This is a genomic window from Providencia sp. PROV201, assembly GCF_028479545.1.
Classification (GTDB): Bacteria; Pseudomonadota; Gammaproteobacteria; order Enterobacterales; family Enterobacteriaceae; genus Providencia; species Providencia huaxiensis.
Map to the genome: position 1 here is coordinate 173,015 of NZ_JAMPNW010000004.1, position 57,671 is coordinate 230,685.

Here is a 57,671-nt window from a genome sequence, read left to right on the forward strand (position 1 = left end):
TTTTTGATAAGTCATGGACAGGTAAACCATTTGATTATATCAAGCGTGAGGATCTAGAGGAACGAGGCAGAATATTCATAGAGCAAGTTAGGTGGTTAGCGAAGAGGGTGGCTGCATAAAATGATAACTGAATACCAATACACGCAAGGAATTGAAGTCATTAGGATTGGACGCGAATTTAAAACAATAAATGCAGCGATCCTAAAAAATGTTGCTAGTTATTCACCATCCGCTGCACACCGAACTTTTGAAATGCTGGAAAAAATTGGCTGCATAAAATATGTCGGCAATTTCCCTGCAGGGAAAACTAAGCAGAGGTCAAAGCAATACAGCATCGATCCCCATGCAATTACAAAGCTAAAGGCAGTGTGGGAGACAAAGTTAGAGGAGAAGGAAAAACCAAAGAGGGCAGAAAAGCTTAAAGCGCAGCCACCAGCTGAGCCTAAAAAAGTGGACGAAATCAAGAAGTGTGAGCCTGAGCCTCGATTCGAGTGTGGCATTAAAGTTGTCGAAAAGGCTTACATAGGCGATATGGGAAACCAATCACTAAAGCAATTAGATCAGTTGCTGGCGGAGGTGAGAGCGTGATTATCGGTTATTTCATGAATACTAGATTACTGTTTTTAATAACTATGATTTCAGGATGGGCCGCTGTGGGATTTGAATTGATTTATTTACCTGTCAGCTTTCTAGTAGCTTCATTCATGGTTTATCTAATTATTCCCTTTGCTATTTATATCTGCATTCCCATGTTACTGAAAAAGAAATCGGGAGGCAGTCGTGGATGAAATTCATCAGTGCAAATGCGGCAGTGAAGATCTGCATGTTCTTACCCTCGAATACCGCACTTGGTTTTATGTTTATTGTCATAGCTGCGGGAAAAAAAGCCCTGCAATAAATGATAGGACAGAAGCGGTAAGAATTTGGAATGAGGTGGTATCAAAATGAATTCTTCAATTACTTTAATACTCCCATTTCCACCTAGTGTTAATGCTTGCTGGCGGAACATTAACGGCAAAACGTTAATTAGTGCAAAGGGGCGTGCATTTCGGGCAAATGCAGCTGCAGCAATCTATGAACAACTGCGTAAAAGACCAAAGGCAATCACTAAGCATGTATCTGTCACTGTGAGGATGTACCCACCGTCAAAGCGTCGAATGGATATTGATAATTACTTGAAAGCCCCCTTCGATGCATTAACACATGCTGGGGTTTGGAGTGATGACGTTCAGGTTAGACGTGCTGTCATTGAATGGCATGAAGTCGTAAAGGGTGGTCGATTTGAAATTGAGATAAAGCCCCTTAACGCAACGGTGGAGAAAATATCATGAGCCACCAATGGATATTAACTCCAATAATAATCCCTGAGCTTAGTGCGGTGATATTTAGACCAGGAGCACATTTAAATACATTCAGTGGAAGAATGTTGCTCATGACCTTACCTGAGGAGCTAAAGCATAAACCATCAGGCCTTATCTCTCTTTCTGACCAATACCTCAGCGACGTGGTGAGTGATGAACGGGTATCAAAACCTGTATTAAATTTAACCATCATCCCCGAGCCACCAGCCAGTTTGATGTTGAAGCCTAAATTACAACGCTGGACTAATAATGACTACCTGCAGTGGGTTAAATCGCAGCCATGTTGTGTTTGTGGCGCTACATCGGACGATGCTCATCACCTAATCGGTCACGGCCAAGGTGGAATGGGCACTAAGGCCCATGATTTGTTCACTATTCCATTGTGTCGCATTCACCACAGCGAGTTACATAAAGATCCAAATGGGTGGGAAAGCGAACACGGAAGCCAATTATATTTTTTATTTCGATTCCTAGACCGTTCAGCGGCACTGGGTGTTTTTGGTTAATGCGTTGTGCGGAACGCAGTGGAGGGTTTTATATGCCAATTTATGCGCATGACTTGGAATATTTAAGCGATATGGCATGGGTAGCTACATCAAATTTAAGAGTTGCAACTAAGGGGCAACTAGAAGCATTTGAAGATTTTGGGCTAACAGATACTAGGACAACCCCAAGAATTAGAAAGAAAGACTTAGAATTAAATGGTCGTCTTGTTTGCCGTGATACGGATCCAGTTTATGTGTTGGAAACACGCTGTCGCCGAACTCCAAAGCCAATGATAGACCATGAAGATTTTTTACTGTGTTCGTGGCGTAGGGCTATCAATGCATTAAGTGAGGAGCAGCGCTCATGGATAAAGTATTGTTATGGACATAGTTTAAAATTTGACCATCAGGTTAATATTAGTGTTCACATATGGTCTGAATTTGAAAAGCAGCATAAAGGGAAGAAAATAACCAAAAAGGTCAAAGAGAGATTGAGGTCATTGGTTTGGTTATCAGTTCAGGTTTGTACTGGGCGTGATTACTTACAAACTGACCTAGCGCGGCTGGTGGGTGTTGAGCGTAATAACTGGAAAATGAACTATGAAGTATATTGGAATGACCTTTTAAATATTTGCTATGAGTTAGACAAGCAGGCTTTGTTATCCATGGGGCGAACACGAAATAGTCAAATATCCAAAAATAAGTACTATAACTTGCAAAAATGAACAAAATAGGCCATATTTAACGCTAATTTGGTATGTTGCCCAAGTTGTATATAACCTCGCGATGCGGGGTTTTTTTATGCCTTAAATAAATATAAGACTTGCTGTTCCATTTGGTCAGAGTTACATGTGTAGTTATGCACAATAACTGACCAAAGGTTTAAAATATCATGGTAAAACAGAGTGATATAACGCAAGAAGCTAAAATTATTTTTGAGGCTACCCCATATACTGAGGCTGTTACGGCGGGTGAGGTTTCACAAGTCACGGGGCTAACACAGCCACGCTGCCAGTTAATATTAACTCAGTTAGCAATGGCTGGGTTAGTTAAAGAAAACATCAAAGAAAACACATTTCAAAATATCCAACTGTGAAAATGGGCGGCTGGTGGGTGTTGGTAGCACCTTCCCAGCCATTCGCCCGTACTGAAACGGATCACGGACAAACCAAGGCCCACCGCTTATACGCGTAAAGCTAGGTGAGCTTATCAAAAAAGGTTCTCCTGATCTATGAAAAGCACTGTAATATCAAGCGGTATAAATTTGGTTAATGATGATTCACTCAGTTATATAAAGACACTTCCCGATAATTGTATTGACCTAATTGCAACTGACCCACCTTATTTTCAAGTTAAAAGCTGTAGTTGGGATAATCAGTGGGAAAACGTCACTGTATATTTATCGTGGCTTGATGAAATGCTTGCGGAATTTTGGCGTGTTCTGAAGCCAAACGGTAGCTTATATATGTTTTGTGGTTCAAAGCTGGCGGCTGATACTGAAATATTGGTTCGTGAGCGGTTTAATCTTTTAAATCACATCATATGGGCTAAACCATCTGGGCCATGGCGACGACAAAACAAAGAAAGCCTGAGAAGTTATTTCCCTGCGACAGAGCGAGTCTTGTTTGCTGAACACTATCAAAGCCCATACAAGGGGAAAAGCAGTGGTTATCTTCAGCGGCGCAGAGAATTGAAAGAAAACACGCTGAGGCCATTGATTGAATATTTTAAGCAAGCAAGAGATTCATTAGGTATAACAGCCAAGGAAATACATCAAGCCACTGGAAAGCAAATGGCTTCTCATTGGTTTGGCTATAGTCAATGGCAATTACCGAACGAATCAGACTACTTGAAGCTACAAGAGCTATTTAACCGAGTAGCGGTAAAACAGTTCAGCGACAATCCATTAGGCCGCCAGCACGCTGATTTAGTTAGCGAACAAAAGTTACTAAATCGTGAATATCATGAATTGTCTCAGCAATACCAACTATTAAGGCGTCCGTTTACTGTAACAGTAGATGTTCCTTATACAGATGTATGGGTATATCCCCCCGTTCAATATTACCCCGGCAAACATCCTTGCGAAAAACCTTCAGCGATGATGGAACACATTATCAATAGCAGTAGCCGAGAGGGTGATATTGTTGCTGATTTCTTTATGGGCTCTGGCGCCACAATAAAAGCCGCATTAAAACTTAATCGTCGTGTTATCGGGGTAGAGCTTGAAACTGAGCGATTTGAGCAAACTAAAGAGGAAATAAATAACATGAAGTTATAAAGCGGGTAGACCGTGCAGCCAAAAGAAGGTAGCAATAGTTGGGTAATAACCAACTCCCGAGTCTCCAAAGTAGAGAGCCAGCTTTGTATCTGGTTAGGGTTAATAAGAAAAGAAGCACCGGTGACGAAGCATGACCGCCAATTATGCACTGGTTAGATCCAACGGGGAGCAGAGACGAACTGGGGTAACGAACTCAAGGGCATGAGCGAGGCTACTGCGAGAGTGTAGCTATAAGCAATCACTTCTTCTTTTATCCCCTCAAATGAGGGCGAAAAAACAGAAATCCCCACAAACTTTTAATTTCGGGCACTCCGTAGGGGGTGGTATATGCGTATGGACAAATTAACAACTGGCGCCTCCTATGCTGCCTCTACGGGTTCAACATTCTATTGGCTAAAACAATTGTTAGATGGTTTCTCATCTGAGCAGTGGGCAGCGATTGGGGTGTTGGGAAGCCTGCTTTTAGGTGTAGCTACATTTTTGACAAATTTATATTTCAAGCGAAAAGAAGATAAACGCAAAGAGGCGGCTCATGCCAAAGATACCAAATAAAATAAAAAAGGCTGCCGCTGGTGGCTTAGTTGCTTTGACTGTAAGCATGATTGCTTATTTTGAGGGCATGGAAACTAAACCTTATAAAGATGTTGTGAATGTCACTACGGTTTGTTTTGGGCACACAGGCGCTGACATTATCCCCACCAAAACCTATACAGAAGCAGAATGTTTAGCTTTGCTTGAAAAAGACCTCAGCAAAGTCAGAAGGGGCGTAGACCCTCTAATCAAAGTTGATATCGACGATAACACCCGAGCCGCTATTTATTCCTTTGCTTACAACGTGGGCACAGGTGCTTTTGCACGTTCTACGATGCTAAAGAAACTGAATGCAGGCGATATCGCTGGTGCTTGCAATGAATTAAAACGCTGGACTTATGCAGGGGGTAAAGAGTGGAAAGGCCTAATAACACGCAGAGAGATAGAAAATGCAGTATGCCTTGGAAAGTTCGACTCGGCTTATTCTTCTTCTTTCTCGGGTACGCCTTCTTTATTTCAACTGGCGTATATGTACTCAGAGACGATACCTGCAGTACTGACAAGGTAAGTTTAGAAAAGCGATGCCAAAAAGCCCTAGATCACTACCGAGGTAAGCAGGTGAACTTATGAAAATAGATAATTCATTCTGGTTATTTTTGGCGCTATTTGCTGTGAGCTGGTGGGCTACAACGCTTTATGACAGCAACGTTTCAGTAAAAAAAGATAATGACAATCTCAAGCAAGATAACGTCAGGCAAAGTGAAGTCATTGCTAAACAGTCACTGCAGTTTAATAGCTTTAATCTCATAGCAACTTCAGCACACCGCAATGGTATTCAAGCCGATGCAAAGGCTCAGGAGAAAGTCATTGAATATAAAACAATACTCCAAAAAGAGTTTTATTGTGATGCTCTTGTGCCTCAGCCTGTTGCTGATGGCTTGTTCGAGTACACAAACGAATTACGTTCCCGCGCAATGCGTGCCAATTCCAGCCACGCTAACTAATTTAGTGGTGCCTCCACTACCGCCTGATAGTGATGGTAAAACGCTATCGCCAGAAGCGTCTGTATTGTGGAACAGACTACTGCTTGCAGCGATAGAAAAAGCTAACGATCAGCTTGAAAAAATAGGCGAAATTGAAACACAACGACTTAAATAGCGAGGTTTAAATGTCTAACCCAATTATGAAATATTTTGAATACCAACATCTACCAGCTCATCTGCAAGAGGTTAGTAAGCCGATTGGTGATCTAGCTAAGCAGATGGATGAACAGCTACCTGATGGTGACGAGAAGTCAGCAGGGCTTCGTAAGTTACTTGAAGCTAAAGACTGCCTTGTCCGTGCGAAGTTAGGCTAATAATAGCTAATCTTTTATTGGTCTATTTTTTATAAAAGGTAATTTTCATGTCAGAAAAAATTGTATTAACACCAGAACAAATCAAGTCCCTTCATGAGTTTGCACAGGAAGAGGGATAACCGTCCTACACTATTGAAGTAGGCAAAGTCTTTGATGGTGATGACGTTGTTTATGAAGGTCTAGTGGCCTACTCAGGTTCAACCGAACATGGCGTCCTGCAACTAGAATAATTGCGAGCGAAGCGCGGCGTTGTCGCTGTCTCATGTGTTAGCTGTGACCAACCTCTCACTTGATAGCGCACACTGAGAATCAAAAACAACGAATCCAAGTTTGGGTAGACTCATTGGGTTGAAACGTCAGCAACCGGAGAAGAAGCGGCGTGACTTATGGAGAGACATAATTTTATTTAATTCTACAAATGCTATTCATTGAGTAGCATTGATAGAGTTTTATATATGTTTTGAATGCTGGTGGTCACTCGGTACCGCGGAGTTATATAAATTCATCTAGAATAATATTCTAAATAGCCATCAGTTAGCCGCTGGTGGTTTTTTGTTTGAGGCAATTGTATGGAACTTAAACCAAAAGTAGTGAGATTAATAACAACTATTACTGAATATCAGTGTGATAACTGCAAAGAAGGTTTAATGGCTAGAGACAGGGGATGTAATGATATTCAACTCACATCCCCACCTAGGTTTAAGCATATTTGTACTAAGTGTGGTTCGACTGATTGGCTTTCTGATTCATACCCATTAGCTAACAATTCTTACAATCCATCCGATACGGTATCAGAAAGCGATGCTGAACGAATAAGACAGCTTGAACAGACGATACTTAATATGGGAAAGCAAATCGAACGACTATCACAAGATGTGCAATCTGCTAAGTCAGGGTGGTCATTATGAGTAACTCACAGCCAAGGCAGTCAGTTTATCACTATGAATCGAAGGGATTCAATGAGGTGCTCAAACTCATTGCTCTTCATTTAATAAAGAACGCAATCACAATGCTTGGTGATAAAGAGTTACCATCTGAAATAGAAAAGCAAAGAGCATCCATTGATTCTGATATCAAAGAGCAGCAGATGATAGTTGATAGATTGCTCAATTAATTATCCAACAATACCACATCGTTACAAGTGACTATAGGAGTTGTCGATGCCATTACCGATATATAGAAACCGTGAAATAGGGTTGACCGGTCGCTTTAAGTTCAGGCGCCAGAGTCTGACTGGCCTCCCTGTCTTACAAGTAGAGGTGGATATACGGCGCTCACGATATCCCATTGATAGCCCAAGTAATGATATCAAAACCTTGACTGATTGGCGTGATGCAACTTATGAAGAAGCAATAAGAATGCAAATAGATCTTGGTCGCAACACAAAACAAAGTGAGCATTACGTCGTTGGTGAAAAGCCACTACGGCATGAAAAAGTAAATGGAGGAAACCATGGCTTGCCAAGGCTTTAAGAGCCCGTTTCAATTCAGAGAGCAGCTAGACAAACAACTAAGTGATGGTGATGTAAATATTAAAGGGTATCAGCCCAAACGTGCAAGTAATTCTAAGTCGCTCCCGCCACCAAAGAAACCTTAAACTCATTAGATTGATTAATTTTACGCATAATTCAAAAGGTACTCCCGAGGGGGTGCCCTTACCACGAGGCGGCATGCGCGCGGAAAACGGCTCATTTTCAATTTTTCATGCTGTCAGCAGCAGGTGAGTTAACTATTTGATTCAATATGAAAATATCGATATTGAGGTGACAATTTTTAAAATGAGTTGTCACCTCAATATACTGTATCTATCTGATAATAAATAAAAATATCAGTTTTCACCTGACAGAGTGAGGTGTCAATGTCCAACATCAGCAATCTGGGGGACGCCTACAACTGGAGCGTGGCTAAGATTGCTGAAGCATTCGGCTTAAATCGCGGAACAGTTAAAAAGCGATTGCTCGATGCAAATACTCCCATTGCCAATATTGTGCGAGGCAATCCCGTTTATGCCTTGCGAGATATCGGACCGATACTTTTCGGTGCCGACCCCGATGTAAATACAAATAATCTTCAAGATCCCACACTGATGCCACCTAAAGAGCGTAAGGATTGGTATCAGTCTGAAAATGAAAGAATTAAGTTAGAAACTACGCTTAAACAATTAGTTCCCGTTGCCGATGTACATTTGGAAATGGCGGTACTAGTTAAAGCAATAACCCAAGTTTTAGATACATGGCCTGATAAATTAGAGCGAGATAAAGGTTGGAGTGCAGAGCAACTCACTGAGGTGCAAATCATTGTCGATGAATTACGGGATATTCTCGCTTCTCGTGTGATGGATGCGGAGGATTTTGACGAATGACAGTAAATTATGCCTCAGCATCAACGGTAAGAAAGGATGTTGCATCCTTATTGAAAGCACCTCGTAGAATGCCAATTGCTCAGGCAGTAAAAAAATATATGCGCGTTCCCATGGGAGAAGGTTCATCAATACCGTGGGATGACTCATTGACCCCCTATATTATTGAACCCATGAACTGCCTTTCAGATCGCCGCTATGATTCGGTGATATTTGTTGGTCCAGCTCGTACGGGGAAATCACTGGGGTTAATTGATGGTTGGATTGTTTATGTCATTGTGTGTGACCCTGCGGATTTTCTTCTCATCCAAATGACAGAAGAAAAAGCGCGAGAGCACTCTAAAAAGCGATTAGATAGAACTTTTCGATCTAGTCGCGAAGTGGCTAAAAGACTAAGCCCACACCGAAATGATAATAACGTCCATGACAAAACATTTAGGGCTGGAAATTACTTAAAAATTGGCTGGCCATCCGTCAATATCATGTCCTCTTCGGATTATCGTTTTGTTGCTTTAACGGATTATGACCGATTTCCCGAAGATGTTGACGGTGAAGGGGATGCTTATACGTTAGCCGCAAAGCGAACAACCACATTCATGTCCGCAGGGAAAGCACTGGTTGAAAGCTCCCCTGGTCGAGAGATAACAGACAGTAAGTGGCGACGAAATACACCTCACGAAGCTCCGCCAACAACGGGCATTTTGTCACTTTATAATCGTGGCGATCGCCGCCGCTGGTATTGGCCATGCCCGCACTGTTCGGAATATTTTTTGCCCATTCGAGAAAATATGGTGGGTTTTAATGAGGGAGATGACCCAACAGTGGGCAGCAAAGCCGCTCGATTACAGTGTCCACACTGTCTGGGACTCATTGAACCTGATCAGAAAAGAGCGCTAAATAATAAAGGTATTTGGCTCAAAGAGGGGCAGTCTATTGACCAAAATGGCGTTGTGACAGGTGAGCCAAGGGAGTCGCGCATTGCTTCATTTTGGATGGAAGGCCCCGCAGCCGCTTATCAAACATGGGAAAAGTTAGTTTATAACTTACTCAATGCGGAGCAAGAATACGAGCGAACTGGTAGTGAGGAAACACTAAAGTCTGTTATTAATACCGACTGGGGACAACCTTATTTACCAAAAATCAGTCAAGAGCAGCGAAGCGGCGATGATCTTAAAGCCCGAGCAGAGTATTGGGACTATGGCTCAGTGCCTAATGGCGTTCGTTTTCTTGTGGCCACCGTTGACGTGCAGGGCGGTAAAAAGCGGCGTTTTGTCGTTCAAGTCACAGGCTATGGCGCCAGAGGTGAGCGTTGGATAATTGACCGATTTGATATCACTCATTCATTAAGAACAAACGAAGATGGTGAATCACTGCCCATTAATCCTTCATCTTACGCGGAGGACTGGGATGTTCTCATTACGGATGTGCTCGATAAAACTTACCCAATTCACGATCATGATAACGTTGAAATGGGCGTCCATTGCATGGCAATAGATACCGGTGGGGAAGAAGGGGTAACTGATAACGCGTATAAATTTTGGCGACAATGTAAGAAGGAAGGGTTAGCGAGGCGAGTGTATTTATTTAAGGGGGATGGTAAAGCGAAAAGCAAGCTGATTACTAAATCTTACCCTGATAACACTAATCGTTCAGATCGCCGAGCAAAAGCGCGGGGTGATGTACCTATTCATTTATTACAAACCAATGAACTTAAAGATCGCATTTCTGCTCATCTTGGGCGAGACACCGTTGGCCCTAACTATATTCATTTCCCAGATTGGCTTGATGATTCTTTCTACGATGAATTGACGTATGAAGAGCGCGATAGTAACGGGAAATGGAGTAAACCGGGTAAAGGGGCTAACGAAGCATTTGACTTAATGGTCTATGCGCATGCGTTGGTAATTTTGCTTGGTTACGAAAAAATCAAATGGGAGAACCCGCCTAAATGGGCTCGGTTGCCGGATATCAGTGATGTTAAACCATCTCGTCCAGCGCCTAATCAACCTCCTCAAAAATCAACACCAATTCAAACAGAAACACAAGAAACCACGCCTAGCGCAAGCTCGGCATGGACTCCTGTGTCTGCAACTTCAGGGGGATGGGTATGACCCGTGAACAAATCAAAGAAATGCTAGATGCATATTTAAAAGCAGAAATGGAAATACTGCAGGGGAAGAGTATTACATTTAACGGGCAGTCAATGACAATGGAAAACCTTAGCGAGATCCGTAAGGGGCGAGAATATTGGGAGTATCGATATTCACAAAGTAGCGCCGCTAATCGCAAGTCACCCGGTTATAAATTAGCGAGGCTCTCATGAATATGTTGGAGAAGGCGATTGCGGTATTTTCACCGTCATGGGCGAGTCAACGAGCCAAGTCACGCTATGCCATTCATGCTTATGAAGCTGCCAATCCCTCTCGGCTTCATAAGGCGCGTCGAGAGAATCGAAATGCGAACCAATTAACGCAAGTTGGTGGTAAATCCTTACGTGAGCAAGCGCGATGGCTAGATAATAATCACGACCTTGTGATTGGTATTCTCGACAAAATGGAAGAGCGCATTGTTGGTAGCAAGGGGATTATTGTTGAACCACAGCCACTATCACTTACAGGGCAGATCCATGATGACCTCGCCAAGCAAATCAGAACGGCATGGTCTGAATGGTCCATTCGTCCAGAGGTGACAGGACAATTTACCCGTCCAATGCTTGAGCGTCTTTTGGTTCGAACATGGATCCGTGATGGTGAAGTTTTTGCTCAATTAGTCAGAGGAAATCAGAAAGGGCTTGATAAGCAATCGGGTATTCCATTTTGGCTTGAAGCACTTGAGCCTGACTTCGTTCCGATTCATTTGGATGATACCGGGAAAAATATCCGACAGGGGATCCAATTAAATGATTGGGGCCGCCCACAAACTTACTTTGTTTATAAAAACTTGTTAACCGCAGGCCAGCAGATGGGGGAGCTTAAATCTATCCTGACGGAAAACATGCTGCACTTGAAATATGTGCGTCGATTACATCAACTGCGCGGTAATAGTTTATTTTCCGGCATCTTAATGCGTTTAAGTGCTCTAAAAGACTACGAAGATGCAGAGTTGACGGCCGCACGTATCGCCGCCTCTCTAGGGATGTACATCAAGAAAGGTGATGCAGGGACTTACGATGATGAGCGGGAATATGAGGACCGCACTATCGATATTGTTCCCGGGATTATTTTTGATGAATTACGGCCCGGTGAAGATGTTGGCATGATCAAGTCTGATAGGCCCAATCCAAACCTTGAAAACTTCCGGAATGGTCAACTTAGAGCAGTTGCAGCGGGAAGTCGCGGTAGTTATTCCAGTATCGCACGGGATTATAACGGGACATACAGCGCGCAGCGGCAAGAGCTGGTGGAATCATTTGAGGGGTATTACATCTTGCAAGATACCTTCTGTGGCTCAGTTAGCCGACCTGTTTATCGACAATGGTTACAGATGGCTATCGCTGCAGGCGTCATTGTGGTTCCGGCTGATGTTGACCGCAGCTCACTGTATAACGCGACTTACAGCGGACCAGTTATGCCGTGGATAGATCCACTTAAAGAGTCAGCGGCATGGAAAACACAAATTCGAGGAGGGGCGGCAACAGAGAGTGATTGGGTTCGCGCTAGAGGTGGTAACCCTGCAGAAGTTAAACGCCGCCGCAAAGCGGAAATTGATGAAAATGAACGGCTTGGATTGGTTTATGACACAGATCCCGCCAATGACAAAGGTAACGACAATGCAGACGATAAACACACATCTCATGCGACCAAAAAACAGCACGACGATGAGTAAACCGCTAATGTCGGCACCGGAGAAGAGCTGGTTTCAAATGAAAGCGACCAGTGAGACTTCAGCCGATATTTATATTTATGACGAAATTGGCATGTGGGGGATAAGCGCCCGGCGATTTACCGAAGATTTAATTTCCCTCGGTAATATCAACCACATCAACCTTCATATTCATTCGCCCGGCGGTGAAGTTTTTGAGGGCATCGCTATTTATAACCAACTGAAAAACCACAATGCCACGATTACGGTTTATATCGATGGATTAGCGGCTTCTATGGCGTCAGTTATTGCCATGGTGGGTGATGAAATCATTATGCCAACCAATGCCATGATGATGATCCATAAACCTTGGGGCGTGTCGTGGGGTGATGCTAATGATATGCGCGATTACGCTGATCTGCTCGATAAGGTTGAAAACGTCTTAATCCCTGCCTACATGGAAAAAACAGGGAAAACTAAAGAAGAAATTGAAGCCATGCTCGGTGAAGAGACATGGTTAACGGCAGAAGAGTGTGTGGAACACGGTTTTGCTAATACTGTGATTGAGCCGGTTAAAGCCATGGCCAGTCTTTCATCTAAACGCATTGAGGAATTTAAATCCATGCCGAACTCATTAAAAAATACGTTAAAAAACAGTCTCGCTAATCCGAGAAACACAACAACATCAAGCGCACCGGTGGTAGAGCCTGCACCACAATCACAAAATCCAACTAATACACAACAGCCAGATACGGCAAGCATTCAAGCGCAAGCACGACAAGCTGAACAAACGCGCATGAATGGTATCAAAGATTTATTTGCGATGTTTGGCGGCAAACATGACAGCATCATGGTTGAGTGTCTGACAGATATCAACTGCACCGTTGAGCAGGCAAAAGACAAAATTTTAGATTTGGTTGCTAAAGAGGCGACGCCAACAAATACAAATAATTACGGTGCTCATATTTATGCAAATAACGGCAATATTGTGGGTGATAGCGTCCGTGCATCATTGATGGCACGTGCGGGTTATGATGAAACTCAAGCCGATAACCCATATAACTGCATGACTTTGCGTGAACTGGCCCGTATGTCATTAGCTGATCGCGGCGTGGGCGTTGCGAGTTACAATCCAATGCAAATGATTGCGATGGCCTTTACGCATACAACCTCAGACTTCGGTAATATTCTCCTCGATGTTGCCAATAAATCCATTTTACAGGGGTGGAATGAAGCAGAGGAAACCTTTGATTTATGGACCAAGAAAGGCCAACTCAGTGACTTTAAAACCGCAACGCGTGTCGGGATGGGGGGCTTCAATTCACTTCGCACCGTCCGTGAAGGGGCAGAATATAAATACGTAACAACCAGTGACAAAAAAGAGACGATTGCATTGGCGACTTACGGGGAGCTGTTTAGCATTTCTCGTCAAGCCATTATTAATGACGACATGTCCATGCTAACCGATATCCCAATGAAATTAGGGCGTGCGGCAAAAGCGACGATTGGGGATCTGGTTTACGTTATTTTAACCAAAAATGAAAAAATGCGGTCCGATAATAAACCTCTCTTTAGTGCTGACCATGGCAACACGATTAAGGGGGGAATGGATGTTGATACTATTGGTAACGGTAGAACCGCTATGCGTAAGCAAAAAGAAGGTGAACGTACGTTAAATATTCGTCCTGCCTTTATGCTTGTACCGACTGCGTTAGAAATCGCTGCCATTCAGGTAGTAGGTTCAGGCAGCGTAAAAGGCGCAGATGTGAACGCCAATATTATTAACCCAATCCGCAATATCGCTGAAATCATCACCGAGCCCCGTTTGGATATCAACAGTGATACCACTTGGTATATGACTTCAGCAAAAGGTACTGATACCATTGAAGTTGCTTATTTAAATGGTGTTGATACGCCTTACATCGACCAGCAAGAAGGTTTCACTTCTGACGGTGTAACCACTAAAGTCCGCATCGATGCAGGCGTTGCCCCTGTTGATTATCGCGGTCTGGTGCGTGTCGAAGCGGCATAATTCGTATTAAAAATACAATACTCTCGCCCTAACGGGCTTTTTTTATACCTAAAATCTGGCTCTTCGGGGCCAGAAGGAGAAGTTATGGCTAAGAATTATCAACAACAGGGGCTAACTGTTGAAGTTATCAATACAGGCACAACCGCTATTCTCAGTGGCGATTTGGTCATGGTGGGCGCATTGGCTTGTGTCGCAGCGACAAATATTGAACCTGGGGAGACGGGGGATGGTTTTGCAGAGGGTGTCTTTTTACTAAAGAAAAAGGCGGGCGTTGCATTAACAGCAGGTCAAGCGGTGACGGGGGATAAAGGGGTTGTTGCTGATAAAGGCGGCGTTCCTGTGGGTATTGCATGGGGGGCGGCAGAAGCGGGCGCGGAATTAGTACCCGTAAAACTTAATATTTTCCCAGCGACAGCGGCAGCAGGTGGTTAATTTATGAGTGCGTTTGAACGGTTTGCAGATCGCATGGACGCACTCACTGCAAAGCGAATGGGGAAGCCCATCATAATTAACGGTGTTAGTTATATTGGGGTGGAATCTCATTTCTTACCTGACTTCGGCCCTGTTACGGGGGATGGGCTTTCTTATGTCATTTTTTCTGATACGTACAAGCCTGGGAAGAATGACAGTGTCATCGCAGATGGTCTCCATTATAAAGCCACTCGCCGACAAAGGTTCAACGGTAAGTGGATGATTTTTTTAGAGGTTGATGACGATGAAGGGGAAGGATGAAGCGGTTCGTAATCTTGGTATTATCGTTGATAAAGTGACCCCGATTGCCACGGCACAGGCAATAAATCGGATTGCGGCAAGAGCCGTTAGCCGCAGTGTCAAACAAGTTTCCAAAGAAGTCAAAATCCAACAAAAGATCATCCGTAAGCGTGTAAGGCTTAAGAAAGCCAGTGTAAAGCAAGGAACCCCTAAAGCGCGGATCACAGTAAACAGAGGTAATTTACCGGCGATTGTGCTCGGCACGGCGCGTGTTCAATTATCTCGTCGTCGGGGAGTCGATAGGCGGCATGGCAGTGTTTTAAAAGTGGGTAAATTCACCTTTAAAGGTGCGTTTATTCAGCAGCTAAAAAATGGTAAACGGCATGTCATGCAACGGCTTAGCTTAAGCCGTTACCCGATTGATGTTGTCAAAATTCCCGTATCCAAACCGTTAACAGAGGCCTTTGAAGAGCACGCTATTAAAGTTCGTGAGGAGGATATGAGCAAAGAAATGCAATACGCCTTGAATAACCAATTACGGCTTTATTTTAAGGGGGGATAATGATTAAGCACACCAAGATCCGCCAGTTGGTGATTGAGGGGCTCAAGACTAGCCTCCCAAAATTATCAACTTATGACGGGCGACCTGTTAACTTTGATGAAAGTGAGCTGCCTGTTGTCGCTGTTTATTTAACAGAGCCCCACCCTGATCCACGCTACCTTGATAGCAACCAATGGACCGCCATCCTTCATATCGAGCTTTTTTTAAAAGCCGCCAAAACTGACTCTGATTTAGATAAATGGGTGGAAGAAAAGCTATATCCAGCTATCGAAAGCATGAGCAGTTTAGGTGATGTATTAACCGATATGACCCCGAAAGGGTTTGATTATGATCGCGATGATGAAATGGCGTTATGGGCTTCGGTTGATATCACCTACCAAATTGAATATGACATGTAAGGAATTTTACGATGGCAAAAGTACCAAATCCATTAGCTCCCACCAAGGGGGCAGGTACCACACTTTGGGTCTATACCGGCACGGGTGACCCAACCCAAGATCCCTTTAGCGAAACGGGCTTTATTCGGTTAGCTAAAATTAAGTCACTGGAGCCGGGAGAAATCACGGCGGCAAGTGAAGATGATAGCTATCTTGATGATCCTGATGGGGACTGGGAAAACACCACTCAAGGTGAGAAATCCTCAGGTGAAACCAGTATTACTCTTGCTTGGTTACCGGGCGAGGAAGGGCAAAAAGACCTGATTGAGTGGTTTGATGAAGGCTTGCCGCGCTTTTACAAAATTTCGTACCCGAACGGCACGTTGGATTTATTTAAAGGCTGGATTAGCGCCCTAGGTAAATCCATTCCGATCAAAGAAACCATGACGCGTACGGTAAAAATTAAAAATACCGGTCGCCCAACGATGGCAGAAGAAATTACACCAAAGCCATCGGGTAAGACGGCACCTCAACCAAAAGAGTAATAAAACTTTTAAATCAATTATATAGCCACAGAAATGTGGCTTTTTTATATACATTTCATCCTGTGCATAGCACGCACACAAAAATACCAAGAGCCTACAGAAAGTGAGCCTGAGAACTGCCGTTATAGCTGGCAAGCTCTCTTGGGGCGGCTTTTCTGTGCTACAGGCTCCCTTTCTATAGGAAATATGCAATGATTAAAATCGTACCTATGAAGTATGACGAAACCTTGATCCCGTTTAATGGCGATTGTTGGGTTAATGCTACAGCAGCAGCTAGGCACTTTGGAAAACTAACCAAAGACTGGTTAAGGGTCTCATCAACTAAAGAATATATCTATGAGGTTGGTAAAGAGCTTGATATTGAAGCGTATAATTCTAAAGAGGATATTTCTCCCCTTTTAGTTCGAGTAGAAAAAGGGCGACATGGCGGCACTTGGATCCATCCTGAATTAGTAATTGAGTTCGCAAGATGGTTATCACCAAAATTTGCTCGTGCTTGTGACCGACACATTAAAAACATGTTGATGTCACAGAGTATGACATTGACCGAAGATCAGGTTATTGGATTACTGACATACAAAGAGGCCACTGAGTGGGAGAAACGATTTCAAGAACCCTATTACAGAGCGCTATCAAAGATGTCGGGTACTCCTTATTTTGGTCATGTTGGCGGTTGTCCATTATTGTTCGCTGGTATCACGGCTAAATGGGTTTATGGAGTTGCATTACCTGATTATGTCTATGAATCAGTCAAAGAAAATAAAGGCGACAGAGAAAAAATCCATCAGTACCTGAAAGGTGATGCCTTGCATGCGGTAGAACAGCAAATGGTAGCAGTAACAAATATTGCCAATAGTTCTATTGACTACAAAGACTTCGATGCTCGTTGTATGGCTGCCTTTGATGTTAAAGGGCAAATGCAACTGCTTTATCCATCAGCACATGGAGAGCGGCATGCAGCAAGATTACAGTAAGCAAGTAGAAATCTTTTCACTGGTCGTCAGCGAGTTATTTTTGATTAGACAGGTCGCCATGCATAAGCGGCCTGTTTTTCGTTCATCGCTAGGAGATATTAAGTTTAGTGTTGAGTCGCTGGCTAACTTCTTAAAATCATACTATCAGGAAGATTATAAAAGTGACCTCGAATTAAGCATGCTGTTCTTCAATATGCTGAAAAGAGAATACCTACCAGATCCGACGGTGCTGGTTTCTTGGTGCATTAATGAAGAGTTAACGGATGAGGCAATACAGAAAATATCGGGTTTGCTTGAAGACTTTGCGGAAATGGAGTTTTCAAATCAAATTGCATAGGTCGCTCAGCGGCCTTTTTTATTTTTAATGAAAAGGTATCGATATGTTTTTAAAGAAAAAAGAAATCACTATTAGTGGTGAAAATGTTGTTCTCTATGAGCTATCCGCCCTGCAGCGTGCTGATTACTTTGATTTTTTAGCAAAAAAAGAAAAGGAAACCGACGGTCTTGAAGGCGCTGAAAGAGATGCTAAATCAATGCGCTCAATGGTAGAAAGCCAAGCGTGGCTGGTTTCTCGCTCACGTTGGCATGAAGACCGCGATCGTGACATTGATGACCTCTACGACGAAATCGCGCAAACATGGAGCATGGATGCATTAAGCGAAGCGGTTCGCGCCATCTCGGAAATCAGCGGCATGTCGAGTTCTGAGAGTGATGACGATAAAGCGGAAGACGGTGAGCTTATCACGTTGGAAAAGTAGCCAGCCGTGAGCGTATTTTTGCTTTGCGACTTGCGCGTGAATTTGGGCGTCCAGATTGGCGTCGAATGCTAAGTGAAATGAGTGCCTCCGAGTTTAGTGATTGGGTGACACACTTCAGCAAGACGCCTTTTATGCCTCAACTTATTGATATTGAATTTGCTACCTTGCACACCTCTCTTTATATGGCAATGAGTGGCACAAAAACTGAGTTGACCGATTTTATGTTGCTAACTGATGTTGAGGCAGATGAGGGAGAAATGTCAGACGAAGCCATTCAGTTAGCCAGTGAGGGGATATCAGGAGGGGTGCGGTATGAGCAACCAAATAGCGGATCTTGAGATTAAGATTGGCGCGAATACAACCGAATTTCTTGAAAAAGCCGGTCGAGTTCAGCGCGAACTAGAAAAGCAAGAACGTGATGAGCAGCGATTTGAAAAAATGCGCGAAGACGCATTAGCAAAGCAGGCGGCTAGGGCAGAAGCGGCACTTGCACGCTCACGGTCACAACTCAAGCAGTTTGAAAATGAATCTATTTCAGCGGAGCAAAAATTAGCCAGCGAACGGAAGCGGGCTAATGCTGAATTGGATGCAGCACACAAAAATATACAGGGGCTCATTCAAGCTGAAGCGCGGCGGGCACAAAACGCCAGAAGCCAAGAAGTACTGGCTGAGCAATATTATGCCCAATTGGATGCAATTAAAGCGAATGGTAAGGGATTAGAAGATCTGAGTGCCATAAAGCGCAAAATGAATAAGGACATGCAGCAGGGATTATTGCATGTCAAAGATTATCAAGCGCTTACCTCGCAAGCAATTGGTACATCAAAATCCATTACACAGTCAGAAAATAGCGCAGCACAAGCCAAGCAGCGCTTTATTAATAAGTTAAAAGAACAGGTCACACAGCAAAATCTGTCACGTACTGAAATGCTGCGATTGCAAGCAGCACAGCTTGGGGTATCGAGTTCAGCGGATATTTATATTCGTAAGCTGGAAAAGCAAAACAGTGTCATGAAAGGGGTTACTTTAACCTCTGGACAGTATCGTCAGGCCATGCGCCAGTTGCCTATGCAAATGACTGATATTGTCACTTCTTTGGCTTCTGGCATGCCACCATGGTTGGTGGCCATTCAACAAGGTGGTCAAATTAAAGACTCTTTTGGTGGGTTTGGTAATTCACTGAAAGCCATTACATCTTTAATTACACCTTGGAAAGTCGCCATGGTGGGTGGGGCTGGTGTACTAACAGCTTTTGGTGTTGCGGCATACCAAGGGTCTAAAGAGCTTAGCGAGTACAATAAGCAACTTATTTTAACCGGTAATTATGCGGCTAAAACTCAGGGTGAACTCAATGCCTTGGCTAAATCCCTTTCGGGTGAGGGGATCACTCAGTACAAAATGGCTGATGCGCTGGCACAAGTAGTCGGTTCAGGTTCATTTACGGGGCCACAGGTAGACATGGTCGCTGGTGTAGCCGCGAAAATGGAGAAGGCCACAGGTCAATCTATTGATGAAACGATTAAACAGTTTCAGCGTCTTAAAGATCAACCTGTTCAAGCTGTCATGGAGCTGGACAAATCCCTTCATTTTTTGACAGCGACACAACTTGAGCAAATAACTACGCTAGAGGAGCAAGGGCGGAAGACTGAGGCAACCAAATTAGCATGGGAGCTTTTTTCTACCTCAATGAATGAGCGAACTAAGCAAATAAGTGAAAATTTAGGAACGCTTGAAACTGCATGGAGATGGGTAGGGGAAGCAGCTCAAAATGCATGGAATCAAATGCTCAATGTAGGTCGTTCAGTTTCTGTACAAGATAAATTAGACGCAAAAGTTAAGCAATTAGCTGCGATTAAAAAAGAACTTGAACTAGCCGAAAAAGGGGGCGTACCAGATACAACTGGTTATGGGGTTGGAAGAAATTCAGAGTCTTTTTTAAATCAAAATGCCACGAGAAACTTAGAAGCAAACAGAGCGTTAGTTAAAAACCTAACCTCAGAGATTAAAGCTCTGCAAAATCAAGTAGCTAATGAAGAGTCATTTAAAGCAGGTACAAATGCTATTACTGCGTTTAATGAGAAAATGAAGAAGCAACTTGAAGCGGACTTAGCATTAAAGAAGAAATATGAAACCGCAGAAGAAAAACACCAAAGCGAACTGAGAAAAATTAGGAATAATGAATATGCCTCTCAAGCTGCAAAAGATGAGGCTATTAAACGAGAAAAAGAACGGTACCAAAAGGAACTAGACCGTAAAACGCCAAAAGGTAAGGCCTATAAACCAGACATGGGCACTCGGCATGACGAGTCCGCACAAGCAGAGGTTACATCTCTTCAGGCACAATTAAGACTTCTTGAGCAGCATTCTTCAGCAACTGATTTCCTTAGTCAGCAACGTAAAAACCTGCAATTGGAGTTGGCTAAATTTGAAGTTTTAGAAGAAGCTCGAAAGACTCGTAAATTATCTCTTGATGAACAATCTTTATTGAAAAATAAAGAAAGTATTCTTGCGAATAAAAAGCAGTTAGCGGATTTGGGTGACAAAATTGCCAAGCAAGAGCACTTAAATAAACTGCAGGATCAGGCTGATAAGTATGTCAAACAACAGGAGGCGAGGCAAAAAGCAATTGCTGATTCACTGGGTAAGTCCACCATAGAGCTTCAGCGTGCCTTAGAAATGGAACAGCTTCGCACTGTTTATGGTGATACACCACAATGGGGCAAAGTTAAATCAGCTAAACAAGCTACTTTTGATAAGGAGGATGCTGCAAAAACGGATTGGGCATCAGGTGCTAGTACGGCTTGGGGTAATTATCGTGATGCAGCGTTGGATGCTAATGCGCAAATCCAAAATGTAACCTCAGCTACGCTCAATGGTTTTAGCTCTCAGCTGGCGGAAACGCTCACGGGTGGAGAGGCTAACTTTAAAGATTTCACTCGCTCTATCCTGAAAATGTTAGCTGAAATTGCGATTAAAATGACCATTGTTAAAGGGTTTGAAGCCTTTGGTTTTGGTAGCGTGACACCGAATGCTAATGGTGGCGTGTACAACACTCCTGGTCTAAGTGCTTATAGTGGTCAGATTGTTTCTAAACCAACTTTATTCCCCTTTGCTCGCGGTGCAGGACTTATGGGGGAGGCGGGACCAGAGGCGATACTACCTTTGCGCCGTGGCATTGATGGAAAACTAGGTGTTATTGCTGCGAATACGAAGCAAAATTCTGGTGATTTCTATCAAACCAACCATGTCACTATTCAGAATGATGGTTCAAATGGTGAGATTGGACCTCAAGCACTTAAGGCGGTTTATGAAGTGGGTAAAAAAGGAGCTGAAGATTACATGAGAAAGCAGCGTCGTGATGGTGGTTCATTCTCTTAATAAAGTAAATTTAAAGCCTCCAGAGTGAAGGCTAGATAATGGAGGTTTAATGGAGAAATTCAATTGGCCAATTAAACCGGGGATGAAAACGGATTTTTCACCCCGAGTAAGATCTGTACGTTTTGGTGATGGATACGAACAGCGTAAATCAGATGGGCTGAATTCACAGCTTAAAAAATTTAATGTCAATTTATCGCTACCTTTAGAAAAAGCAGATCAGGCACTAGAATTTTTGGCTCGTCACGGCGGTGTAAAATCGTTTTTGTTTCAACCTATAAAAAGTCAGCCAGCAGTTGTAGTTGTTTGCAGAAAATGGTCTTCAGATGACGGTAATATTCGCAAAACTATCAGTGCTGAATTTGAGCAGGTAGTTTTTTAAAGATTGATCGCTTTCTCTTTTGCTTCAATGCGCTAATATAATGCCAATTATCATAGTTAGAGGTCATTATGAAAGGATTTGGGCTATTTATTTTGGTTATTGGCATAATTGGCGCTATAGCTTCTTTCGCAATGGATGTTACTGTAGCAACTGGATATGGTGGAAGGGTTAATAATATTGGTTTAATGACAGACAAACAGAATTACATTTTAATTAGTTGCTTTATTATTTTGTGTGGTTTATTGGTGACTATTTTTGGTAAAAAATCCTCAGTAACAAAAAAATGTCCATTTTGCGCGGAATCTATTAATACTGATGCTATAAAATGTAAACATTGTGGTAGTGATATAAACGTAGCAAAGGCGAGTCCTTCAAGTGTTGATTATTCATTTTCTTTATTAAATTATAATATAGATGAATTAATTGGCATAAAAAATGGAAGGGAAGTAATTAATGACTATGGGGTGAAAAAGTTAGCATTTGAAATAAAAAAGCATAATCCCAGAGTTACTCCCGCCATGCTAAAATTAAAATATAATGATGATATTCATGATGTTGCAGAAAAACTACCAACAAGAATTCAAAGTGAGTTTATTAAAAAAATATTAAACCTTATAGGTAATTAATAAAATTTCTTCATAGTGACACAACCACCTTCGGGTGGTTTTTTTGTAGGTAAATAAAATGCAAAACATCCCACCTGAGTTACTTATTGCAGTTACTGAAATTGAAGGTGACTCCGAAATCATATTATATGAAATAGATCTAACCAATATCGGTGGTGCTCGCTATCGGTTTCATGATGGTGCGAATGAATTATTAAAACCGATTATTTGGCAAGGACAAGAATATGAACCTTATCCTATTGTTGGTGAGGGGTTCGAGTTTAACGGTAAAGGGCCATCAGCCCGCCCAACTATTTCATTATCAAATTTATTTGGTTTGGTTTATGGCATTGCTAGTCGGTTAAATTCAGGCATCGGGGGTACAGTGATCCGTAGGAAAACGGATGCTAAGTTTCTCGATGCGGATAATTTTGCTGGTGGTAATGAAAATGCCGATCCAACTCAAGAGCAGGTGAGTCGATGGGTAATTGAGCAACTGACCTCGATAAACGCAGAAACAGCGACTTTCGAGTTAGCCGCTCCAACTGAAACCGATGGGGCGACATTGCCAGCTCGAGTCATTCTTTCTGATGTGTGTAATTTTGCTTATCGAGGTGAGGAGTGTGGCTATAAAGGTGAGCCAGTAGCTGATGAACTTGGTAACCCAACCCAAGATCCAACAAAAGACAAGTGCGGAAAGCGGTTATCTGATTGTAAATTAAGAAACAATACACATCGAATAGGCTGCTTCCTCTCCTCATCTCGCCTTAGTCAATAAGGACCCCTATGTTAGAACAAACTATTCTGGAACATGCTAAAAGCATGGCGCCACAGGAGTCGTGCGGCCTTGTGATTATTCAAGAGGGTACCGAGGTTTATATTCCCTGTGAAAATCAGCATGCCGATCCTGAAAACCATTTCTCGATTGCAGTTGAAAGCTACATCCAAGCCGAACGCTTAGGTGATGTGGCTGCTATTGTTCACAGTCATCCAAATGGAAAGCCTTACTTAAGTTCAGCAGATAGAGCTCATCAGCTCAAAACACATCTCCCTTGGTGGTTAGCGTGTGATGAAAAAATTATCAAATTTGAATGTGTGCCTAAGTTATTAGGTCGTGAGTTTGCTCATGGTTCTACGGACTGCTATGGCTTGTTTCGTGATGCTTATCACCTATCCGGTCATTCATTGCCGGATTTTGATCGCGAAGACAATTGGTGGCGGCAAGGTAAAGAGCTCTATTTAGATAATTTGACTGAAAATGGCTTTAAGCAAGTCAAAAGAGATATCCAACCCGGTGACATTATTTTGTGTTGTTACGCCAGTTCTCGCGCAAATCATGCCGCAATCTACCTCGGTGATCAGACAATCCTGCACCACGTCCCTAATCAATTAAGCAAACGTGAGGTTTATAACGAAAGATGGCAAAAAATGACTCACTCGATTTGGCGTTACCGCAGTTGGCAACCATCCGACTTTATGGGGATTTACAACGATTTGGCCGTCGATTCGATTTAAATATAAAAACCGCAGCGGAAGGGCTTCATGCCTTATTCCTTCAGATACCCAATCTTAAACAACAATTCCGCGAAGGTTGGTATCAGATCCGTATAAGTGGCTCTGATGTTAAGCCTAATGAGCTTCATCAACGTATTTATGAGCCGCTAACATCCAATGCGGTTATCCATATTGTGCCACGTATTGAAGGCGCTAAATCTGGTGGTGTTTTTCAGTTTGTGGCAGGTGCCGCTATTTTGGGGCTGGGTTGGTGGGGGCCAGCTTGGATATCAGCGACAGCTGCAACCATGATGATGTCAGCAGGTGCCGCAATCATGCTGGGCGGCGTTGCTCAGATGCTGACTCCACTTCCTAAGCGAGCCAGCTTATCTCGTTCTGAAGAAGAAAAAGGGAACACCTATTTCAGCAATCTAGACAACTCAGTGGCTCAAGGGATGGCGGTACCTATCGCGTACGGTGAAATCATGTGTGGATCGCGGGTAATTTCTCAGTCTGTCGAAATTATGGATGACAGTGAAGGCAAAGATATTGACGTAGGCAAACACGGTGGTAGTGGGGAGACTTAATCATGGGTAAAGGTGGAGGCAAGCAACGTACACCGTACGAAGCACCTAACGATTTAACATCAAGGCAAAAGCTGTCTATCGTTGACCTTGTAAGCGAAGGACCCATTGAGGGACCTGTGGGTGATTTAAAGGGCGTGTATCTTAATAATACCCCTGTGATTGACTCGTCTGGTAATAGTAACGTTAATGGCATGACGGCTCAGTGGGTCTCTGGAACATTGGAGCAGCCAGCATTAGAGGGGTTTTCTTCATCCTCAAGTGAAACTCCTGTGGGGATTGAAATAAAAAAAAGCACCCCAGTTACACGAACAATTACCTCGAGGAACATTGATCGCCTCCGCTTAACGTTTGGAACCCAAACATTGGTCGAGGTTAAGGATAACGGAGATAGAGTCCCCACTGCAGTAGAATTACAAATCCAAGTGCAGCGTAATGGCGCATGGGTGACAGAGAAAAATCTTACAATTCGAGGAAAGCGTAGTAATTCACCTTATTTAACTGCAGTTATTATTGATAATTTACCATCTCCACCATTTAGCATTCGTATGGTTCGCATTACACCGGATAGTAATAGCGATAAACTACAAAATAATACGATATGGTCAAGCTATACCGAGATCACCGATATTAATCAAACCTATCCGGGTTCAGCGGTTGCGGGGTTGACGTTTGAAAGTGAGCAGTTTGGTAATCAATACCCCTCTCGCAGTTACCTCATTAGGGGGCGTATTGTTCAGGTGCCTGATAACTATAACCCCGAAACACGAGAATATAGTGGTATCTGGAGTGGAACATTTAAACCTGCTTACACAAATAATCCTGCATGGGTTTTGTATGACTTATTGACAAATCCCCGTGCCGGGCTAGGTAAGCGGTTAAAGCTGTCAGAAATTGATAAATTTGCACTTTATGTTATTGGCCAGTATTGCGATCAGAGGGTGCCTGATGGTTTTGGGGGGACAGAGCCCCGCGTTACCTGCAATGCTTACATTACTGATATTCGTAAAGCTTATGACTTTTTTCAAGATCTCTGCTCACAAATGCGAGTGATGTTTGCATGGAATGGGCAAATGCTCACTTTCATTCAAGATCGCCCGAGTGATGTTGTTTGGCCTTACACAAACGCCAATGTGGTTGCAGGTCGATTTAATTACAGCTTTAGCCCGGCAAAAGCCCGCCATAATATCATTGAAGTGCGTTTCATTGATCCTGAAAATGGTTGGAAAACCAGCATCGAACAGGTAACGGATGATGCACTGGTAGCTCAATTCGGTCCTAACGTCTTACGCCTTGATGCTTTTGGGTGTACGAGCCGAGGTCAAGCAAGGCGCTATGGTTTGTGGGTGTTAATGACTGAAAAGTTAGAAACACAAACAGTAGAATTTGATGTGGGGCCAGAGGGTTTGCGCCATACTCCCGGTGACATTATTGAAATCATGGATAATGACTGGGTCGGTGGTGAGGATCCCATTAGTGGCCGTCTCATTGACATTAATGCCACTCAAAAAGTTTTAACTTTAGACAGGGAGATCACCCCGCCCAAATCAGGCTCAATATTTATTACCTTGATGAATGGTACTGGCAAATATGAACGTGTGAAAATTACGGGATACTTATCCAATAACCAAATCAAAGTTGAGGCTGTACCTAAAGGGCTAAAAGCAAAAACCATTTGGGGAATTAATCCGTCTGATTTGGCTCGTCGTTTATTTAGAGCCATCACCATTTCTGATAAAGGTGATGGTACCTACAGTATTATTGCAGTTCAGCATGTTCCCGAAAAAGAGGCCATTGTTGATCAGGGCGTAAAATTTGAGCCGTTACCCGATACGCCATTGGGCGGTTATATCCCTCCAGTTGAAAACCTTTCCGTTGAAGTCAGTGCGGATAGTGATAATTGGCAAGTAGAAACCAACTGGACAACAACAACCGCGATCCGTGGTGTTGATTTTATCCTCAAATTAACCCAAGCAGGGCGTATTGTTGGTACCGCTAAAACCCAAGAAAACCGTTATCGCATTGGTAATTTGCCGCAAGGTAATTACCTACTCTCTGTCGCACCACAAAATAAAGATGGGCAAAAGGGCGAACAAGCCTCAGTCTCATTTGATATTAACCCACCGCCACCACCTTCTTATATTGATGTTGAGCCGGGCTTCTTTAGCCTAGGGATTATCCCGCATGTGGGCGGGCAAAATGCGCTGCGCTTGCAGTATGAGTTTTGGTTTTCCGAAAAACAGATCGCCAATATCAATGAAGTTGAGCTATTAGCTGAATACCTTGGCAATGGCACGATGTGGGTTATTCAGGGAAGAAAGCTTAAAGCTGGCCAGACATATTATGTTTATGTCAGAACCGTGAACCCAGTAGGCAAATCGCAGTTTATTGAAGCCAACGGCAAGCCAGAGGATCGGGCTGATGAAATATTGGAAGTTATCGGCGATAAGTTTCTCAGCACTGAAGCTGGCCAGCGAATGGAGTCTCGAATTGAGGATATTGAAGAAGAGCAAGTCAATATCAAACATGACATCGTTGATGTTGATAGCAAGACAATTGAACTTGATAACAAGGTATTAAATCTTAATACCGATTTAGCAATCGTTAATGAAACAGCATTGCAAAATCAAATTTATGCAACGAAATTGAGTTATGAATTCAAGCGCGAGACAGTCAGAACCGAAGGGAAAATATTCCGACTTGAAGAAGTTAATGCACAGCAAGATGCTGCAGCAGCGCGTTTTCAAGAGCAAATCAGTGCTAAAGTGGATTACAACACTTCTGCGATTCTTCGCGTTGAACATGCCCAAGTCACGCTTGAAGAAGCCACAGCGGAGAAAATCAACCAAGTAACAGCGGAAGTTGACGCAGCTAAAGGGCGTATCACAACGGTTGAAAAAGCTACTGCGACACTGGAAAAAGCACAGACTGAGTTCAAGCAAACCACAATTGCAGAGTTTGGTGACATCTACGGCGCAATTACTAGCATGGAGATTGCGAATACTAACAAGGAAATCGCCCAAGCCGAAACAGCAATGCAGACCATTGCTAGCTTTAGCAAGATGACTGACCGCTTGCGAACCTCTGAAGCCAGCATTTTACGGAATGAAAAAGCGATAGCGACGGCTGACAAAGCGATAGCGGAAACGGGTGTTCAGCTTAAAGCGCATATTGATGATACTGCGGCAAATATCACTGAAATCAAAAAGGTTCAGGTTGAACAAGACAAGGCACTCGCTCAAACCCGAGAGCAGCTCACTGCGGATATTAAAGCGGGTGATGACCAACTGAAGGAGGATATTGATAAACAGGGGCGCGAACTGTCGGATGTGAGTAGTGTTGTTGATTCTCAAAAAACGGCTATTGCTAATTTGGAAGAAACGACAACAGAAACGAAAGAAAATCAGCAAAGTATTTATGAAGAAATGCATGCTAACTTTGCACAGGTACGCAAAACCCAAGCGGATCAAGCATTATCACAAGCGGAGTCGACATCACAAACTACAGCGGAAGTAAGTAAAGTCCGTAATGATAATCGCAAAATCAAGGCGCAAGTTGAGCGTACGGAAGAAGCAACAGCCACACTGGAAAAAGCCCAAGCGAAGTTATCCGAAAAAGTTTCCGCTTTGAATGAAGAAACGGAAGCGGCATTTGTTCGCGTCACAGAGTCAATCGCTGAAAAAGACAAGGCCCAAACCCAGCACACCGAGCAAACCCGTGCGGAGTTACAGAAAAACATTGATGAGAAAGGCCAGCAAATCGATGAACAAGGAAAGGTCATTGATAAGCAAGGTAAAGATCTTTCTAACGTCAGTTCAGCGGTGACTAAAAACACCAGTGCGATAGCTGACACTAATAAAACCATTGCAGAAAACGAGGAGAAAACAAGTAGTCGCTTTGAGGGGAATGAAGCTGATATTGCTCATATGCAGAAAACAGAAACAGACAAAGAGTCTTCCCAAGCGGAAACGCTCTTACAGCTTGCTGTGCAAAATATGAAGCAAGGCAATGATGCAAGAGTAATCAAGGCTAGCATCATTGAGACCAATAAGCTGATTGCGACAAATGAAAAAGCCCATGCTGAAAGGTTTACCCAGTTGAATGCGCAGTATGAACAAAGCAATGCTCGCTTTACTCGTATTGAAAAAGCGATTTCAGACAATGAAAAGGCTCAAGCGGCAGCTAATGAGTTAATTCATTCCGAACTTAAGGACACTAAAGCGGAAATTGAAAAACGGGCGGAGACCTCAGTTGATCATAAGGGAAATGCATCATCAGTATTTAGCATCAAATCAGCGGTTATGCTCAATGGTCAGTACCATGAGGCACAAATGATGATTGGCGCTATTGTCAAAAACGGCAAGGTAGTCACTCAAATTGGTTTCAGTGCTGACACATTTGGTATTTTCAATCCCTCCAGCGGCAAGTTGGAACCCGCATTTATGGTTGTTAATGGGCAAGTTGTTATTAATGAAGCGTTTATCAATAAAGCGGTGATAGGCAGTATTGTTGTGCAAACGGATATGCGCTCACCTGACTATGTGCCGGGTAAATCGGGTATGCGTATCGATATGCAAAACGGTGTATTTGAAACAAACAGTAATGATGGTGATTACTCAGTTATCCGAAACAGTAAAGGTAACTACTTCAAATATAAGGGGGTGTATATTATGGAGCAAGGATGGTTCTTATGATTGATAGGTTATTCGGTCTAAAGATCCGCAATTTAGACGGCAGTGAGTTTATCTTCAATGAGCACACTGCCCCAGCGACAAACCTTTGGACTCGTTATGTCAAAAGAAGCGATGGACTATCTCCAGATGGTGGTTGGCTAACATACAAATGGAATTGTCCCAATGAAATTCCAGAAGGGTATGGGTTCCAAGTGGTTTCTTTGAGTGCAGCAGAGGTGACGTTTACGCAAAGTGGCGATAGGCGCTATGTATCAGGCACAAAGGATAAAATTGCGTATAGCTCAAATGGTAGAAAAGTCACAGTGATGGGAATGATGGATTATGACTTAAACTACGTGAAAATTATTGCATTTCCAACTATTGAATCCCAAAAGGTTACTCGTGGTTTTGGGTTAAAAGTGATGGGGAGCTCTATCTTTCTGGAAAATACACCACCTCTTGGTTATGCCTACGCGACTCACAAAGCAAAGGTCTATATTACAGAGGGATTTAACATCGGAGAGACCTTCCCAGGCTTAACGATTGAGAATGCGGTATTTTTCTTTTATACCGATGATAATAAGTCCTTTATTCGCTTAGAGCCTTCGAACGTCCAAAGCTGGGAGACGTTAAAATGGTGGCGTTATGTTAGTCGAAATCGAAACAGCACCAATATTACCGCCTATTCACCCGCGTGGTATTGGGTTGTTGCTTTTACGAATGTGCAGCCCGCCCAACTGGATACACCCGGCTTTGGCTTAAAAATCCGCAACCTTGAAGGGAAAGTCACATTTAACTCTCAAATGGGTGTAATGACACGGCCTATTACCATTCCGGGCAATCAAATACCGCTAGGCTCGGGTATTAACGTAGATTCCATTCGTCGGCCCATGTACACACCGACAAAGGTCGGGGAGATATTCAGCAGTGATGGCGGTTTAGGTTGGTGGCGAGACCTAAATATCGGGAATTTAGGTGAGTCTCAAATCAGCTTATTCCAAACAAGTACCTCTCAACAACGAGGCCATCATGGTAATCAAACGATAGCCCGAACCGCAACACCCGCTATTTTTCTAGACGCTGCAGATTATTTTCCTTTTCCATAGGTAACCAGATGAAAAAAATTAAATATGCGATATTCACAGGGATCGTCGTGCTTATTGCTGCGTGCAAATCACCTGTAACAGTGACGCATGAGGTTTGTGAAGGGCTATTTGTGGTCACGCAATCAGACACAAATGAATTCAAGCAACATCATTGTATGAAGTAAGTAAACGAATACCTATAGGCCGCTTAATTGTGGTTTTTTTACGTCCAAATTTCGGAGAATCAATCCTATGTATAATATCGGTACCGTCAGCACCACAGCAAATAGTCCAAAAATAACAGGGACAGGCACACGCTGGAAAGATAACACTACGCTTGTTTCAGTCGGTCAGGTTGTGCTGATTGAAAATGGATCTAATTTGCTCATTAATAGCATTTATTCCATTGAAAGCAACACGGCTTTAACGTTGGCCTTTCCTGTTTCAGCAAAACTAACTAATGCGAAATATATCATTCTAACAACGATGATTGATTCCATTTCTGACGGGGTTAATAAAGCGACGGCGCAGGTTATTGCGAGCGAAGTCTACACAGAAATTTTAAATCAGTGGATGACAGCTCAGGGTGCCATTGATGTTGAATTGCCGACTGGACAGAAAATTAAGCTTCGTACGGTTGCTGAAATGGATAAGCAGCTAGATGGGAAGTTTGATAAAGCCGGAGGGGATATCAATGGCAGGGTAACAGTTAATTCTTCAACAATAAGAATTTCAGGAACAGATGATTGGCCGGGACTTTCGATTAGGAAGAAAAATGGCGAAGAAGTTAGAATTGAAGCGTCAAATACTACAGAAACGTTATTAGATATTTCTTATCGAGATACTGAAAACAAACGACTGAATACCTTTATCATCCCGAGAAAGTCAGGTACGGCAATGACAGTGGGTGAGTATGGTATCGGAATTGCCGCTTCCCCAATAAAAACAGAGGATATCGCAAAAGACTGGAGCACTCGCTTTGTAGCAACTCCTGGGGAGCCAGGTGTTGCCAATAGTTTACCGTGGGGGGTGGGGGTGCATATTGCAGAGAATGAGTATGGTTGCGTATTACATTATGACCCTGCTTCAAAAACACTGAGAACGTGTTCAACAGGGAAAAATAATGCAGTCCTTACAAGCATCAATACTGTTTATTCAACCGCAAACACAACAAAAGACTCAAACGGCAACTTAAAAGCCGCTTCCCCGATTGTGAAAGTTTTTGCTGACCACATCGAACTCAACGAAGAGTCTGAAGGCGTTGAAATGGAGCGCCTTGATATTGGCCATTATCTCATTAAAGGTGTTGTGGGCTTTAATGCAGATGGTGCATGGGGTATCAATAACGGCTTTGTCATTCCTCAAGACCATAACGGTAAAAATATGGTTCTCATTGATTACGAGGTGAGACCTGATGGTGATATTGAAGTTTTTGTTTTCCACCAACAGAACGCAGATATGCCAGAACGTTTCCAGAACAAGCGCATTAAGCACTTTGATGAAGAAGGCGTGCCTGTTTACTTCGAAAACTACGAGCCTTGTGACGTACCTGAATCGCGCTGGATAGACATGCGTGTCGAAATGCCACCTAACTCCCTCTACAATCAAAAGCAAGCTGAAGCCGCTAAATTAGCCAGTTACCAGCAGCAACTTGAAACGCTAGAACTAAATCAGTAGCCCGAACAGAAGAAGATACAAGGATGTATCTCTGCTATCATGTGAAAAAATAGGAGCTCTATATGAACGCAGTTATACATTGTGGCAACAAGTTTGTTATCTCATCAGGGGTATTTGAAGCCTTTGATAGAGAAAAAACAACAATAGAAATTCTTAACGGAATGAAAATTAATTTTCTTGTGAAGTTTGATAGCAAGGACAAGGGGTCAAGGATTGATACTGGTGATGAAAATGGTGAATTGTTAATTGAGATATTAAACCCTTATTTCGATGGAGGCTTCGGCCCAACCAGACCAATGCTAATAGCCTCGGTTGATGGTAAAAATGTACATTTGAGGTTTCGCGTTAATTTATATGGAACTCAGCCGGGGTATTATAGCTATCAAATTACATACACAATTTATGTAGATAAATAGCGAGGCTCAGTATGAATAAAGCTAATTCAGAAAATACACAAGAGCCTCATGTAGAGTTAAAAACAGGGTATAGCGAAGTCCTTGAAACTAAAAAATTAGAACTTAACCATACACAAGCCAGCGAGCAACTATCCCATCAATTAAAGAAGATGCGATGGGAGCGATTAACATCAACTGAGTCGTATGCTTTTTACATTGTCATGTCGGTAGTAGTCTTATCTATCGTTATTTATGTTATGGACGTTAATAGTACATTTTTTAAAGAATACACATACCCGCTACTAATGGCATACCTAGGCTATACCCTAGGGAAGGGTAGTAAAAAAGAATAAAGCAAGCTGAAGCAGAGAGACTCGCTAAGATAGAAGCAGAGCGATTAGCGCAAGAAGAAGCTAAACGTGCAGCAGAGGAAGCGGAAAGGGCAGAGCAGGAAGCTGTGGAACAGGTAGAGCAACAATAAAAACTAATGCGCCAGCTCGAGTAGTTGGCGCATCTAGAACACTTATCAAAATATTCTACTTCGGCTTCTTGGGTTTCAGGAAGCCAATCACCATCGATAAATATCTCTTCTAGTGTTTCTTCAATATATGTTTTCTTCTCATTCTTCCCAAGACCGTCAATAGACACGTTACTTGAGTGATGCAGTTTATATCGATATTTAGATCGGGGTATTAGAGTAAGAAGAAGCTAAACGTGAAGCAGAGGAAGAAGAGAAGGGAGAGCAGTAGGATAATAAATCCTAACGAAAGGAAGGGTAAAAGCCGGTATAACTATGTCGGACTTTTACCCGACTTTTACCCGACTTTTACCCGCCCCAAACTCACCGCACAAAAAAACCAACCTTAAGTGGTTGGTTTCTCTATATAAAGTTGGTCGGCATGATAGGATTTGAACCTACGACCCCCGACACCCCATGACGGTGCGCTACCAAGCTGCGCTACATGCCGAACTCTGATTTATACTACTCAATTTGCTTCTAAAAGCAATAGACTCATGATGCGACTGGTTGATATTTAAGCACTTAATTTTCATTAAAACGCTTTAATTCAGTAAAGATCTTCAACAACTCAGCCAAATCAGGTTTTTCATTCTTCTCGATAGCACCTTGTTTATCATAGATATTAAACTGACCATTTTGATCCATATAAAGGGTGGCATTGTCAGTGGTAATCACAACATCGTCGTTATCACCGGTGATCACCCATGGATAAGTACGTTTAATACTAAATAAGTCTTCACCTTGACTATAATCATCAGGTGGGTTTGTGACATGTAATAAACGCTGCATTAGTGTAGTCATTATATCTTGATGACTAGTCAGTTTATCTATTTGTTGCGCAGGGGTATTCGGCCAGTAAATAAATAGAGGCACCTGCATGTTATCTCGATTAAAGTGTTTGCCGTCTAACCAATCGTTTTCTGATTTACCTTGATTATTGTAATTGGCAGTCACAATAACAATGGTATTTTCTAACCGGTTATCACGTTGCAATGCCGCCATTACACGTTTGATCTGCTCGTTGGTTTTTGCACTACCCGGTGTGCCAGTAATGTTAAGGAACGAGAACCAAGGCGACCCATTTTTAAGGTTATCTAACCAATTATTCCATTGAGAAACGGTCAAGCTATCGTTATCTGCAGTTTTGGCAGGCAAAGAGTAATCGGCTAAAATAGCTTGCCTGAATAATGGAGAGTTAAAGCCATCCGTTGAGAATAAACCAAACTGATACCCTTGATGTTGAAGGGCTTCAATCAGGCTAGATGGATGGCGGCCATTAAGAATATTATCAAAGTAAGTCGATGAAATCCCATAGAATAAACCAAACAAGGCGGTATCGTTACGTAACCCAGTTGTATAATGGTTGGTAAACTGTGTGCTGATTGATTTAAACTCATTCAGGGCATTTATCGAATCTTGTTGTGACTTATCACCGAGGTCATCAACCACTAATAATAATAAATTATAGCCTGAACCTTGGTCATAATAGCTTAATGGTTTTAATGGGTAATTCAACTTAAGGGCGGTCGGACTACCTTGCTGGAAGACACGATTTTGATGTTCTGTTAAATCCAATAAGCCATATCTATCAAGAAGTTTCCGTGCGGTCATCGGTTGTGATAATGGGTAATTATAACGCTGCATAGTGATAGGGCGGTAAAAATTCGCATCGGCCCATGCATACATCAGGTGTGACATAATAAAAGTCACAATAAAAATACCTGCAAGCGGTTTACCAAAGGTTTGCCGGCTTAAGCTGCGCAGTTTTTGCCAACTCCAAGTTGCAAATAACATTTCAACGAGAAAGATAATTGGGATACTGATAAACATCAGCTGCCATTCACGAGCCATTTCGCCTTTTGTGGGGTTAATGACTAAATCCCAAACCTGTGGTGTTAGATGCAAACCAAACTGGCTAAAAACACGGATATCAAAAATTAAAAGGGTTATCCCTGCAGTTGCGAGGGCAACAGAAAGTAGCCTCAGCAACCGCTGAGACATGACAATAAAGGTCAGTGGAAAAATAATTAGTAAGTAGGCCGTAAAGACCACGAAGCTAAAGTGACCTAACCAACTGACGAAGGCATAAACTCGACCAGTTAGGGTGTCTGGCCAATCAAAAATAAACAGGTAGCTGCTACTTAACGCGAGGCTAAGCAGTATATTGAATAGTGCAAACCAGTGCCCCCAACCAATCATGTTAGAGACTTTGTCACGGTAGCGCAGGTGGGTGACCATACTGTTTATTTCATTAATCAATTAGTGTGATTTATCTTCTTTAACAGAAGAAAGTAATGCATTTGCGAATGATTCTGCAATCATTTTACGTTGTGCAGGTGCAACCGACGTATTTAGCAGATTCGTGACCATGTTACCTAACACCATAAGGGAAAGGTCAACAGGGGTGTGGTTTTTTTCTAACACACTAACAAGGTCAGAAAGTAAACCTTCAACTTTTTCATCACTATAGCGAGATGATTGTGGCATAAATTGAGACATCCTAAATTAATGAAAGCTACATATCATAGCGTATCACAGTTGGTTTTTCTTCTTTCTTCGCAACAAATTTTTGTTTAAGTGATAATAATGCTAATTCAGATTCGTAAAGTGTGCATAAGTTCAGCGGGGTGGGGTCAAAATTTGCACAAATGATAGTTTCTATTGCAGAGGAATAATATCAGTGTTTGAATACGCGCAACATTATTTCTGCTATTTCGAAGGAGCCAACAATGAGTCTGGAAATTAACCAGATAGCTTTACACCAGTTAATTAAAAGAGATGAACAAACCCTCGAGGTGATGTTGCGGGATTCTTTATTAACAGCAGATGGTGTCGTACAAGACATGATGGCAGAGTTACACCGCGTCTATAGTGCAAAAAGTAAAGCATTTGGTGAGTTTAATGAAGAAAGTGAATTTGCTGATGCATTAAAACTATTACGCAAAGGTGAGGAAGAGTTTTTAGGTTTTAGTCGTGCGATGACCGTTCGCTTGAAAGATGAATTAGCTAAATATCCTTTTGCTGAAGGGGGCGTCGTTCTTTTCTGTCAATACCGTTACCTTGCAGTCGAATACTTATTAATTGCAGTGCTCAATAGTTGTGACAGCATGTTTGTCACGGAATCATTAGATTTAGGCACAACTCATTATTTAGATATTCCTCATGCGGATATTGTCGCTCGTATTGATTTAACCGAATGGGAAACCAATCCAGAGTCAAAACGCTATTTAACCTTTTTAAAAGGTAGAGTAGGACGAAAAGTCTCTGACTTCTTTATGGATTTTTTAGCTGCGTCTGAAGGGCTAAATGCAAAAGTTCAAAATAAAGGCTTAGTTCAAGCACTTGATGATTTTTGTGACAATGCTCAGATGGATAAAAATACTCGCCAAGCTTATCGCCAGCAAGTGCATAGCTATTGCACGGAGCAATTACAATCAGGTGAAGAAATTGAGTTAGAAGCATTGGCAAAAGAGTTACCAATGGTGGAAGAACAAAGCTTCGATGATTTCGCTCGCCAAAATGATTATCAACTCGAAGAAAGTTTCCCTGCCGATAGAGGAACGTTAAAACAATTAACGAAGTTTTCGGGGAGTGGTGGAGGGATCACGATTAGCTTTGATGCGATGCTCATGGGGGAGCGTATCTTTTGGGATCCTGTCACTGATACGTTAACCATTCGCGGCACACCACCTAATTTGCGGGACCAATTACAACGCCGTGGTACTAAATAAGTTATGGTGTTGAATCGCTAGAAATAAATAACGCCGCAATTGCGGCGTTATTTACTCGGCGTCCCGAAAATTCTAAAGCTCGGCTGTGGGCTTTAATTAAGCGCGCAGGAAGTCAATGTGCGTCACTTTTGGCTTAAATGGGTGACGTTGAACAGCCTGAACTTTTACTTTTGTTTCTTTACCATCGATAACCAGATTCAGAACTTCGTAAAATTCTGCTTTGCTTTCTTGGTTGATGATTTCATCGTGGTTAAGAGTTACAGAGATTGCTTCTTGGTTGCCACCGTAAACGATAGCTGGAAGCTGGTTATCTCTGCGCAGGCGGCGGCTCGCACCCTTACCCTGCTCTTTACGTTCAATTGCATTGATAGTTAACATTACTATTTCTCTATAAAAAGAAAATATAAATTCCTGCTACAGGCGACCCAGCAGCAGGTTCGAGATTTGGCCTAGGAATACTTCATTCAGAGAACAAGATATCGGAAGGCGGGCGGCATTTTAACGAAAAATCCGTCATCCAGCAATCATTATGATCATTTTCGCTTTACGATAGGGGATCTGCAACGCGAAAACGCCCTTGATAATCGAAGATTTTCTCTCGAATTTCCCAGAAACGTTCTTTTTTGCGAGCGACAATAAATTGGGGATATCGTAATAAAGATTGCTGCAATAATATATCATTTGCATTATTCCACTTAAATGGAACACCTGGGGCACGTTGATGCTCCCGTAAAAAACGGTATTCAAACACGCGTTTTTGCGCAGGAGTTGCTAGGCGAAAACGTTCTGAAACACAGGTTCCATCTTCATCATAATAATTGATTTTAATCCATTCGCCTTTGGCATCATTCCCTGTGATAAATTGCATTCCCCCGCAACGAATGATCAATGCATCTTTAAGTTTTAATGCGGCTTTTAACATATCGTCAGGGTCGGTAAGCACCTCTTGGCATTTTTGGCAGCGACGAGCGGCTATATCGTTTTCAGCGCCACAGTGTGGGCATTGCTTAAAGCGAAAACGGAATTCACATTGCTGTTTCTGCCCATTTTCGTCTTCTTCCCAGCCTTGGCAGCGCCGGCCAAAGTGTTCAATAATTTGGCCATCAGAGGTGCATTTTCCCCAAAAAATATTCGCAAATTGACACAATGGGCAGAAAACTTGTACCGGCACACTGGTTGAATTCGGTTTACTTGAGCCCACCTCTGGTCGAAATAGGTCATGTGGATTCCCTGCATAATCTAAGATTAAACAGCGTGTTTTTCCCTCAGAAAGGCGTAATCCTCGACCAACAATTTGTTGGTATAAACTCACTGACTCTGTTGGCCGCAAAATAGCAATCACATCCACATGAGGAGCATCAAACCCGGTTGTTAACACTGAAACGTTAACGAGATAATGTAGTTCTTTGTTTTTAAATTGCTTAATAATTGATTGCCTATCAGCAGCCGGGGTTTCAGCTGTCACTAATGCAGCACGACCCTGAGGTAAATAGCCCAAAATTTCTTTTGCATGTTCGACCGTTGCAGCAAAGATCATGCAGCCTTGCAAAGGTGCTGCATATTCAATAACTTGCTCAATAATTTTAGGTGTAATGCGTTGTTGTTTTTTTAACGACAAATTAAGTTCTTGTTCGTTAAAAATACCCGATGATGTAAGTGAAACCTGGCTAAAATCATATTGTAAAACAGGCATGTCAAGCCGTTCAGGTGGGACTAAGAACTTGTTTTTAATCATATAGTGTAGTGGTAACTCATAGATGCACTCACGGAAAAAACAATTTTCATCACCGCGTACCATGCCATGGTAATGGTATTGGTAAATCCAGCCACTATTGAGGCGGTAGGGGGTGGCTGTTAAGCCTAAAATACGTAATGAAGGGTTATTTACTTGTAAAACTTGAATAATCTGTTGGTATTGGCTCTTATCATTCAAACTTATACGGTGGCACTCATCAATAATTACTAGGGAAAAATGTGCGTCAAATGCTTTAAGATTGCGAGCAACGGATTGCACACTGCCGAAAACGACTTTGCTTTGAGACTCTTTGCGATTCAATCCTGCAGCAAAAATATCTGCTTGCAGGCCATATGCGAGGTACTTAGCATGGTTCTGTTCAACTAATTCTTTTACATGCGCTAATACCAGTACTCGTCCTCGAGCGAGTCGGGCCAATTCGGCAATCACTAAGCTTTTACCTGCGCCAGTTGGCAAGACAATCACGGCAGGGTGAGTCTGCTTACGGAAATAACTCACTGTCGCATCGACAGCTTCTTGTTGGTAAGGGCGTAAAATAAAAGACATATTATTCAGTATTATGTGATTCAGTCAGGTGAATGACGTTAAATTTAATTTAAAACGATGAGTCTGTCTAAAGATGTCTGTTGCTTCAGTGAAACTATCACTTCACAGGGGTTATTGTTATAATGAATAATGTGATAACAATCACAACAACCTTTCACTCTATATTCTGACAGTTGAGCGTTATTGTACGCTTCACTGGCATTCCATCAAGTTAAGAGAATCTATGCGACTGGATAAATTTTTGTCCCAGCAATTAGGGATAAGCCGAAGTTTGGTAGCGCGAGAATTGCGTGCAGGGCTTGTAACAGTTGACGATGAAATCGTTAAATCAGGTGCCTTTCAAGTTACGATTGACCATGAAGTCGCTTATGATGGTAATGTCCTCGTACAAGTTACTGGGCCGCGTTATTTTATGTTACATAAACCGCAAGGCTATATTTGCTCAACAGATGACCCAACACATCCAACAATTCTTTTTTTTATTGATGAGCCTCTTGCACAAAAACTGCATTCAGCAGGGCGTTTAGATATCGATACAACGGGTCTTGTGTTATTGACTGATGATGGTCAATGGTCACATCGCATTACTTCACCGAAGCATCATTGTGAAAAAACATACCGAGTTCAATTGAGTGACGACATCGCCAATGATGTTGCCGAGCAGTTTGCTCAGGGCGTTATGCTTAACGGGGAAAAACACCCAACTAAACCGGCGAAACTGGAAATTATTAGCCCTAGAGATGTCCGATTGACGATTAGTGAAGGGCGCTATCATCAAGTAAAACGCATGTTTGCTGCAGTAGGAAACCATGTTTGTGGGCTACATCGTGAGCGCGTTGGCGAAATTTGGCTAGATGAGACGCTTGAACCAGGAGAATATCGCCCACTGACGGAAGAAGAGATCAACAGTATTAATGTACCACGTAAAAAAACAGCAGGAGTTTAAAGAGTGCAACAGCAGCGTTCATCCTATTTGGGGCTGATATTAATTCTAGGTTTATTATCGATGCTAATGCCATTGGCTATTGACATGTACCTACCAAGCTTTCCGACGATGATGCATTATTTTAATGTAGATGAAGGGCGCATTCAGATGACGCTCAATAGCTACATTTTTGGTTTTGCTATAGGACAATTATTTTATGGTCCGATGGCAGATAGCATTGGGCGTAAACCCGTTATTTTAGGTGGGGTCGTCGTTTTTGCAATCGCTTCAGCGGCCTGTGCTATCACTGAATCGATTGATTCACTGATTTGGTTGCGTTTCTTACATGGTTTTGCCGCTGCCGCTGCAAGTGTTGTGATTAACGCGCTTATGCGGGATATGTTTACCCGTGATGAATTTTCAAGAAGTATGTCTTTTGTTGTATTAGTGATGACAATAGCACCGTTGCTGGCCCCTATTTTAGGGGGAGAGTTAATGCGCTGGTTTTCATGGCATGCAATTTTTTGGAGTATCGCCATTGCAGCGGTTATCGCTGTCGTTTTAGTGAGCTGCTTTGTGCGGGAAACATTGCCCGTAGCTAAAAGGCAGAAGTTTCATATTGGTACAACATTAAGGCAGTTTGCCACTTTATTTAGGGCAAGACAGGTACTGTTCTACATATTAGCGAGTTCATTTTCCTTTGCAGGGATGTTTTCATTCTTAAATGCAGGCGCTTTTGTGTATATCGATTTGAACGGGGTGTCTCCACAGAATTTTGGCTACTATTTTGGTATCAATATTATCTTCCTATTTATTATGACGACAATAAATAGCCGCTATGTTAGGCATTTTGGTGCAGAAAAAATGCTTTACTTTGGTATTATTATTCAATTCGTGATGGGATTGTGGTTGCTAATGACAACAGCCTTTGCGCTAGATTTTTGGACACTGGTAATCGGTGTTGCCATTTATGTCAGTGGCATAGCGATGATCACTTCGAATGCAATGGCCGTGATCTTAGATAATTATCCACATATTGCAGGAACGGTTTCTTCATTGGCAGGCACAATCAGGTTTTCGATTGGTGCGCTCGTTGGAACGTTATTATCACTAATACCTGCGCAGAGCGCATGGCCAATGGTCGGTTCAATGGTCGCTTGCGTTGCATTTTCAATGTTGTTTGTATTATTGGCTAAAAAAACAAAGTAAGTCATGTCATATGTTTTCAAGTTTCAAGGATGAAGCTGAGAACATGTAATTCTCTTCTTTAATATCTAATCAAATAAAGCATGTTCTAGTTACTTCTCCATATCATTCATTTTATCTATAAGAGATAGAGGATTATTGCTCGATAAAATCGAGTAGTAACGCAGGGTATTTAAAATTTTTGCTAAAAAATGATCTAAATCAATTATCATCAGGGCTGGATTTGTTAAATTTATGTTTTATGATTTAATGTGCATTGCAACATTATTCATTAATAAAAATTTGGTTTAACTTCAAGAATAAACTCTTTTTTACTATTTTCATTTCAGAAATGTAAAAAAAAGTTAAGTATTTTGAGCTGGATGTTGAGCTTGAAGATCAAAATTAGTTTAAATTTTAATATATTTACTATTAAAATGAATATGCAATGATTTGTGTCACAAAAATTTAACGACATTTTGTTTTTTTAATGTTATATTTAAGGTTCGATATTTAACATTAATGTTACTTTTTAGATAACTAAAAATTCGGTTTGAACGATGAATGATTGGCTTAAGCCGGTGTTAGGTCAAGTAAGAAAGTAAATATCAATACTTGGCAAAATACTAAAATGTTTCAATAGGATATGTTTGTGGAAAAATTAGGTCTTTCGGTGGTGCACAGGCTACCGCAAAGCTACCGCTGGTTATCAGGCAAAAAAGGTACAGATGTTGAAGTTGTACCTATGAATGATGTCGATAGCGATAAGCTTGTGGGGCTCAAATTACTTAGCCATGACTGTGCGACAGACTGTATTGCAATGCAGCAATTATCTGAATCATTATCAGACATGCAAATTGCTAATGCGATCTTAGAGTGGCAGAAAGAAATTTGCCTATTCATTCATGCTAATGATGAGTTAGCCGCTATGTGCCGTTTAAAAGCTTCAGGTGTTGCTATTGCAGAACTTTCTTCTGGTTTTTATAGTGCTTAGTTTAAGAGCTATAGTTTATAGAACTTAGCTTTGAGTATGTTTTAATATTTTTTTAGTAATGATGGCTCGGTTGTTTATTACTGTTTTTGCTTACTGATTTTATTTGGCTCTATATTTAAAACTGTTTTTTTGGATGAGTATCATCATGAGGTGGAATTTGGTGACTGAGTTATTCTTGATTTAAAATCGGATGACTACCACTAAATTTAGTCAGTAGAGATTTCCAATAAAAAAGCTTCCATCATATGGAAGCTTTTTTATTGGAAAGGGGATATAGGGTACTACAAAAATTTATGAGCCGTTGATAATGCGTCTACTTGCATAATATCTTTTGCTCCAGTAAGAGTTAGTCATTTCAGAAACGATAACACCACTACTGGTTGATGCATGAACAAATTTTTCATCACCAATATAGATACCAACATGCTTCATCGTGCGGCCTGTTTTGAATAAAACAATATCACCGACTTTTAGGTTATTACGTTTTACGCTTTTCCCGGAGGATTCTTGCTCAGATGTTGTACGAGGAAGCTCAACACCAAATTGTTCAAAGAATGTGCGCTGAACGAAACTTGAGCAATCGACACCTTTCTTTGTTGTGCCACCAAGGCGATAAGCTACACCTTTCCAGCTTGCGTATTGGTCCATTATTTTAGACTTAGTATCAACGCTTTGTACTAACTCTTCGAATTCATCTTGAGATGCCATCGTCAACGAATCGCCAGCAGAGCCATTTAGCATACGTGTATCTGATTTGGCAGTATATTGTGTATTCTTAGCTGACTTTGGGGTGGTACATGCTGTGAGCGTTACGGCAATGGCAATTGCCGGAACAATGCGCCAAGCATAGCGCTTAAGTTTTTCAGACGTTAGCATTCTTATATATATCCCTTACCATTTTTCTAGTACTTTATTGTGTAAAAAGACACAAAAAAACTAAACCTATCCCTGTGAAAAACGCATTATAAATCATAGAAGTGTGTTTTTCGCAGAAAGTGTTTATTGCAGCACTACCAAACTTCGAATGTGTTAATCATATTTAATGACTTATTGAGTATAGGATATATATCAATATTTACTAAATTTACTAAGACATTCTTTACATTTTTTGCTTGGAAGATTTGGTTTCGCATTAGTACCAAATCAAACCTTTAAGAGCATACATAAACAAAAGCAAAATGGCGAGTTAATAGGGGTGAAATTTACAAAACATTAGATAAAAGAGCCTATTTGCCATTGGGTTATGTGATGGTCGTCTACAATGAGGTATATTCACTTATAAAACGGGTGTTTATCACTAATAAAATATGATCTGAATCACGTTTTATTGTGTGCTATTTCAGTGTAATTACATAATTAAGTCCTTTTTAAGCTCAAAATGTAAAGAAGTTTAAATTTATATTTAACGAAGGTTTGTTTGTGGGGAAAACGAATAGTTTAATTTGTCTTAAAAACCACCATTAGAATGAAAAATACTCAAAAAACAAATATACTGTATGTATATCAGTATTTTTGTTAATCATATTCTTTGTGTGATATTGATATCGGATAATGTGAAATAATCTACGCTTACAATAAATCAATATAACCAGATACTAATGGTGAGGATAAAGTGTAAGTCAGAGTATGTGTGCTATACCTTAATATTATAATCACGATAAAGCCGTTGTTCGAAATCGGTAAACCGACGATTTAGTGTAGAACGGGCTATTTTAGTTGAAAAATAATCAATGGGGATTAAGTTAGCAGACCCTAGGTTATCAATAATAAGAAATTGGCCACAAGGTTTATAACCTAGTTGGTAAACGATATTATAAGTTTTTAGCGCCATCGTGGTGATAGCCTCTTTATATATATTTTTTTTAAATTGCTCGTAAGCAACTTTCATATTTTTTTTATGTTTTAAAAAAAGTTGTTTGTTTTTTAGGTAATAATCTAAAGTGTGTGAAACATTTCCTGTTTTATCTTTGATTAATTGGAATACATAACCCAGCCCTTGATCAGTTTGTTGGGTGCCATAGTAATGAGAAATTGTTTTTGTAGTGAAGTTTTTTCTATATAAACGCTTGTAATAGCGAATCTCTCTTAAGGTTTCTTTGTCGTCTCTCCCATTTAGATGAACTTTTATACATAGGTCATGATGCTCAGGATGCTGATAACAAGCACGTTGTCGGCCTGATGCGATCAAGTTGGTAGAGGGTAATGAAATTTTTTTATCTAAATTTTTATTCATGATGATAAACACTATTTTTAATGATTTATTGGATAAGCCTCAAGTGATATTGCGACGGTTTTTATAAATTATACAACCAATGCTAATAGATACTATTTATAAAGTGTTGCATTTTGTGTGGTTAATTAAGAGTGATGTAAGTCGTTTATTTTATTTGGATAAATAATTAAAAGGAAAAATAAAAAACTACGACTATAAATGAAATTTTTAATTTCTTTTTGGAATTAGTATGTCGTTCTCAGGCAATTTAGCCAAATTAAATACTTTAACTGTAAATAAATGACAGAAAGTGACGATAACATAATTTTAGGAGGAGATTTCTTCATGAATAGCTCAGTAAAAAAAATAGTAATGACTTTTCTAGCGGTAGCGACACTAAGTACAAATTTTTCAATGTTTGCCTCTGAAAACAGTGATGTGAGAAGGAGTAATACTGCCGTTATTCGATTTACTGGTGCTATTGTTGCGTCGCCTTGTGTAGTCGAAGCGAATGTTCACAGGGTTGAAACTAAATGCTGGAATGATAATGGCAAATTGGAAACCGCATCTGCAGATATTCAAAAATTAAAAAATCAAGAAACGTTGCTTCCGAACCAAAAAGGTACTCAACAATTTACCTGGATTAATAAAGATAAAACCTTAGGTATTTATACGATAAAATACGATTAATCTTGAGATAAGCAAGAATTGAATGTAGCAAACTAAAATGAGATGAGGGTGCAATGTTTAATTTTAATGACATATGCCTATGAACAATAAACTCATAGGCATATAAAGCATTATTTCTGCGAAACTAAAAGCAAAAATTAATCACAACGGCCCATATAACGACGCTCAGCGATATGAATACGAATTTTCTCACCACTGGTTAAATACTCAGGAACTTGGACAGTTAACCCTGTAGCCATCGTTGCAGGTTTAGTTCGTGCGCTGGCAGACGCCCCTTTAATTGCAGGTGTTGTCTCAATAATGGCCATATCAACCGTTTGTGGTAACTCTAAAGCAAGAACTTGCCCATCCATCGTTAACACTTGCATTCCTGGTAACCCTTCTTCAGGAATAAAAAGTAATTCTTCTTCAATATCTGCTTTTTTGAAAATGTAGGGAGTGTAGTCTTCATTATCCATAAAGACATACTCGTCACCATCAATATAAGAAAAACTGACTCCACGGCGCGTAAGCGAAATTGTGTCTAAAATATCATCGCCTTTGAAACGTTCTTCAACTTTTTGGCCAGTTTTGATATCAGTAAAACGCATTTTATATAATGTACTCGCACCACGAGCGCTAGGTGCTTGAATATCAATGTCTTTTACAAGTAATAATTTGCCGTTGTAGTTGATTGCTAAACCACGTTTGATTTCATTGGCCTTGGCCATAAATAACCTTCTTTGGGGTTGTCAAAAAGAGTGCGACAAAATTACTCGCAGATAAGGAATTAGGCAAGATGCTGAAGTCAATTTTCAGTGAAAAATTTTTGGATAATACAATTCTAGATAATGCAGTTATTGGATAATGCAATAAGTATGAATATAACCCGTGGGCTATATTCATACTGGAATGATTAATAGATAGGAAGTAAGCCAGACAATGACAATAAATGAGCAACAGCATTAACTAAACCAAAGAGGATCACGAAGCCAATGATAAAGCTTCCCCCCGGTGCTCTATAGCTGTTGTTTGGATAACGTTTACGACTTGCTTTCGCCATCAGTGCAGGGACAATAACGGCCCAAATAGTGGCTGCTAACCCGGCAAAACCAATCGCATAAATAAACCCATTAGGGAAAATTAACGCGAGAATTGTTGGTGGTAAAAATGTGACTGCGACAGATTTAAGGCGGCCAAACTTATTATCTTCAAATTTGAAAAAGTCAGCAATAAAATCAAATAACCCTAAAGATACGCCTAAGAAGGAACTCGCTAGAGCCATATATGAAAACAGGTTCAAAAATTGAGAGATAAAACTACTTTTGGTGGAAATATTCATTTGAGCCAGTAATGCATCAATATTATTACCGTTTTCTCTTATTTCAATAAATGACGTTCTTGGAATATTTCCTTGAATAGCATACTGCCATAAAATATAGATAACCACGGTAATGGTGGCACCATAGACTAGGCTTTTAACAACACTACGGCTATCTTTATTATAATATTTTACTAATCCTGGAACATTACCGTGATAACCAAAAGAGGTTAATAAATAAGGTAATGCGGCTAAGGCATAGGGAAGGTATTGGTTTTCACTTTGCTCAGTCTGGTTAAATAAAATCGCGGGCGATGCAGTGGAAATCATTCCACCGATTGACATAATAAAGGTGAGCACCATCCCGCCAATTAAAATGGTACTTAACCTGTCGACAGCACGCGTAGAAAGCCATACAAAAAAAGCCACAATAAAGGCAAAAATAAAGCCTGCACCCGCTTGTGGTAACTGTATTTTTTCTGACAAGTTTGCTGCGATGATAGAGCTGCCTGCAGAAATATAGGCATAAGTGAGTATATAAAGCACAAAAGTGACGGATAAGCCGTTAATTGAATTCCAAGTCGAACCTAATAAATCTTTTACCATCGTATGGAAACTAGCACCCGCTGGATAATTCATATTAGCTTCTAAAATCATTAGCCCAGAAAGTAACATGCAAACAAAGGTATAAATTAACAGTATGACGGAACCTGTGAACCAAACGCCAGAAGTCACCATAGGAATAGAAAACATACCAGCACCGACTGCAGTACCGGCGATGATCATAGCACCTCCCAATATAGAAGGATTTTTTTGTTGTGTTGTTCCATCAATAGCCATGGTGGCTCCTAAATATAATGTTTCACTGTACTAGCTAAATGATACGGCAAGCGTGAAGTATTGTAAATATGGCAAATAGAATAAAATAGGGAAAAATGAGTAATTAGAACGAGATGGATAATAAACGTACAACGCGAAGATATTTGTACGCTTATGATTAATTAGGCGCTTTGGTGATAGAAGCGTTGTGTTAGCCAGAGGTCTACGGCATTGCGGCTAGCTTCAAAATGCGGTTCTGGGAGGTTATCAGGTGAAACCCACATTAGGTTTTCACATTTGTCTGCTTCCATAATTCGAGGCTCCACATCACCGCTATATTCAACATGCATACAAATAGAAACGGTATGTTTACCTTCTTGTTGATAAGTCTGTAAATTGTTGCTGATGCCAAAAACGGTGGGAGTTTGAATATCAATACCAATCTCTTCTTTTATTTCGCGGATGGCACAGGTTTCAAATGATTCACCTGGGTCAACATGCCCTCCGAAAATAGACCAATAGGGCGCATGTTTACTGCTGCGTTTGCCCATCAAAATTTGCCCACATTTGTTAGTGATTATAACACCGACACCCACGACGACGTTGGTAGGCTCAGACATATATTCTCCTTATTGTTTTCTTTTTTAGCGCGTTGATCCTGACATAATCTAGTAGAAAAACAAGCAGGAAAAAGTACAAATATCACTGAAAACAATATGCTTTAATGTTATAACTATAATTAAATTTAAAGACACGATAATCATGATAAGGGAGATTAGTGGTTATGACTCGCCGGGTTGCTACAATTACATTAAATCCTGCTTACGACCTTGTGGGCTTATGCTCTACTATCGAAGTTGGTGAAGTCAATTTAGTCAAAACCGCTAGCCTCAATGCGGGTGGTAAAGGTGTCAATGTCGCAAAAGTGCTCCGTGACTTAGGTATTGATATCACTGTTAGTGGTTTTATGGGAAAGGATAACCAAGAAGAATTCCAACATTTTTTCAGTGAAAATGGTATGGCTAATCGCTTTAGCATGGTACCAGGGCGTACACGAATTAACGTGAAACTTACTGAAAATAACGGGGAATCGACTGATTTCAATTTTTCAGGTTTTGAGGTTAGTAAAGAAGATTGGAACCGCTTCTCGACAGAGTCGCTCAATTGGTTAGGCCATTTCGATATGGTTGTGGTGAGCGGAAGTTTACCGAGTGGTATTGACCCAGAAGAATTTACTCGCTGGATGACTCGCCTTCGCCAATTATGTCCATGTATTATTTTTGATAGTAGCCGAGAAGCTTTGAAGGCAGGTTTAAAAGCATCTCCATGGTTAGTAAAACCTAATCGTCATGAGTTAGAAAGCTGGGTTGGCCGAAAACTTCCTGATTTACAAGAGGTCGTGGCCGCAGCGCATGAATTAAGAGACAAAGGGATTTCCCATGTGGTCATATCGTTAGGGGAAGAAGGGGCGCTTTGGGTTAATGCTTCGGGCTCTTGGCTTGCAAAACCACCCCATTGTGAAGTGATAAGCACTGTTGGTGCCGGTGATTCCATGGTGGCAGGGTTAGCTTATGGGTTACTTAACGGTGAATCCAGTGAGCACACGTTACGTATGGCGACAGCGATTTCCGCGCTATCCGTTTCTCAGCCAGATGTCGGTTTAAAAAATAGAAACAAATTAGCGGATATGATGGCTAAAATTGAAATGAAGTCGTTATAGTACATTAGTTTCAACCAAAACCCCCGCACGATAAATGCAGGGGTTTTTGGTTATTAGAAAGCAAATAATTAGCTATTTTGTTGTGCTTTTAGCCATGCAATTTCTTGCGGCCAAATATCGGGGTTAACAGTTTCTAAAATCAATGGGATACCATCAAAGCGGTCATCTTGCATAATGTAAGTAAATGGAGCAAAGCCAATGTTCCCTTCACCTAAACTATGGTGGCGGTCAACGCGGCTGGCAAATTCACTTTTAGCATCATTCAGGTGCATTCCTTTTAGAAATTCAAACCCAACAATCTCTGCAAATTGGCCGAATGTTTTGTCACAATCTTCGGCTGTGCGTAAGTCATAACCTGCGGTAAATGCGTGACAAGTATCAATACAAACGCCTACACGGCTTTTATCTTTCACTCCATCAATAATTTTTGCAAGATGTGTAAAGTCAAAGCCCAAGTTAGTCCCTTGGCCGGCCGTATTTTCAATAACTGCAATCACCCCTTCGGTCTCAGCAAGGGCAATATTAATAGATTCAGCAATCCGCGCTAAACAATCGTCAATTTCAATTTTCTTTAAATGACTACCTGGGTGAAAGTTAAGTAAATCAATACCTAATTGTTCGCAGCGTTGCATCTCATCGATAAAAGCGGCACGAGATTTCTCTAAAGCTTCAAATTCGGGGTGACCTAGATTGATCAAATAGCTGTCATGAGGAAGGATCTGGTGTTTACCGTACCCATATTTTTTGCAGTTATCTTTAAATTTTTTAATCACGTCTTCGCTTAGTGGCGCAGCTTTCCATTGGCGCTGATTTTTTGTGAATAAAGCAAAAGCGGTTGCATTGATTTCATGTGCGCGAATAACGGCTTGGTCAACGCCACCTGAGGCGCTGACATGTGCTCCAATATATTTCATTTTTGACTCCTTTTTCTTGGAGTATGCCATTAATGAGCAAATAAATGAAATCAACAAAAAAGCCACCAAGTAAGGTGGCTAAAAATGAGGAGAATATATGCTAAAAAATGCTTTGAATCAGTACGTTAATTAGAAGCCCGCCAACAATCAGCCAAACAAATAGAATCAGCGCCATTAATAAGGGTTTAATACCCGCTTGGCGAATAGCACTCACATGGGTCGTTAGTCCTAAAGCCACCATTGCCATAGCGAGTAAAATTGTATCTAACGCAATGATTTGTTGCACTAACACTTGAGGCAGTAAGTTGAGTGAATTAAAACCTGCAACAACAATAAAAAATACAGCGAACCAAGGAATAGTGATTTTGCTTTTTTGGCTATTGGCTGTTTGGTTAGCCGCTGTTTTACGGCTTAAGAAAGCCGATAAAATAATTAGAAAAGGCGCAAGCATCATGACACGGATCATTTTGGCAATGACAGAGGCATTTTCTGCGTCAGTACCAATGGTGTGGCCTGCTGCAACAACCTGTGCAACTTCATGCACGGTTGAACCAATATAAATCCCAAAAGTTTCTTCTGTTGCTGGAAACCTGCCGAAGTACGCATTTAATTGATAAATCCAAGGGTAAACAAAGATACAAATCGTACCAAAGATAACAACGGTTGAAACGGCAACAGCGACTTTACTCGCAGAAGCTTTAACGACAGGTTCGGTTGCCATGACGGCAGCTGCACCACAAATACTACTGCCTGCGCCAATTAACAATGTTGTTTCTTCATCAAGACCGAACACTTTTTTACCTAGCCAATATGCTAATAAAAATGTCGATGTTAATGTTAAAGCATCAATAATTACCCCAGTTGCTCCTACGTCAGTGATCTGCTGGAAAGTAAGGCGAAAGCCATACAAGATAATACCAGCGCGTAGGAAATAGTGTTTGGCAAATTTAGTACCAGCATCACAAGATCGACTGGCTACGGGGTAAAAAGTATTCCCTACAATAATTCCTAATAATATTGCGAGGGTTAATGCACCTAAACCGATATCCATAAACCAGGGTTGGTCACCTAGGTAAATTGCAATAGCAGTTAGAATACCCGCTAAAATAATGCCTGGTATGAGTTTGAATATAGGGCTTAGGCTATTTTGCTCAAGGGTGTTGGTGTCACTTTTATTCATGATAATACTCTTTATTACCGCTTATAAGATTTAGTAATAAGGATATAACAAAATCAATAATAATTTAAATTGATTATTTTTATATAATCTACCACCAAAATAGATTATAAGTTTCTTCTGGAATATTGCGAATAAATCGTTAATATTAACATTATTATTACAAATACTAAAAATCACGTTGGGGCTTACCTTTATGCGAATTACTCTTAGGCAACTTGAGGTTTTTACGGAAGTATTAAAAAGTGGCTCCACGACGCAAGCATCTCAGCTATTAGCGCTTTCACAGTCGGCTGTCAGTGCGTCGCTAACGGATTTAGAAGGTCAACTAGGTGTTCAATTATTTGACCGTGTGGGTAAACGACTTGTTACGAATGAGCACGGAAGGCTGCTTTATCCCAAAGCTTTAGCATTATTAGAGCAAGGGCTAGAGGTCGAGCAATTATTTAAAAAAGAGATGGGAGCTGTGCGCCTTGCTGCCAGTACGACGATTGGTAATTATATTTTACCGGAAGTCTTAGCGGGTTATCGTCATGACCACCCAGATATTCCTTTAGAGCTTTTTATCAGTAACACAGAAGAGATCATTAAATCCGTTATGGAGTTTAGAGCGGACGTTGGGTTAATTGAAGGCGTTTGCCATAGCCCTGAGTTAATTTCTAAAGCATGGTTAAAAGACGAACTCGTTATTTTTGTTTCACCTCAAAACCCATTAGCGAATAAAAGCGTCTCTTTAAAAGATTTACGTGACGCTCCTTGGATCTTGCGTGAAAGGGGCTCTGGTACGCGGGATGTCCTTGACCAACTATTATTTGCACATCTTCCCGGCTTTCATATTTTGATGGAGCTTGGAAATTCAGAAGCTATCAAACATGCCGTCCGATATGGAATAGGTATAAGCTGTTTATCACGCCGAGTGATCGAAGAGCAATTAGAGAATGGGACTTTAGTTGAGTTAAAAATAGACGAACTTCATTTAGAAAGAACGCTATATTTGATTTATCACCGCCAAAAGCATATTTCGAGTGCGATTACTAATTTGTTGTCATATTGTCACTAAAAAACTCTCGTTACCTTTTAGTCCGTTGCGTTGTTGGCTGCATTCGATTACCCAAGCCACATACTAATCATTTGCCGCCTCGTAACGGGCTAAAGCCTTCAGAGGAATAACAACGTTAAGTTTTTTCTAAGATTTTAAAGAAACAATATTCGGTCTTGGGTAATAACGCGTTTTACTTATAATTTTATGTGAATTATGAAGGTATCTTATAACAGTGAAGAGTTGCTTAGTTCTCACAGCCTATTTTGCTAGAATCCATGCGATATTAGCTGAATAATAAAATGCAGGGAACAAATGTCAGAACAACATACCAATACTATCTCGCAGGGCGGCCCACAAAAACTACGCCGTGAGTTAAAGGCACGCCATCTTGCGATGATTGCTATCGGTGGGTCCATCGGTACCGGTTTATTCGTTGCATCCGGTGCAACGGTTGCACAAGCAGGCCCCGGTGGAGCACTCCTTTCTTATGCTATCATTGGCTTAATGGTCTATTTTTTGATGACCAGTTTGGGCGAGTTAGCCGCTTATATGCCTGTCTCAGGCTCATTTGCAACCTATGGTGCAAAATATGTCGATGAAGGTTTTGGTTTCGCACTAGGGTGGAACTACTGGTACAACTGGGCTGTGACTATTGCCGTTGACTTAGTTGCCGCTCAGTTGGTGATGACCTACTGGTTCCCAGATACTCCCGGTTGGATTTGGAGCGCAATCTTCCTTGCCATTATTTTCTTACTGAATTTCATCTCTGTTAAAGGGTTTGGTGAAGCGGAATACTGGTTCTCATTAATAAAAGTCACCACGGTCGTTATTTTTATTATCGTCGGGGTATTAATGATTTTTGGCATCATGAATGGTGCAGAGAATGCAGGATGGCATAATTGGGAAATTGGTGATGCACCTTTTGCTGGTGGTTTCTCAGCAATGATTGGTGTGGCAATGATCGTTGGTTTCTCATTCCAAGGTACTGAATTAATTGGTATTGCTGCGGGTGAGTCGAAAGATCCTGCCAAAAATATTCCAAAAGCAGTGCGCAAAGTATTTTGGCGTATACTGTTATTCTATATCTTCGCAATCTTAATTATTAGTTTGATCATTCCTTATACTGACCCAAGTTTACTGCGTAATGATGTCAAAGATATTAGTGTCAGTCCATTTACCTTAGTATTTGAAAATGCAGGCCTATTATCCGCAGCAGCAGTGATGAATGCGGTTATCTTAACGGCAGTATTATCGGCAGGTAACTCGGGTATGTACGCATCAACGCGTATGTTGTATACCTTAGCGCGTGAAGGCAAAGCGCCGCGCATTTTCGCCCGTTTATCTAAAGGTGGCGTACCGCGTTATGCATTGTTAGCAACGACAGTTGTTGCGGGATTGTGTTTCTTAAGTTCTATGTTTGGAAACCAGACGGTGTACCTGTGGCTATTAAATACATCCGGGATGACAGGGTTTATTGCTTGGTTAGGTATTGCAATTAGCCATTATCGTTTCCGTAGAGGCTATATTGCACAAGGGAAAGATCTTAATGACTTACCTTATCGTTCAGGTTTCTTCCCAATTGGCTCTATTTTTGCCTTTATTTTGTGTTTAACAATTACATTAGGCCAAAATTACCAAGCCTTTTTAGAAGATAAAATTGATTGGGTAGGGGTTACTGCAACTTATATTGGTCTCCCATTATTTTTAGCGATTTGGTTTGGCTATAAGATAGCGAAGAAAACAACGTTTATTCGCTATAAAGAAATGAGCTTTCCAAGTTACCGCGAAAATTTAGATAAATAATTTTTTAAAATACTTATCATGAAAACAGCACTCTTTATAGGGTGCTGTTTTTTTATATATAGCGCTGGCAATAAAGTGGTATTTTGGCGGTAAAATATGCTGAATGCTTGGCTTTACGATGGTGGTCACAAAATTCCATTGATGAAAGTCATGATTAAACTAATAATCGTATTGATAAGTATTCTTATTTGCTTTATTGTTACCGCATAAAAAAAAGGTAAGTCAATGAGGTTAATAGTGGAGCTTAATACTATGTCGTCGGTAGCCAAGAAGTCTGTAGCTAGGTCGGTAGTAAAAGGGATAAGTTTAGCGTTATTAGCAAGTGCCAGTATGAGTGCTTGGGCTGCAACAGTCACTGATATTGCAGGTCGTACAGTTGAAGTTCCTGATAATGTTAATCGCATTTTATTAGGTGAGGGACGCCTATTTAGTGCAATAGCTCTGCTGGAAGGTGATAAACCTATTGACCGAATTGTGGGTTGGCAAGGTGACCTTCGAAAACTAGACCCACAAACCTACGCTGCTTATAAAGCTAAATTTCCTGAAATTGATAATATTCCACTGATTGGTAATACCAGCGCAGATAGCGTCAGTTCAGAAAAAGTATTAACCCTAAATCCAGATATCGCGATTTTTGGTTTGTCAGGCCATGGGCCGGGTAAAAATAGCGAATTAGTTAACCAGCTTGAAAAAGCGGGAGTGCCTGTCGTATTCGTGGATTTCCGTGATAAGCCACTGGAAAACACATTGCCAAGTATGCGTTTACTCGGCAAAGCGTTAAATCGTGAACAGGCAGCAAATAAGTATGTCGATTTTTATGAAAGAAACCAAAAGTTAGTCACTGATATTACCTCTAAAATACCAGACGATAAAAAACCCAGTGTTTTTATCGAATTACGCGCGGGAGCCTTTGAAGACTGCTGTGGTACCGCTGGTGATGGGAACATGGGGAACTTTATTGATTTAGCTGGTGGTAAAAATATTGCTAAAGGTGTTTTACCGGGTGCACTTGGTACGATGAATTTAGAGAAAATCATTGCTGCAGACCCAAGTATTTACATTGCATCTGGTGCAAAAGCACCGGGAAGTAAAGATGCAGGCGTTCAATTAGGGGCACAAAGCACATTAACTGATGCAAAAGAAAGCCTGAAAAAAATTACTGAACGTAAAGGAATTAGCGCGTTATCAGCCATAAAAGATAAGCAAGATTATGCTATCTGGCACAATTACTATAACTCTCCATACAATGTGATTGCGACGCAAGTTTTCGCTAAGTGGTTCTATCCAGAACAATTTACCGACCTTGAGCCGCAAAAAACGCTGGAGCAATTACATAGAGAGTTTCTCGCCATTGAGCCAACAGGTGTATATTGGGTCAGCGAAAAGTAATGAAGACGGGTAAGAATTGATGAGTATTACGAGCGAGCCAATAGTTGCGGCTGAAAAAGCCGCGATCCAGGCTGACGATAATGTAAAAATACATTATCAAAATATGTTACGTCGTCGGTTGACATGGCTAGCGGTCATCGTTGCGGCAATTTTATTATCACTGGTTATTGATTTTACTTTAGGGCCATCAGGTTTATCTCTTGAGCGTTTATGGCAAACGTTGGTGACCCCAGAGGCCGTTGATGCAGGGACACGCGTCATCGTATGGGATATTCGTCTGCCATATGCGTTGATGGCAGTGGTGATTGGCATGTCATTAGGGCTTGCTGGCGCAGAGATGCAAACGATCCTCAATAACCCGTTAGCGAGCCCATTTACGTTAGGGGTCTCTAATGCAGCGGCTTTTGGTGCCGCATTAGCGATTGTTTCTGGCATTGCAATTCCAGGTGTGCCTGACCAATGGGTGATATCAGCGAATGCCTTTATTTTTGCGTTGTTAGCCGCTTTGATGTTAGACGCAGTAACCCGTTGGACGCGCGTAGCAACTTCAGGTGTCGTATTGTTTGGTATTGCTCTCGTGTTCACCTTTAATGCATTGGTTTCTATGATGCAATTCATCGCGACGGAAGATACCTTGCAAGGTTTAGTCTTTTGGACGATGGGGAGTTTATCAAAAGCAACTTGGGTAAAACTGGGTGTGATGGCGCTAGTGTTCGCACTTATTTTCCCGATTGCCATGATGAGCTCATGGAAACTGACGGCTTTAAGGTTGGGCGAGGACAGGGCAATCAGTTTTGGTATTGATGTGCGTCGTTTAAGGCTAACAACGTTATTGCGTATTAGTATTTTATCGGCTTTAGCGGTGGCATTTGTTGGCCCTATTGCTTTTATTGGTTTAGTCGCACCGCATATTGCAAGGTTGATTTTTGGTGAAGATCACCGTTTTTATCTACCAGCAAGTGCATTAATTGGGGCGTTAATTTTATCAATGGCGTCAATTGCGTCGAAGAATATTATTCCTGGTGTGATTATTCCTGTTGGGATTGTGACATCATTAGTGGGGGTACCGTTCTTTTTAAGCATTATTTTACGTCATAGAGGGAACGTATCATGAGTGGCCTGATTATTAATCAATTTAATGCAGGCTACCCAAAACGCCCGGTGATTGAAAATTTATCGACGGACATTTTGCCTCGCGGCAAGATCACGGTATTACTTGGGCCTAATGGCAGTGGTAAATCCACGTTGTTGCGTTCGCTGGCGGGTCTAAATAAGGCAACAGGGCAGTTGTTACTTGATGGTTTGGATTTAACCCAACAGAGTTTTGCCCAGCGGGCACAAAATGTGGTGTATTTACCGCAAACGTTACCTGCTGGTGTGCACCTGTATGTTCTCGAGTCTGTTATTGTTGCTCAACGTGCTTCAGGCGGTTTAAGCAATGAAAACAGTAAAGACGAAGTGATGGGGTTATTACGCCAATTGGGTATTGAACATTTGGCGTTAAGTTATTTAGACCAACTTTCTGGTGGGCAAAAACAATTAGTCGGTTTGGCTCAATCTTTAATTCGTCAACCCAACTTATTGTTATTAGATGAACCGTTAAGTGCATTGGATTTGAATTACCAATACCATGTGATGGATTTAGTGGCGAAAGAAACCAAACGCCGAAATATAATCACGGTTGTGGTTGTTCATGATATTAATATTGCGCTTAAACATGCAGAACACATATTAATGTTGAAACAGGGTAATTTAATTGCACAAGGCGAACCTGCAGAGGTCATTACACCCGAAAGCCTTGCTGAGGTTTATGGTGTACGCGGTCGCATCGAACGTTGTTCGCAAGGTGTTCCACAAGTCCTGATTGATGGGCTGGTTGATAAACTGGCGAGTTAATATCACGAAGAAAATGATGTGCTTGCAGTACACAGCAAGCACATCAAATAAAATAATAGGAAACAATATTCAAAAATAAACAAATTAAATATTAATTAATAGTAATTACCCACAGGAAATTTAATTGAATTATATAATGGTTTTTTACCATGAATTTCTTATGGGTATTTAAATGCCTAAATAATAAAAATGATATTTTTGATTCAATGAAATCAATGTGAGCAAATCAATTCATATATAAAACAAAATATCTCTTGGAGAGTTGGGAATGGTTGTTTTTAATAAAAGAAAAGTGGCAATTAGCATAATTGCGGCTATCGCTGCGGCACCTGCATTTGCTGATGACAGTAAAGATAAAATCTATGTTACAACCGCATCAGGTTATCAACAGAAAATTGAAGATGCACCTGCGTCTATTTCTGTAGTAACTCGCGAACAACTCGAAACTAAAGCTTATCGTGATGTAACTGACGCATTAAAAGATGTACCGGGTGTTTTGGTCACCGGTGGCGGCAGTAGCTCTGATATTAGCATCCGTGGTATGGATGCAAAATACACCATGATTTTAATCGATGGTAAACGTGTAGATACACGCAGCACTCGTCCAAATAGTGACGGTTCTGGTATTGAGCAAGGTTGGTTACCGCCATTA

The 57,671-nt window shown here is 41.3% G+C and carries 63 protein-coding genes, 1 tRNA gene and 1 pseudogene (2 of these 65 running past the window's edge); 53 read left to right on the forward strand and 12 right to left on the reverse strand.

Features of this window, described 5'->3' with window-relative positions; genetic code table 11:
• From PR809_RS05230 to PR809_RS05435, 41 genes and pseudogenes are all read left to right on the forward strand, one after another.
• A protein-coding gene (locus PR809_RS05230) for a phage N-6-adenine-methyltransferase (protein ID WP_272524465.1) crosses the window boundary here: on the forward strand, positions 1–119 show its end. 520 nt of this gene lie to the left of the window's left edge; the window shows 119 of its 639 coding nt (coding positions 521–639); its start codon lies off the left edge, out of view; its stop codon occupies positions 117–119.
• Between the two features lies 1 nt (position 120).
• The gene (locus tag PR809_RS05235; protein ID WP_272524466.1) at positions 121–588 is read left to right on the forward strand and encodes a hypothetical protein; all 468 of its coding nucleotides are present in this window, start codon (positions 121–123) and stop codon (positions 586–588) included.
• Between the two features lie 356 nt (positions 589–944).
• The gene (locus PR809_RS05240; RefSeq protein ID WP_206277156.1) at positions 945–1,331 is read left to right on the forward strand and encodes a RusA family crossover junction endodeoxyribonuclease; all 387 of its coding nucleotides are present in this window, start codon (positions 945–947) and stop codon (positions 1,329–1,331) included.
• 101 nt (positions 1,332–1,432) lie between these two features.
• Positions 1,433–1,867, forward strand: a complete 435-nt coding sequence (locus PR809_RS20075; protein ID WP_442959983.1) for a DUF968 domain-containing protein — start codon at positions 1,433–1,435, stop codon at positions 1,865–1,867.
• Between the two features lie 32 nt (positions 1,868–1,899).
• Positions 1,900–2,571 carry a bacteriophage antitermination protein Q gene (locus PR809_RS05250; protein WP_211889051.1) on the forward strand — a complete coding sequence of 224 codons (672 nt, stop codon included), beginning with the start codon at positions 1,900–1,902 and terminating at the stop codon, positions 2,569–2,571.
• 167 nt (positions 2,572–2,738) lie between these two features.
• Positions 2,739–2,942 (forward strand): TrmB family transcriptional regulator, encoded by a 204-nt coding sequence (locus PR809_RS05255; RefSeq protein ID WP_110592023.1) that lies wholly within the window; start codon positions 2,739–2,741, stop codon positions 2,940–2,942.
• A 135-nt stretch (positions 2,943–3,077) separates the two neighbouring features.
• Positions 3,078–4,124 carry a DNA-methyltransferase gene (locus PR809_RS05260; RefSeq protein WP_272524468.1) on the forward strand — a complete coding sequence of 349 codons (1,047 nt, stop codon included), beginning with the start codon at positions 3,078–3,080 and terminating at the stop codon, positions 4,122–4,124.
• 327 nt (positions 4,125–4,451) lie between these two features.
• Positions 4,452–4,676 (forward strand): class II holin family protein, encoded by a 225-nt coding sequence (locus PR809_RS05265; RefSeq protein ID WP_004911666.1) that lies wholly within the window; start codon positions 4,452–4,454, stop codon positions 4,674–4,676.
• Positions 4,657–5,223 (forward strand): lysozyme, encoded by a 567-nt coding sequence (locus tag PR809_RS05270; protein WP_272524469.1) that lies wholly within the window; start codon positions 4,657–4,659, stop codon positions 5,221–5,223. Before PR809_RS05265 ends, PR809_RS05270 begins: the two co-directional genes overlap by 20 nt.
• Positions 5,224–5,281: 58 nt before the next feature.
• Complete coding sequence (locus PR809_RS05275; protein WP_272524470.1) at positions 5,282–5,659, forward strand: hypothetical protein; 378 nt, start codon at positions 5,282–5,284, stop codon at positions 5,657–5,659.
• Entirely contained in the window at positions 5,634–5,813 is a 180-nt protein-coding gene (locus PR809_RS05280; protein WP_238564169.1) for a hypothetical protein, read from the forward strand. The genes PR809_RS05275 and PR809_RS05280 overlap by 26 nt, the downstream gene beginning before the upstream one ends.
• 10 nt (positions 5,814–5,823) lie before the next feature.
• The gene (locus PR809_RS05285) at positions 5,824–6,012 is read left to right on the forward strand and encodes a hypothetical protein (RefSeq protein ID WP_238564168.1); all 189 of its coding nucleotides are present in this window, start codon (positions 5,824–5,826) and stop codon (positions 6,010–6,012) included.
• A 647-nt stretch (positions 6,013–6,659) separates the two neighbouring features.
• Complete coding sequence (locus PR809_RS05295) at positions 6,660–6,920, forward strand: hypothetical protein (protein WP_272524471.1); 261 nt, start codon at positions 6,660–6,662, stop codon at positions 6,918–6,920.
• Positions 6,917–7,126 carry a hypothetical protein gene (locus tag PR809_RS05300; protein WP_272524472.1) on the forward strand — a complete coding sequence of 70 codons (210 nt, stop codon included), beginning with the start codon at positions 6,917–6,919 and terminating at the stop codon, positions 7,124–7,126. The genes PR809_RS05295 and PR809_RS05300 overlap by 4 nt, the downstream gene beginning before the upstream one ends.
• Positions 7,127–7,172: 46 nt before the next feature.
• Positions 7,173–7,484 (forward strand): hypothetical protein, encoded by a 312-nt coding sequence (locus PR809_RS05305; protein ID WP_272524473.1) that lies wholly within the window; start codon positions 7,173–7,175, stop codon positions 7,482–7,484.
• A 385-nt stretch (positions 7,485–7,869) separates the two neighbouring features.
• Complete coding sequence (locus PR809_RS05310; RefSeq protein WP_094963135.1) at positions 7,870–8,373, forward strand: DUF1441 family protein; 504 nt, start codon at positions 7,870–7,872, stop codon at positions 8,371–8,373.
• Positions 8,370–10,481 carry a phage terminase large subunit family protein gene (locus PR809_RS05315; protein ID WP_195697360.1) on the forward strand — a complete coding sequence of 704 codons (2,112 nt, stop codon included), beginning with the start codon at positions 8,370–8,372 and terminating at the stop codon, positions 10,479–10,481. Before PR809_RS05310 ends, PR809_RS05315 begins: the two co-directional genes overlap by 4 nt.
• A complete protein-coding gene (locus PR809_RS05320) occupies positions 10,478–10,693 on the forward strand; it encodes a hypothetical protein (protein WP_164565502.1) in 216 nt (71 codons plus the stop codon). Before PR809_RS05315 ends, PR809_RS05320 begins: the two co-directional genes overlap by 4 nt.
• Positions 10,690–12,195, forward strand: coding sequence for a phage portal protein (locus tag PR809_RS05325; RefSeq protein WP_272524474.1), 1,506 nt, complete (start codon positions 10,690–10,692; stop codon positions 12,193–12,195). Before PR809_RS05320 ends, PR809_RS05325 begins: the two co-directional genes overlap by 4 nt.
• Positions 12,140–14,203 (forward strand): ClpP-like prohead protease/major capsid protein fusion protein, encoded by a 2,064-nt coding sequence (locus PR809_RS05330; protein WP_442959982.1) that lies wholly within the window; start codon positions 12,140–12,142, stop codon positions 14,201–14,203. The genes PR809_RS05325 and PR809_RS05330 overlap by 56 nt, the downstream gene beginning before the upstream one ends.
• Before the next feature lie 84 nt (positions 14,204–14,287).
• Entirely contained in the window at positions 14,288–14,635 is a 348-nt protein-coding gene (locus PR809_RS05335) for a capsid cement protein (protein WP_110591869.1), read from the forward strand.
• 3 nt (positions 14,636–14,638) lie between these two features.
• Complete coding sequence (locus tag PR809_RS05340; RefSeq protein WP_195697358.1) at positions 14,639–14,935, forward strand: ATP-binding protein; 297 nt, start codon at positions 14,639–14,641, stop codon at positions 14,933–14,935.
• Positions 14,913–15,476, forward strand: a complete 564-nt coding sequence (locus PR809_RS05345) for a phage tail protein (protein ID WP_272524475.1) — start codon at positions 14,913–14,915, stop codon at positions 15,474–15,476. The genes PR809_RS05340 and PR809_RS05345 overlap by 23 nt, the downstream gene beginning before the upstream one ends.
• Positions 15,476–15,874: a phage tail terminator protein gene (gene gpU, locus PR809_RS05350; RefSeq protein WP_166687536.1), complete on the forward strand. Its 399-nt coding sequence runs from the start codon at positions 15,476–15,478 to the stop codon at positions 15,872–15,874. The genes PR809_RS05345 and gpU overlap by 1 nt, the downstream gene beginning before the upstream one ends.
• 11 nt (positions 15,875–15,885) lie before the next feature.
• Positions 15,886–16,377, forward strand: a pseudogene (locus PR809_RS05355) (phage tail tube protein); the annotation flags it as partial.
• A gap of 212 nt (positions 16,378–16,589) precedes the next feature.
• Positions 16,590–17,372, forward strand: coding sequence for a KilA-N domain-containing protein (locus tag PR809_RS05360; RefSeq protein ID WP_272524476.1), 783 nt, complete (start codon positions 16,590–16,592; stop codon positions 17,370–17,372).
• Positions 17,353–17,709 carry a hypothetical protein gene (locus PR809_RS05365; RefSeq protein ID WP_094963146.1) on the forward strand — a complete coding sequence of 119 codons (357 nt, stop codon included), beginning with the start codon at positions 17,353–17,355 and terminating at the stop codon, positions 17,707–17,709. Before PR809_RS05360 ends, PR809_RS05365 begins: the two co-directional genes overlap by 20 nt.
• A 43-nt stretch (positions 17,710–17,752) precedes the next feature.
• Complete coding sequence (gene gpG / locus PR809_RS05370) at positions 17,753–18,130, forward strand: phage tail assembly chaperone G (RefSeq protein ID WP_094963147.1); 378 nt, start codon at positions 17,753–17,755, stop codon at positions 18,128–18,130.
• Between the two features lie 65 nt (positions 18,131–18,195).
• Positions 18,196–18,468 (forward strand): phage tail assembly protein T, encoded by a 273-nt coding sequence (locus PR809_RS05375; RefSeq protein WP_242439641.1) that lies wholly within the window; start codon positions 18,196–18,198, stop codon positions 18,466–18,468.
• Complete coding sequence (locus tag PR809_RS05380) at positions 18,443–21,508, forward strand: phage tail tape measure protein (RefSeq protein ID WP_272524477.1); 3,066 nt, start codon at positions 18,443–18,445, stop codon at positions 21,506–21,508. Before PR809_RS05375 ends, PR809_RS05380 begins: the two co-directional genes overlap by 26 nt.
• A gap of 49 nt (positions 21,509–21,557) precedes the next feature.
• A complete protein-coding gene (locus tag PR809_RS05385; protein ID WP_110591861.1) occupies positions 21,558–21,887 on the forward strand; it encodes a phage tail protein in 330 nt (109 codons plus the stop codon).
• A gap of 68 nt (positions 21,888–21,955) precedes the next feature.
• Positions 21,956–22,513 carry a zinc ribbon domain-containing protein gene (locus PR809_RS05390; RefSeq protein ID WP_264403793.1) on the forward strand — a complete coding sequence of 186 codons (558 nt, stop codon included), beginning with the start codon at positions 21,956–21,958 and terminating at the stop codon, positions 22,511–22,513.
• A 58-nt stretch (positions 22,514–22,571) separates the two neighbouring features.
• Positions 22,572–23,270, forward strand: coding sequence for a phage minor tail protein L (locus PR809_RS05395; protein WP_272524478.1), 699 nt, complete (start codon positions 22,572–22,574; stop codon positions 23,268–23,270).
• 8 nt (positions 23,271–23,278) lie between these two features.
• Positions 23,279–24,007: a C40 family peptidase gene (locus PR809_RS05400; RefSeq protein ID WP_181489615.1), complete on the forward strand. Its 729-nt coding sequence runs from the start codon at positions 23,279–23,281 to the stop codon at positions 24,005–24,007.
• Complete coding sequence (locus tag PR809_RS05405) at positions 23,911–24,573, forward strand: tail assembly protein (RefSeq protein WP_272524479.1); 663 nt, start codon at positions 23,911–23,913, stop codon at positions 24,571–24,573. The genes PR809_RS05400 and PR809_RS05405 overlap by 97 nt, the downstream gene beginning before the upstream one ends.
• A gap of 2 nt (positions 24,574–24,575) precedes the next feature.
• A complete protein-coding gene (gene gpJ, locus PR809_RS05410) occupies positions 24,576–29,264 on the forward strand; it encodes a TipJ family phage tail tip protein (protein WP_125892294.1) in 4,689 nt (1,562 codons plus the stop codon).
• Entirely contained in the window at positions 29,261–30,349 is a 1,089-nt protein-coding gene (locus tag PR809_RS05415) for a hypothetical protein (RefSeq protein WP_125892292.1), read from the forward strand. Before gpJ ends, PR809_RS05415 begins: the two co-directional genes overlap by 4 nt.
• Positions 30,350–30,357: 8 nt before the next feature.
• Positions 30,358–30,513, forward strand: coding sequence for a hypothetical protein (locus tag PR809_RS05420; RefSeq protein WP_185746907.1), 156 nt, complete (start codon positions 30,358–30,360; stop codon positions 30,511–30,513).
• A gap of 67 nt (positions 30,514–30,580) precedes the next feature.
• On the forward strand, positions 30,581–32,005 hold the full coding sequence (locus PR809_RS05425; RefSeq protein WP_272524480.1) for a phage tail fiber protein: 1,425 nt from the start codon (positions 30,581–30,583) through the stop codon (positions 32,003–32,005).
• A 62-nt stretch (positions 32,006–32,067) separates the two neighbouring features.
• Positions 32,068–32,421, forward strand: coding sequence for a DUF6864 domain-containing function (locus tag PR809_RS05430; protein ID WP_206276619.1), 354 nt, complete (start codon positions 32,068–32,070; stop codon positions 32,419–32,421).
• Positions 32,422–32,432: 11 nt separating this feature from the next.
• The gene (locus tag PR809_RS05435; RefSeq protein WP_206646189.1) at positions 32,433–32,753 is read left to right on the forward strand and encodes a hypothetical protein; all 321 of its coding nucleotides are present in this window, start codon (positions 32,433–32,435) and stop codon (positions 32,751–32,753) included.
• A gap of 538 nt (positions 32,754–33,291) precedes the next feature.
• Here PR809_RS05435 and PR809_RS05440 read toward each other — a convergent pair.
• The 3 genes from PR809_RS05440 to PR809_RS05450 form a co-directional block, all read right to left on the reverse strand.
• Positions 33,292–33,368 (reverse strand) — tRNA-Pro (locus PR809_RS05440).
• 74 nt (positions 33,369–33,442) lie between these two features.
• The gene (gene yejM / locus PR809_RS05445; protein ID WP_206277037.1) at positions 33,443–35,158 is read right to left on the reverse strand and encodes an LPS biosynthesis-modulating metalloenzyme YejM; all 1,716 of its coding nucleotides are present in this window, start codon (positions 35,156–35,158) and stop codon (positions 33,443–33,445) included.
• Between the two features lie 21 nt (positions 35,159–35,179).
• On the reverse strand, positions 35,180–35,407 hold the full coding sequence (locus tag PR809_RS05450; protein ID WP_047755730.1) for a YejL family protein: 228 nt from the start codon (positions 35,405–35,407) through the stop codon (positions 35,180–35,182).
• A 242-nt stretch (positions 35,408–35,649) separates the two neighbouring features.
• Between PR809_RS05450 and yejK the strand changes: the two genes are divergently transcribed.
• The gene (gene yejK, locus PR809_RS05455; RefSeq protein WP_272524481.1) at positions 35,650–36,651 is read left to right on the forward strand and encodes a nucleoid-associated protein YejK; all 1,002 of its coding nucleotides are present in this window, start codon (positions 35,650–35,652) and stop codon (positions 36,649–36,651) included.
• A 96-nt stretch (positions 36,652–36,747) separates the two neighbouring features.
• Here the strand turns inward: yejK and rplY are convergent, their stop codons facing one another.
• Positions 36,748–37,029, reverse strand: coding sequence for a 50S ribosomal protein L25 (gene rplY / locus PR809_RS05460; RefSeq protein WP_004260060.1), 282 nt, complete (start codon positions 37,027–37,029; stop codon positions 36,748–36,750).
• A gap of 166 nt (positions 37,030–37,195) precedes the next feature.
• Complete coding sequence (locus PR809_RS05465) at positions 37,196–38,953, reverse strand: DEAD/DEAH box helicase (RefSeq protein WP_166264623.1); 1,758 nt, start codon at positions 38,951–38,953, stop codon at positions 37,196–37,198.
• Positions 38,954–39,176: 223 nt separating this feature from the next.
• Between PR809_RS05465 and rsuA the strand changes: the two genes are divergently transcribed.
• The 3 genes from rsuA to PR809_RS05480 all read left to right on the forward strand — a co-directional run bounded on the left by rsuA (position 39,177) and on the right by PR809_RS05480 (position 42,057).
• Complete coding sequence (rsuA, locus tag PR809_RS05470) at positions 39,177–39,899, forward strand: 16S rRNA pseudouridine(516) synthase RsuA (protein ID WP_140172551.1); 723 nt, start codon at positions 39,177–39,179, stop codon at positions 39,897–39,899.
• 3 nt (positions 39,900–39,902) lie between these two features.
• Positions 39,903–41,087, forward strand: a complete 1,185-nt coding sequence (locus tag PR809_RS05475; protein WP_102137692.1) for a Bcr/CflA family multidrug efflux MFS transporter — start codon at positions 39,903–39,905, stop codon at positions 41,085–41,087.
• Between the two features lie 628 nt (positions 41,088–41,715).
• Positions 41,716–42,057 carry a hypothetical protein gene (locus tag PR809_RS05480; RefSeq protein ID WP_102137693.1) on the forward strand — a complete coding sequence of 114 codons (342 nt, stop codon included), beginning with the start codon at positions 41,716–41,718 and terminating at the stop codon, positions 42,055–42,057.
• Between the two features lie 291 nt (positions 42,058–42,348).
• On the opposite strand, the gene mepS is transcribed toward PR809_RS05480, so the two are convergent.
• Together mepS and PR809_RS05490 are read right to left on the reverse strand one after the other, a co-directional pair.
• A complete protein-coding gene (gene mepS, locus PR809_RS05485) occupies positions 42,349–42,933 on the reverse strand; it encodes a bifunctional murein DD-endopeptidase/murein LD-carboxypeptidase (RefSeq protein ID WP_102137694.1) in 585 nt (194 codons plus the stop codon).
• Between the two features lie 757 nt (positions 42,934–43,690).
• The gene (locus PR809_RS05490) at positions 43,691–44,290 is read right to left on the reverse strand and encodes a YrbL family protein (RefSeq protein ID WP_102137695.1); all 600 of its coding nucleotides are present in this window, start codon (positions 44,288–44,290) and stop codon (positions 43,691–43,693) included.
• A gap of 324 nt (positions 44,291–44,614) precedes the next feature.
• On the opposite strand from PR809_RS05490, the gene PR809_RS05495 reads away from it, so the two are divergent.
• Positions 44,615–44,959 carry a hypothetical protein gene (locus PR809_RS05495; protein ID WP_102137696.1) on the forward strand — a complete coding sequence of 115 codons (345 nt, stop codon included), beginning with the start codon at positions 44,615–44,617 and terminating at the stop codon, positions 44,957–44,959.
• Between the two features lie 137 nt (positions 44,960–45,096).
• Here the strand turns inward: PR809_RS05495 and yeiP are convergent, their stop codons facing one another.
• The 3 genes from yeiP to PR809_RS05510 form a co-directional block, all read right to left on the reverse strand.
• On the reverse strand, positions 45,097–45,669 hold the full coding sequence (yeiP, locus tag PR809_RS05500) for an elongation factor P-like protein YeiP (RefSeq protein WP_102137697.1): 573 nt from the start codon (positions 45,667–45,669) through the stop codon (positions 45,097–45,099).
• Between the two features lie 185 nt (positions 45,670–45,854).
• On the reverse strand, positions 45,855–47,099 hold the full coding sequence (gene mtr, locus PR809_RS05505; RefSeq protein WP_206276666.1) for a tryptophan permease: 1,245 nt from the start codon (positions 47,097–47,099) through the stop codon (positions 45,855–45,857).
• A gap of 161 nt (positions 47,100–47,260) precedes the next feature.
• Positions 47,261–47,698, reverse strand: coding sequence for a nucleotide triphosphate diphosphatase NUDT15 (locus PR809_RS05510; protein WP_102137699.1), 438 nt, complete (start codon positions 47,696–47,698; stop codon positions 47,261–47,263).
• Positions 47,699–47,862: 164 nt separating this feature from the next.
• Between PR809_RS05510 and fruK the strand changes: the two genes are divergently transcribed.
• Complete coding sequence (fruK, locus tag PR809_RS05515) at positions 47,863–48,798, forward strand: 1-phosphofructokinase (RefSeq protein ID WP_102137803.1); 936 nt, start codon at positions 47,863–47,865, stop codon at positions 48,796–48,798.
• 68 nt (positions 48,799–48,866) lie between these two features.
• Here the strand turns inward: fruK and nfo are convergent, their stop codons facing one another.
• Together nfo and PR809_RS05525 are read right to left on the reverse strand one after the other, a co-directional pair.
• A complete protein-coding gene (gene nfo / locus PR809_RS05520) occupies positions 48,867–49,712 on the reverse strand; it encodes a deoxyribonuclease IV (RefSeq protein WP_206276665.1) in 846 nt (281 codons plus the stop codon).
• A 100-nt stretch (positions 49,713–49,812) separates the two neighbouring features.
• Entirely contained in the window at positions 49,813–50,892 is a 1,080-nt protein-coding gene (locus PR809_RS05525) for a YeiH family protein (RefSeq protein WP_206276664.1), read from the reverse strand.
• Positions 50,893–51,085: 193 nt separating this feature from the next.
• Between PR809_RS05525 and yieE the strand changes: the two genes are divergently transcribed.
• The 6 genes from yieE to PR809_RS05555 form a co-directional block, all read left to right on the forward strand.
• Positions 51,086–51,949 (forward strand): DNA-binding transcriptional regulator YeiE, encoded by an 864-nt coding sequence (yieE, locus tag PR809_RS05530; protein ID WP_102137702.1) that lies wholly within the window; start codon positions 51,086–51,088, stop codon positions 51,947–51,949.
• Between the two features lie 294 nt (positions 51,950–52,243).
• The gene (locus PR809_RS05535; protein ID WP_206276663.1) at positions 52,244–53,734 is read left to right on the forward strand and encodes an amino acid permease; all 1,491 of its coding nucleotides are present in this window, start codon (positions 52,244–52,246) and stop codon (positions 53,732–53,734) included.
• Positions 53,735–53,986: 252 nt separating this feature from the next.
• Entirely contained in the window at positions 53,987–55,123 is a 1,137-nt protein-coding gene (locus PR809_RS05540; RefSeq protein ID WP_168222847.1) for an ABC transporter substrate-binding protein, read from the forward strand.
• 19 nt (positions 55,124–55,142) lie between these two features.
• Positions 55,143–56,237 (forward strand): FecCD family ABC transporter permease, encoded by a 1,095-nt coding sequence (locus PR809_RS05545; RefSeq protein WP_102137705.1) that lies wholly within the window; start codon positions 55,143–55,145, stop codon positions 56,235–56,237.
• A complete protein-coding gene (locus PR809_RS05550; protein ID WP_102137706.1) occupies positions 56,231–57,019 on the forward strand; it encodes an ABC transporter ATP-binding protein in 789 nt (262 codons plus the stop codon). The genes PR809_RS05545 and PR809_RS05550 overlap by 7 nt, the downstream gene beginning before the upstream one ends.
• Positions 57,020–57,287: 268 nt before the next feature.
• Positions 57,288–57,671, forward strand: partial view of a ligand-gated channel protein gene (locus PR809_RS05555; protein ID WP_206276662.1) — the 5' portion only. It continues 1,599 nt past the right edge of the window; only the first 384 of its 1,983 coding nucleotides appear in the window; it begins with the start codon at positions 57,288–57,290; its stop codon lies off the right edge, out of view.

Coding starts and splice junctions, on each gene's coding strand:
- PR809_RS05265 (WP_004911666.1), top strand. CDS start 4,452: ATGCGTATGGACAAATTAACAACTGGCGCCTCCTATGCTGCCTCTACG.
- yieE (WP_102137702.1), top strand. CDS start 51,086: ATGCGAATTACTCTTAGGCAACTTGAGGTTTTTACGGAAGTATTAAAA.
- PR809_RS05305 (WP_272524473.1), top strand. CDS start 7,173: ATGCCATTACCGATATATAGAAACCGTGAAATAGGGTTGACCGGTCGC.
- PR809_RS05255 (WP_110592023.1), top strand. CDS start 2,739: ATGGTAAAACAGAGTGATATAACGCAAGAAGCTAAAATTATTTTTGAG.
- rplY (WP_004260060.1), bottom strand. CDS start 37,029: ATGTTAACTATCAATGCAATTGAACGTAAAGAGCAGGGTAAGGGTGCG.
- PR809_RS05365 (WP_094963146.1), top strand. CDS start 17,353: ATGCAGCAAGATTACAGTAAGCAAGTAGAAATCTTTTCACTGGTCGTC.
- PR809_RS05510 (WP_102137699.1), bottom strand. CDS start 47,698: ATGTCTGAGCCTACCAACGTCGTCGTGGGTGTCGGTGTTATAATCACT.
- PR809_RS05270 (WP_272524469.1), top strand. CDS start 4,657: ATGCCAAAGATACCAAATAAAATAAAAAAGGCTGCCGCTGGTGGCTTA.
- PR809_RS05235 (WP_272524466.1), top strand. CDS start 121: ATGATAACTGAATACCAATACACGCAAGGAATTGAAGTCATTAGGATT.
- mepS (WP_102137694.1), bottom strand. CDS start 42,933: ATGCTAACGTCTGAAAAACTTAAGCGCTATGCTTGGCGCATTGTTCCG.
- yejM (WP_206277037.1), bottom strand. CDS start 35,158: ATGGTCACCCACCTGCGCTACCGTGACAAAGTCTCTAACATGATTGGT.
- PR809_RS05300 (WP_272524472.1), top strand. CDS start 6,917: ATGAGTAACTCACAGCCAAGGCAGTCAGTTTATCACTATGAATCGAAG.
- PR809_RS05535 (WP_206276663.1), top strand. CDS start 52,244: ATGTCAGAACAACATACCAATACTATCTCGCAGGGCGGCCCACAAAAA.
- gpJ (WP_125892294.1), top strand. CDS start 24,576: ATGGGTAAAGGTGGAGGCAAGCAACGTACACCGTACGAAGCACCTAAC.
- rsuA (WP_140172551.1), top strand. CDS start 39,177: ATGCGACTGGATAAATTTTTGTCCCAGCAATTAGGGATAAGCCGAAGT.
- PR809_RS05545 (WP_102137705.1), top strand. CDS start 55,143: ATGAGTATTACGAGCGAGCCAATAGTTGCGGCTGAAAAAGCCGCGATC.
- PR809_RS05405 (WP_272524479.1), top strand. CDS start 23,911: ATGGCAAAAAATGACTCACTCGATTTGGCGTTACCGCAGTTGGCAACC.
- PR809_RS05375 (WP_242439641.1), top strand. CDS start 18,196: ATGCTAAGTGAAATGAGTGCCTCCGAGTTTAGTGATTGGGTGACACAC.
- nfo (WP_206276665.1), bottom strand. CDS start 49,712: ATGAAATATATTGGAGCACATGTCAGCGCCTCAGGTGGCGTTGACCAA.
- PR809_RS05430 (WP_206276619.1), top strand. CDS start 32,068: ATGAACGCAGTTATACATTGTGGCAACAAGTTTGTTATCTCATCAGGG.
- PR809_RS05390 (WP_264403793.1), top strand. CDS start 21,956: ATGAAAGGATTTGGGCTATTTATTTTGGTTATTGGCATAATTGGCGCT.
- yeiP (WP_102137697.1), bottom strand. CDS start 45,669: ATGGCCAAGGCCAATGAAATCAAACGTGGTTTAGCAATCAACTACAAC.
- PR809_RS05435 (WP_206646189.1), top strand. CDS start 32,433: ATGAATAAAGCTAATTCAGAAAATACACAAGAGCCTCATGTAGAGTTA.
- PR809_RS05400 (WP_181489615.1), top strand. CDS start 23,279: ATGTTAGAACAAACTATTCTGGAACATGCTAAAAGCATGGCGCCACAG.
- fruK (WP_102137803.1), top strand. CDS start 47,863: ATGACTCGCCGGGTTGCTACAATTACATTAAATCCTGCTTACGACCTT.
- PR809_RS05345 (WP_272524475.1), top strand. CDS start 14,913: ATGACGATGAAGGGGAAGGATGAAGCGGTTCGTAATCTTGGTATTATC.
- gpU (WP_166687536.1), top strand. CDS start 15,476: ATGATTAAGCACACCAAGATCCGCCAGTTGGTGATTGAGGGGCTCAAG.
- PR809_RS05385 (WP_110591861.1), top strand. CDS start 21,558: ATGGAGAAATTCAATTGGCCAATTAAACCGGGGATGAAAACGGATTTT.
- PR809_RS05330 (WP_442959982.1), top strand. CDS start 12,140: ATGCAGACGATAAACACACATCTCATGCGACCAAAAAACAGCACGACG.
- PR809_RS05540 (WP_168222847.1), top strand. CDS start 53,987: ATGTCGTCGGTAGCCAAGAAGTCTGTAGCTAGGTCGGTAGTAAAAGGG.
- PR809_RS05450 (WP_047755730.1), bottom strand. CDS start 35,407: ATGCCACAATCATCTCGCTATAGTGATGAAAAAGTTGAAGGTTTACTT.
- PR809_RS05415 (WP_125892292.1), top strand. CDS start 29,261: ATGATTGATAGGTTATTCGGTCTAAAGATCCGCAATTTAGACGGCAGT.
- PR809_RS05380 (WP_272524477.1), top strand. CDS start 18,443: ATGAGCAACCAAATAGCGGATCTTGAGATTAAGATTGGCGCGAATACA.
- mtr (WP_206276666.1), bottom strand. CDS start 47,099: ATGGCTATTGATGGAACAACACAACAAAAAAATCCTTCTATATTGGGA.
- PR809_RS05335 (WP_110591869.1), top strand. CDS start 14,288: ATGGCTAAGAATTATCAACAACAGGGGCTAACTGTTGAAGTTATCAAT.
- PR809_RS05240 (WP_206277156.1), top strand. CDS start 945: ATGAATTCTTCAATTACTTTAATACTCCCATTTCCACCTAGTGTTAAT.
- PR809_RS05495 (WP_102137696.1), top strand. CDS start 44,615: ATGAATAGCTCAGTAAAAAAAATAGTAATGACTTTTCTAGCGGTAGCG.
- PR809_RS05340 (WP_195697358.1), top strand. CDS start 14,639: ATGAGTGCGTTTGAACGGTTTGCAGATCGCATGGACGCACTCACTGCA.
- PR809_RS05465 (WP_166264623.1), bottom strand. CDS start 38,953: ATGTCTTTTATTTTACGCCCTTACCAACAAGAAGCTGTCGATGCGACA.
- PR809_RS05525 (WP_206276664.1), bottom strand. CDS start 50,892: ATGAATAAAAGTGACACCAACACCCTTGAGCAAAATAGCCTAAGCCCT.
- PR809_RS05315 (WP_195697360.1), top strand. CDS start 8,370: ATGACAGTAAATTATGCCTCAGCATCAACGGTAAGAAAGGATGTTGCA.
- gpG (WP_094963147.1), top strand. CDS start 17,753: ATGTTTTTAAAGAAAAAAGAAATCACTATTAGTGGTGAAAATGTTGTT.
- PR809_RS05395 (WP_272524478.1), top strand. CDS start 22,572: ATGCAAAACATCCCACCTGAGTTACTTATTGCAGTTACTGAAATTGAA.
- PR809_RS05285 (WP_238564168.1), top strand. CDS start 5,824: ATGTCTAACCCAATTATGAAATATTTTGAATACCAACATCTACCAGCT.
- PR809_RS05325 (WP_272524474.1), top strand. CDS start 10,690: ATGAATATGTTGGAGAAGGCGATTGCGGTATTTTCACCGTCATGGGCG.
- PR809_RS05490 (WP_102137695.1), bottom strand. CDS start 44,290: ATGAATAAAAATTTAGATAAAAAAATTTCATTACCCTCTACCAACTTG.
- PR809_RS05425 (WP_272524480.1), top strand. CDS start 30,581: ATGTATAATATCGGTACCGTCAGCACCACAGCAAATAGTCCAAAAATA.
- PR809_RS05320 (WP_164565502.1), top strand. CDS start 10,478: ATGACCCGTGAACAAATCAAAGAAATGCTAGATGCATATTTAAAAGCA.
- PR809_RS20075 (WP_442959983.1), top strand. CDS start 1,433: ATGACCTTACCTGAGGAGCTAAAGCATAAACCATCAGGCCTTATCTCT.
- PR809_RS05275 (WP_272524470.1), top strand. CDS start 5,282: ATGAAAATAGATAATTCATTCTGGTTATTTTTGGCGCTATTTGCTGTG.
- PR809_RS05310 (WP_094963135.1), top strand. CDS start 7,870: ATGTCCAACATCAGCAATCTGGGGGACGCCTACAACTGGAGCGTGGCT.
- PR809_RS05420 (WP_185746907.1), top strand. CDS start 30,358: ATGAAAAAAATTAAATATGCGATATTCACAGGGATCGTCGTGCTTATT.
- PR809_RS05360 (WP_272524476.1), top strand. CDS start 16,590: ATGATTAAAATCGTACCTATGAAGTATGACGAAACCTTGATCCCGTTT.
- PR809_RS05295 (WP_272524471.1), top strand. CDS start 6,660: ATGGCTAGAGACAGGGGATGTAATGATATTCAACTCACATCCCCACCT.
- PR809_RS05260 (WP_272524468.1), top strand. CDS start 3,078: ATGAAAAGCACTGTAATATCAAGCGGTATAAATTTGGTTAATGATGAT.
- yejK (WP_272524481.1), top strand. CDS start 35,650: ATGAGTCTGGAAATTAACCAGATAGCTTTACACCAGTTAATTAAAAGA.
- PR809_RS05250 (WP_211889051.1), top strand. CDS start 1,900: ATGCCAATTTATGCGCATGACTTGGAATATTTAAGCGATATGGCATGG.